Annotated in this window: 50 protein-coding genes and 1 tRNA gene (2 of these 51 running past the window's edge); 17 read left to right on the forward strand and 34 right to left on the reverse strand. The window is 57.9% G+C overall.

The window, feature by feature from the left end; genetic code table 11:
- Window positions 1–1,220, forward strand: the 3' portion of a protein-coding gene (locus tag P9L99_19300; protein ID MDP8225516.1) for a thiolase domain-containing protein. Its footprint begins 976 nt before the window's first position; only the last 1,220 of its 2,196 coding nucleotides appear in the window; the start codon falls outside the window, past its left edge; it ends in the stop codon at window positions 1,218–1,220.
- A gap of 57 nt (window positions 1,221–1,277) precedes the next feature.
- On the opposite strand, the gene P9L99_19305 is transcribed toward P9L99_19300, so the two are convergent.
- The 4 genes from P9L99_19305 to P9L99_19320 form a co-directional block, all read right to left on the reverse strand.
- Window positions 1,278–2,495: a PQQ-binding-like beta-propeller repeat protein gene (locus tag P9L99_19305; GenBank protein ID MDP8225517.1), complete on the reverse strand. Its 1,218-nt coding sequence runs from the start codon at window positions 2,493–2,495 to the stop codon at window positions 1,278–1,280.
- 294 nt (window positions 2,496–2,789) lie between these two features.
- The gene (locus P9L99_19310; protein MDP8225518.1) at window positions 2,790–3,197 is read right to left on the reverse strand and encodes a cobalamin B12-binding domain-containing protein; all 408 of its coding nucleotides are present in this window, start codon (window positions 3,195–3,197) and stop codon (window positions 2,790–2,792) included.
- A gap of 30 nt (window positions 3,198–3,227) precedes the next feature.
- Entirely contained in the window at window positions 3,228–4,859 is a 1,632-nt protein-coding gene (locus P9L99_19315) for a methylmalonyl-CoA mutase family protein (protein MDP8225519.1), read from the reverse strand.
- Window positions 4,856–6,169 carry an outer membrane protein transport protein gene (locus tag P9L99_19320; GenBank protein MDP8225520.1) on the reverse strand — a complete coding sequence of 438 codons (1,314 nt, stop codon included), beginning with the start codon at window positions 6,167–6,169 and terminating at the stop codon, window positions 4,856–4,858. The genes P9L99_19315 and P9L99_19320 overlap by 4 nt, the downstream gene beginning before the upstream one ends.
- 235 nt (window positions 6,170–6,404) lie before the next feature.
- Between P9L99_19320 and P9L99_19325 the strand changes: the two genes are divergently transcribed.
- Window positions 6,405–7,643: a hypothetical protein gene (locus P9L99_19325; GenBank protein ID MDP8225521.1), complete on the forward strand. Its 1,239-nt coding sequence runs from the start codon at window positions 6,405–6,407 to the stop codon at window positions 7,641–7,643.
- On the opposite strand, the gene P9L99_19330 is transcribed toward P9L99_19325, so the two are convergent.
- The 5 genes from P9L99_19330 to P9L99_19350 form a co-directional block, all read right to left on the reverse strand.
- Window positions 7,644–8,879: a mandelate racemase/muconate lactonizing enzyme family protein gene (locus P9L99_19330; GenBank protein ID MDP8225522.1), complete on the reverse strand. Its 1,236-nt coding sequence runs from the start codon at window positions 8,877–8,879 to the stop codon at window positions 7,644–7,646.
- Window positions 8,880–8,985: 106 nt separating this feature from the next.
- The gene (locus P9L99_19335; GenBank protein MDP8225523.1) at window positions 8,986–10,167 is read right to left on the reverse strand and encodes a thiolase family protein; all 1,182 of its coding nucleotides are present in this window, start codon (window positions 10,165–10,167) and stop codon (window positions 8,986–8,988) included.
- Between the two features lie 132 nt (window positions 10,168–10,299).
- Window positions 10,300–10,701 carry a methylmalonyl-CoA epimerase gene (gene mce, locus P9L99_19340; GenBank protein ID MDP8225524.1) on the reverse strand — a complete coding sequence of 134 codons (402 nt, stop codon included), beginning with the start codon at window positions 10,699–10,701 and terminating at the stop codon, window positions 10,300–10,302.
- 12 nt (window positions 10,702–10,713) lie between these two features.
- Complete coding sequence (locus P9L99_19345; GenBank protein MDP8225525.1) at window positions 10,714–11,364, reverse strand: MBL fold metallo-hydrolase; 651 nt, start codon at window positions 11,362–11,364, stop codon at window positions 10,714–10,716.
- A gap of 20 nt (window positions 11,365–11,384) precedes the next feature.
- Complete coding sequence (locus tag P9L99_19350; protein MDP8225526.1) at window positions 11,385–11,990, reverse strand: lactate utilization protein; 606 nt, start codon at window positions 11,988–11,990, stop codon at window positions 11,385–11,387.
- A gap of 101 nt (window positions 11,991–12,091) precedes the next feature.
- Between P9L99_19350 and P9L99_19355 the strand changes: the two genes are divergently transcribed.
- Window positions 12,092–12,634, forward strand: coding sequence for a hypothetical protein (locus tag P9L99_19355; GenBank protein ID MDP8225527.1), 543 nt, complete (start codon window positions 12,092–12,094; stop codon window positions 12,632–12,634).
- Here P9L99_19355 and P9L99_19360 read toward each other — a convergent pair.
- Window positions 12,601–13,947: a YihY family inner membrane protein gene (locus tag P9L99_19360; protein MDP8225528.1), complete on the reverse strand. Its 1,347-nt coding sequence runs from the start codon at window positions 13,945–13,947 to the stop codon at window positions 12,601–12,603. The two genes, P9L99_19355 and P9L99_19360, sit on opposite strands and share 34 nt — an antisense overlap.
- 126 nt (window positions 13,948–14,073) lie before the next feature.
- On the opposite strand from P9L99_19360, the gene P9L99_19365 reads away from it, so the two are divergent.
- A complete protein-coding gene (locus tag P9L99_19365) occupies window positions 14,074–15,006 on the forward strand; it encodes a hypothetical protein (protein ID MDP8225529.1) in 933 nt (310 codons plus the stop codon).
- Here P9L99_19365 and P9L99_19370 read toward each other — a convergent pair.
- The 7 genes from P9L99_19370 to P9L99_19400 form a co-directional block, all read right to left on the reverse strand.
- The gene (locus tag P9L99_19370; GenBank protein ID MDP8225530.1) at window positions 15,003–16,277 is read right to left on the reverse strand and encodes a hypothetical protein; all 1,275 of its coding nucleotides are present in this window, start codon (window positions 16,275–16,277) and stop codon (window positions 15,003–15,005) included. The genes P9L99_19365 and P9L99_19370 overlap by 4 nt on opposite strands.
- Window positions 16,274–17,056, reverse strand: a complete 783-nt coding sequence (locus P9L99_19375) for an inositol monophosphatase family protein (GenBank protein MDP8225531.1) — start codon at window positions 17,054–17,056, stop codon at window positions 16,274–16,276. Before P9L99_19375 ends, P9L99_19370 begins: the two co-directional genes overlap by 4 nt.
- Window positions 17,057–17,122: 66 nt before the next feature.
- Window positions 17,123–18,319, reverse strand: coding sequence for a 2-hydroxyacyl-CoA dehydratase family protein (locus P9L99_19380; GenBank protein MDP8225532.1), 1,197 nt, complete (start codon window positions 18,317–18,319; stop codon window positions 17,123–17,125).
- A 9-nt stretch (window positions 18,320–18,328) separates the two neighbouring features.
- Entirely contained in the window at window positions 18,329–19,420 is a 1,092-nt protein-coding gene (locus P9L99_19385) for a 2-hydroxyacyl-CoA dehydratase family protein (GenBank protein MDP8225533.1), read from the reverse strand.
- A gap of 80 nt (window positions 19,421–19,500) precedes the next feature.
- Complete coding sequence (locus tag P9L99_19390; GenBank protein ID MDP8225534.1) at window positions 19,501–20,325, reverse strand: metallophosphoesterase; 825 nt, start codon at window positions 20,323–20,325, stop codon at window positions 19,501–19,503.
- 2 nt (window positions 20,326–20,327) lie between these two features.
- Complete coding sequence (locus P9L99_19395; protein MDP8225535.1) at window positions 20,328–21,050, reverse strand: polyprenol monophosphomannose synthase; 723 nt, start codon at window positions 21,048–21,050, stop codon at window positions 20,328–20,330.
- Window positions 21,051–22,178, reverse strand: coding sequence for a glycosyltransferase family 9 protein (locus tag P9L99_19400; GenBank protein MDP8225536.1), 1,128 nt, complete (start codon window positions 22,176–22,178; stop codon window positions 21,051–21,053). It abuts the gene before it with no gap.
- A 138-nt stretch (window positions 22,179–22,316) separates the two neighbouring features.
- Here P9L99_19400 and P9L99_19405 point away from each other — a divergent pair, with 138 nt between their 5' ends.
- The 4 genes from P9L99_19405 to P9L99_19420 all read left to right on the forward strand — a co-directional run bounded on the left by P9L99_19405 (window position 22,317) and on the right by P9L99_19420 (window position 25,833).
- Window positions 22,317–22,595 (forward strand): hypothetical protein, encoded by a 279-nt coding sequence (locus P9L99_19405; protein ID MDP8225537.1) that lies wholly within the window; start codon window positions 22,317–22,319, stop codon window positions 22,593–22,595.
- Between the two features lie 155 nt (window positions 22,596–22,750).
- Window positions 22,751–23,173, forward strand: a complete 423-nt coding sequence (gene flgB, locus P9L99_19410) for a flagellar basal body rod protein FlgB (GenBank protein ID MDP8225538.1) — start codon at window positions 22,751–22,753, stop codon at window positions 23,171–23,173.
- A gap of 346 nt (window positions 23,174–23,519) precedes the next feature.
- Entirely contained in the window at window positions 23,520–24,236 is a 717-nt protein-coding gene (locus P9L99_19415; GenBank protein ID MDP8225539.1) for a hypothetical protein, read from the forward strand.
- A complete protein-coding gene (locus P9L99_19420) occupies window positions 24,229–25,833 on the forward strand; it encodes a hypothetical protein (protein ID MDP8225540.1) in 1,605 nt (534 codons plus the stop codon). Before P9L99_19415 ends, P9L99_19420 begins: the two co-directional genes overlap by 8 nt.
- 166 nt (window positions 25,834–25,999) lie before the next feature.
- Here the strand turns inward: P9L99_19420 and P9L99_19425 are convergent, their stop codons facing one another.
- From P9L99_19425 to rnc, 5 genes are all read right to left on the reverse strand, one after another.
- Window positions 26,000–27,133: a deoxyguanosinetriphosphate triphosphohydrolase gene (locus tag P9L99_19425; GenBank protein ID MDP8225541.1), complete on the reverse strand. Its 1,134-nt coding sequence runs from the start codon at window positions 27,131–27,133 to the stop codon at window positions 26,000–26,002.
- Between the two features lie 112 nt (window positions 27,134–27,245).
- Entirely contained in the window at window positions 27,246–27,734 is a 489-nt protein-coding gene (locus tag P9L99_19430; protein ID MDP8225542.1) for a Mut7-C RNAse domain-containing protein, read from the reverse strand.
- Between the two features lie 219 nt (window positions 27,735–27,953).
- Window positions 27,954–29,303 carry a ribosome biogenesis GTPase Der gene (der, locus tag P9L99_19435; protein MDP8225543.1) on the reverse strand — a complete coding sequence of 450 codons (1,350 nt, stop codon included), beginning with the start codon at window positions 29,301–29,303 and terminating at the stop codon, window positions 27,954–27,956.
- On the reverse strand, window positions 29,300–30,208 hold the full coding sequence (era, locus tag P9L99_19440) for a GTPase Era (protein ID MDP8225544.1): 909 nt from the start codon (window positions 30,206–30,208) through the stop codon (window positions 29,300–29,302). The genes der and era overlap by 4 nt, the downstream gene beginning before the upstream one ends.
- A gap of 27 nt (window positions 30,209–30,235) precedes the next feature.
- Window positions 30,236–30,940: a ribonuclease III gene (gene rnc, locus P9L99_19445; protein ID MDP8225545.1), complete on the reverse strand. Its 705-nt coding sequence runs from the start codon at window positions 30,938–30,940 to the stop codon at window positions 30,236–30,238.
- Window positions 30,941–31,072: 132 nt separating this feature from the next.
- Here rnc and P9L99_19450 point away from each other — a divergent pair, with 132 nt between their 5' ends.
- A complete protein-coding gene (locus P9L99_19450; GenBank protein ID MDP8225546.1) occupies window positions 31,073–31,513 on the forward strand; it encodes a hypothetical protein in 441 nt (146 codons plus the stop codon).
- On the opposite strand, the gene mtaB is transcribed toward P9L99_19450, so the two are convergent.
- The 6 genes from mtaB to P9L99_19480 form a co-directional block, all read right to left on the reverse strand.
- Window positions 31,514–32,806 (reverse strand): tRNA (N(6)-L-threonylcarbamoyladenosine(37)-C(2))-methylthiotransferase MtaB, encoded by a 1,293-nt coding sequence (gene mtaB, locus P9L99_19455; protein ID MDP8225547.1) that lies wholly within the window; start codon window positions 32,804–32,806, stop codon window positions 31,514–31,516.
- Window position 32,807: 1 nt separating this feature from the next.
- Window positions 32,808–33,743: a PfkB family carbohydrate kinase gene (locus P9L99_19460; GenBank protein MDP8225548.1), complete on the reverse strand. Its 936-nt coding sequence runs from the start codon at window positions 33,741–33,743 to the stop codon at window positions 32,808–32,810.
- On the reverse strand, window positions 33,740–34,567 hold the full coding sequence (locus tag P9L99_19465; GenBank protein MDP8225549.1) for a 4Fe-4S binding protein: 828 nt from the start codon (window positions 34,565–34,567) through the stop codon (window positions 33,740–33,742). Before P9L99_19465 ends, P9L99_19460 begins: the two co-directional genes overlap by 4 nt.
- A 9-nt stretch (window positions 34,568–34,576) precedes the next feature.
- Window positions 34,577–35,926: an outer membrane protein transport protein gene (locus P9L99_19470; GenBank protein ID MDP8225550.1), complete on the reverse strand. Its 1,350-nt coding sequence runs from the start codon at window positions 35,924–35,926 to the stop codon at window positions 34,577–34,579.
- A 120-nt stretch (window positions 35,927–36,046) separates the two neighbouring features.
- A complete protein-coding gene (locus tag P9L99_19475; protein ID MDP8225551.1) occupies window positions 36,047–38,188 on the reverse strand; it encodes a diguanylate cyclase in 2,142 nt (713 codons plus the stop codon).
- Window positions 38,189–38,479, reverse strand: a complete 291-nt coding sequence (locus P9L99_19480) for a septum formation initiator family protein (protein ID MDP8225552.1) — start codon at window positions 38,477–38,479, stop codon at window positions 38,189–38,191.
- Between the two features lie 102 nt (window positions 38,480–38,581).
- Here P9L99_19480 and P9L99_19485 point away from each other — a divergent pair, with 102 nt between their 5' ends.
- Genes P9L99_19485 through P9L99_19495 form a run of 3 tightly spaced genes read left to right on the forward strand, consistent with a single transcriptional unit; the run spans window position 38,582 to window position 42,581 of the window.
- Window positions 38,582–40,270 (forward strand): glycosyltransferase family 39 protein, encoded by a 1,689-nt coding sequence (locus P9L99_19485; protein ID MDP8225553.1) that lies wholly within the window; start codon window positions 38,582–38,584, stop codon window positions 40,268–40,270.
- A 2-nt stretch (window positions 40,271–40,272) separates the two neighbouring features.
- A complete protein-coding gene (gene ligA, locus P9L99_19490) occupies window positions 40,273–42,312 on the forward strand; it encodes an NAD-dependent DNA ligase LigA (protein ID MDP8225554.1) in 2,040 nt (679 codons plus the stop codon).
- Complete coding sequence (locus P9L99_19495) at window positions 42,309–42,581, forward strand: acylphosphatase (GenBank protein ID MDP8225555.1); 273 nt, start codon at window positions 42,309–42,311, stop codon at window positions 42,579–42,581. Before ligA ends, P9L99_19495 begins: the two co-directional genes overlap by 4 nt.
- Before the next feature lie 13 nt (window positions 42,582–42,594).
- On the opposite strand, the gene P9L99_19500 is transcribed toward P9L99_19495, so the two are convergent.
- From P9L99_19500 to P9L99_19515, 4 genes are all read right to left on the reverse strand, one after another.
- Window positions 42,595–43,830 carry a porin gene (locus P9L99_19500; protein MDP8225556.1) on the reverse strand — a complete coding sequence of 412 codons (1,236 nt, stop codon included), beginning with the start codon at window positions 43,828–43,830 and terminating at the stop codon, window positions 42,595–42,597.
- A gap of 239 nt (window positions 43,831–44,069) precedes the next feature.
- Window positions 44,070–45,173, reverse strand: coding sequence for an alanine dehydrogenase (gene ald, locus P9L99_19505; GenBank protein ID MDP8225557.1), 1,104 nt, complete (start codon window positions 45,171–45,173; stop codon window positions 44,070–44,072).
- A 130-nt stretch (window positions 45,174–45,303) separates the two neighbouring features.
- The gene (speA, locus tag P9L99_19510) at window positions 45,304–47,229 is read right to left on the reverse strand and encodes a biosynthetic arginine decarboxylase (protein ID MDP8225558.1); all 1,926 of its coding nucleotides are present in this window, start codon (window positions 47,227–47,229) and stop codon (window positions 45,304–45,306) included.
- 72 nt (window positions 47,230–47,301) lie between these two features.
- Entirely contained in the window at window positions 47,302–48,420 is a 1,119-nt protein-coding gene (locus P9L99_19515) for a PEGA domain-containing protein (GenBank protein MDP8225559.1), read from the reverse strand.
- A 140-nt stretch (window positions 48,421–48,560) separates the two neighbouring features.
- Between P9L99_19515 and P9L99_19520 the strand changes: the two genes are divergently transcribed.
- Window positions 48,561–48,633 (forward strand) — tRNA-Lys (locus tag P9L99_19520).
- Window positions 48,634–48,783: 150 nt separating this feature from the next.
- Complete coding sequence (locus tag P9L99_19525) at window positions 48,784–49,518, forward strand: hypothetical protein (GenBank protein ID MDP8225560.1); 735 nt, start codon at window positions 48,784–48,786, stop codon at window positions 49,516–49,518.
- Window positions 49,519–49,530: 12 nt separating this feature from the next.
- Here the strand turns inward: P9L99_19525 and P9L99_19530 are convergent, their stop codons facing one another.
- Window positions 49,531–50,511 carry a prolyl oligopeptidase family serine peptidase gene (locus tag P9L99_19530; GenBank protein MDP8225561.1) on the reverse strand — a complete coding sequence of 327 codons (981 nt, stop codon included), beginning with the start codon at window positions 50,509–50,511 and terminating at the stop codon, window positions 49,531–49,533.
- 161 nt (window positions 50,512–50,672) lie between these two features.
- Between P9L99_19530 and P9L99_19535 the strand changes: the two genes are divergently transcribed.
- The 3 genes from P9L99_19535 to P9L99_19545 all read left to right on the forward strand — a co-directional run bounded on the left by P9L99_19535 (window position 50,673) and on the right by P9L99_19545 (window position 56,666).
- Window positions 50,673–52,574 carry a mechanosensitive ion channel family protein gene (locus P9L99_19535; protein ID MDP8225562.1) on the forward strand — a complete coding sequence of 634 codons (1,902 nt, stop codon included), beginning with the start codon at window positions 50,673–50,675 and terminating at the stop codon, window positions 52,572–52,574.
- A gap of 433 nt (window positions 52,575–53,007) precedes the next feature.
- Window positions 53,008–55,128 carry a PKD domain-containing protein gene (locus P9L99_19540; GenBank protein MDP8225563.1) on the forward strand — a complete coding sequence of 707 codons (2,121 nt, stop codon included), beginning with the start codon at window positions 53,008–53,010 and terminating at the stop codon, window positions 55,126–55,128.
- A gap of 101 nt (window positions 55,129–55,229) precedes the next feature.
- Window positions 55,230–56,666: a trypsin-like peptidase domain-containing protein gene (locus tag P9L99_19545; protein MDP8225564.1), complete on the forward strand. Its 1,437-nt coding sequence runs from the start codon at window positions 55,230–55,232 to the stop codon at window positions 56,664–56,666.
- A gap of 83 nt (window positions 56,667–56,749) precedes the next feature.
- On the opposite strand, the gene P9L99_19550 is transcribed toward P9L99_19545, so the two are convergent.
- On the reverse strand, window positions 56,750–57,671 hold the end of the coding sequence (locus tag P9L99_19550) for a hypothetical protein (GenBank protein MDP8225565.1). The gene runs 1,277 nt beyond the window's last position; 922 of the gene's 2,199 nt are visible here — the last part of the coding sequence; its start codon lies off the right edge, out of view — the gene reads right to left on this strand; the stop codon is at window positions 56,750–56,752.

The raw sequence follows: 57,671 nt of genomic DNA on the forward strand, positions 1-57,671 counted from the left end.
CCTCCGGCGGCGCGCTGGGTGTCGGCAACCCGATTGCCGCCACAGGCTTGATGAAGATCGCCGAGCTTTACCTGCAGCTTTCCGGCCAAGCGGGCAAACGCCAAGTGCAGAATCGCTGCCGGCGCGGCGTCGCGCAGGCCTGGGGCGACCTCATGCAGGCCGGTACCGTCGTGGTCATGGGTTCGGAAGGTGCGTTGCCCAACGAGTCGTCCTTCTGGAGCGGAGCCAAGCGGGCCGACCTGCCCGGCACGCCGCTCAAGAACGTCAAGAAGGTACTCAACGTGGCCGACGCGCCCGACCTGCGCTACGCCTGGGACAACGGCTATGCGCTGACCACGTATCTCGACGGACTCGCCGCCGGGAAAATCCGCGGCAGCTACTGCACGGAAACCGGCCGCATGATGATTCCATGCCGCGCGTTCAGCGAATTGACCAATCTCAATCCGGTGCACGGCTATTACGATCTGCCTGACACCGGCACGATCGAAACCTTCACCATCTCGCACGTGGATTGGGATAGTTCACCGCTGCCCGAAGGCGAAGTGGCGCTCTACGCGGTCGTCGCGATCGATGGCGCGCCGGACCACATGGGTTTGGTGCACCGCCTCGGCGAAGTCGATCCCAAAGACATCAAGATCGGCATGCGGGTTAAGGCCGTGTGGAAGAAGAAAGAGGAACGCGAGGGCTCGATTCTCGACATCCTCTACTTCAAGCCGTACAAGGGCAAGAAAGTCTTGCCGCTCAAGCAGGTCAAACCGACGGAAATGGACGCCACGACCGCCAAGGCGTGGCCGGGCAAGATTCCGTTAACCTACTTGTACACCGCCGGCATGGCCGGAACGAAGTTCTACGAAGAACTGGCCAAAGGCAAGGTTTTGGGTACCTACTCCGAAGAAAGCGACGAGGTGCTCGTGCCGCCGGCGATCTTCGACGAGATGACGATGACGCCGCTCGATCCGGTCAAGGACGCGCGGAAAATCGACGGCAAGCTGGGCTTCATCGAGTCCTACACCATCGTGTACGAAGACCGCAGCGGTCATCTGCTCGACATGCCTGAGATCATCGTTCAGGTCGGCTTCCCCGGCGCGCGCGGTACGGTGTTCGGCAAGCTGGATGTGAAACCCGGTGACGAATTTTCCGAAGGTTCGAGTGTGTCGCTGGTGAAGGTGAAGAAAGGCGCCTGCGGGCCCGATCAGATCCTCTTCCGCGTCAACAACTAACCCTAATCAACCAACGAAAAGCCCGGGGCCTCGCGCTCCGGGCTTTTTCTGCCCCGCTCAACACCCGCAGCCTTCGTCGTCCTCGTCTGACTTTTCTTTTCGGAACTCTCCGGCCACATAAAGATTGTCTTCATCATCGAGCGCTGCTTGACCGAACTCCGTTTCTTCGGCGTGCGGTCGGCGGTATTCGGTCTCCCACCGGATCTCGCCGCTCCGTGAAAACTGTACCAAGAACAATCGGGCGCGGCACAACCCCTCCCCACAGATATCCATGCGTTGACCGACAATTGTAATATTGCCAGAATCTGAAATGCGCGCGAACATCGGGAAATTGGGTTTACGGCTTTGATAAGCCCTTACCCAATCCAGATTTCCGTCCTTGTCGAACTTGAAGACCTTTGTATGTTCCGATTCAGCGCCACAGACAACAAGTTCGCCAGCCGGTCTCCATACAACATCACCGGAGCGCCCCATTTCACCGAATCCTTCCACTTCTTCGCTCCACAAGATTTCTCCACTGGCGTCGAAACGTTCAACGGTCATCGTCATTTCGTCAACTTCTCGGGCCACGACGAAATCACCACTTGGCAAAAAAGCCGCCATGCCCCAGTGGGCAGAACCGACCAGGGTGTTATGAACCAAACCGCCATCGGGATCGAAAGCGATCGCGTATATATTCTCTTCATCCAAACCCGTTCCCGTTCCGGTTGAGATGACACCGCCTTGTGCAGTCAAAGCCATTTCAAGAACTCGGAAACCGTCTACGCGTCTGCTCCAAATTTCATCTCCCGTTTTCGTCAGTCTCACGAATTCCGCGCCTTCGTCGTACCAAGCGTTGAAATACAGGTCGCCACTCACTCCGACCGTAAGATCAGCGGCATAGGCTGTAAAAATTCCCAACCTATTCACATAGTGTCCGCTAAAATCCAGAACAGTTATTGTGGGCTCGTGGTACTCAGTGCAATACAGATATTGTTGATCGTCAGCAACGCACTCGGGAAGAGCAAAGTCGGCTGTTGTTTTCCACTGTCGTTCTCCGTCGACACCGTATTTCATCAAAAAATCCAAACCTTCGACATAGACGTTCCCAGCGCCATCAGTGAAAACACTTCCATAACCAGCGTAACCTTCCGTTGTCAAACTATCATCCCAACGAGGTTCGCCATCACTGCCGAAACTGACAAGATAGGTTCCGGAATAAAAGGTTGCGAAGATTGGTTTCGGAAAAAAAAGAAGAATAACTAACATTCCCCAAAACAAAGTCCCTTTCCGCATTATACGCTCCTCAAAAGTTGCGCGACGTTGTACTCCTAACGAATAGCCTATTTCGCGCTTCGCAATTATCGACGCACGCCGACCGGTTATTTGTTTGCGCCCCTGGGTTGGCCGAATCAAAGGTGGGAAATCGGTTGATGGATCTCCTCAAATCCACACTCAGTGTAGCTAATTTATTTCGATTCTATCAAGAGGGAATCGGTATCAATACGGTTTCGGCAGACATGGCGGGGGTGACGCAAAAACGGCGGGTTAAAACCCGCCGCGAGTTTGAGCAGGAAGACGGTTTTTTACTCAGGCCAGTTCACGCTCTGCGGCCAGGCCGTTGACGAAGCCGACGATCTGCTCGATGGGCGTGCCGGGAGTGAAGATTTCGCGCACGCCGCTGTCTTTGAGCGCGGAAATGTCGACGTCGGGGATGATGCCGCCGCCGAACACCACGATGTCTTCGGCGTTCTTTTCCTTAAGCAGGCGGATCACTTCGGGGAACAAGTGATTATGCGCGCCGGATAGAATCGACAGGCCGATGGCGTCCACGTCTTCTTGGATCGCCGTGTTGACGACCATCTCCGGCGTTTGATGCAAGCCGGTGTATATCACTTCGAAACCCGCATCGCGCAGCGCCCGCGCCACCACTTTTGCGCCGCGGTCGTGGCCGTCGAGGCCGGGTTTGCCGATCAGAACGCGAATTTTGCGTTTCATTGCCTGACTCCTTGCCGAAAGCCGGCACGTCTAAAGATAAGCCGGGTCCTCGTATTCGCCGAAAACGCCCCGCAGCTCGTTGACGATCTCGCCAACGCTACCGTACGCCCGCACGCAATCGAGCACCGCCGGCACCAAATTGCCGCCCGCCTGCGCGGTCTCCTTGAGCGCCGCGAGCCCCCGCTGCAAAGCGTCGTTATCGCGCTCGGCCCTCACCTGCTGCAGGCTGCGAATTTGCTCGCGCTCGACTTGTTCGTCAATGCGCAGTGTATCGATCGGCGGTTCGTCGCCGATGGCGAAGCGGTTGACGCCGACGATCGATTTCTCGCCCGCGTCGACTTGCTGCTGATAATGGTAGGCGGCCTGGCTGATTTCCCTTTGGGGATAGCCGCGCTCGATGGCCTTGATCATGCCGCCCATTTCCTCGATGCGCTGAATGTATTCCAGCGCTTCGCGTTCCATGCGCGTGGTCAGCGCTTCGACGAAATACGAACCGCCCAGCGGGTCGATAGCGTTGGTCGCGCCGGACTCCTCGGCGATGATTTGCTGAGTGCGCAACGCGACCATCGCAGAGTTTTCCGTCGGCAGCGCGAGCGTTTCATCCATGCTGTTGGTGTGCAGGCTCTGAGTGCCGCCCATGACCGCCGCAAGGGCTTGAATCGTCGTGCGTACGACGTTGTTGGTCGGTTGCTGCGCCGTGAGGCTGCAGCCGGCGGTTTGCGTGTGGAAACGCAGCATCCACGAACGCGGATCCTTCGCGCCGATTTCCTCTTTCATGAAGCGCGACCAAATGCGGCGCGCGGCGCGGAACTTCGCCACTTCTTCGAAAAAATCGTTGTGCGAGTTGAAGAAGAACGACAACCGCGGCGCGAACCTGTCCGGGTCCAGCCCGGCTTTCACCGCTTCTTTGACGTAGGTCATGCCGTCGCCCAGCGTGAACGCCAACTCCTGCACGGCGGTGCTGCCCGCCTCACGAATGTGGTAGCCGCTGATGCTGATCGTATTCCAGCGCGGCACGTTCTCGGAGGCGAAGGCCAGGATGTCGACGATGATCTTGAGGCTTGGCTCAGGCGGAAAAATCCACGTTTTCTGAGCGATGAACTCTTTGAGCATGTCGTTTTGGATCGTGCCGCCGACCTTCTCCCACGGCACGCCCTGCTTTTCCGCCACGACCAGATACATCGCCCAAAGGATGACCGCCGGGGGATTGATCGTCATGCTCGTGGTGATTTGGTCCATCGGGATGCGGTCGAAGAGAATCTCCATGTCCCGCAGCGTATCGATCGCCACGCCGCACTTGCCCACTTCGCCGCGACAGCGCGGGTCGTCCGAATCGCGGCCGTACAGGGTCGGAAAATCAAAGGCGACCGAAAGCCCCGTCTGGCCGTTATTCAGCAGGAAGTGAAAGCGCCCGTTGGTATCCTTCGGCGAGCCGAAACCCGCGAACTGCCGCATCGTCCAGTTGCGCCCGCGATACATTGAGGGGTGTACGCCCCGCGTAAAGGGGAATTCGCCTGGGTATCCCAGGTCGCGATCGTAATCGATGTCCGCAACGTCTTCAGGGGTGTATAGCGGTTCGATGGGGGCGTCGGATACGGTCGTAAACCGAAAGGAGAGCTGCTTGGTCTGGTCAAATTTTTCTTGCCACGTTTCCTTGCTCACCACGGCCTCCGTCCATGATAAGCATAGTACATTCTTTCGATGTTGAAGTTAATCGCGCCGAGGAAGACATCGTAGCTCGACTTGTACCGACCGCGCCCATCGTCCAGTTCACTTTCGAAGGTCGGCGGCGGTGGCGGCGTGTCAACGTCGTCCTGGAATACGTGTCCGTAACCGAAGTCGATATCCATGCCGAAATAGCGGACCGTTAATCCCGTGCTGACAATATGCCTATCGGTTTCCAGGCCGCTGATCCACTCAGGGTTCGCCGTTTGTTCGAACTGGTAACCACCGTGAATCCACCAGTGATCGTTGAATTTATAGGTTCCACCGGCGCGATAATTCCACGTGTCTTTCCAGTTGAGCGGGAACTTGAAATCCTGCATCACTTCCTCCCCCTCGAGGTCGATATCGTAGTACTGCAAATACGACCAGGGGATGTACATCAGGGCCAGTTCGAAATCGCCCTTGTCCTTGTAAATGAACCGCGTGCCGACACGGTAAATGGGCGGATAGTGGATTGGCAGCGTTAAGTCGTCGGAGAAAATCCGCCCGCCAAGAAGGACGCCGTACAATTGCGGCATTTCGCCGACCACTTCGCCGAGCACCGTGACGTTGAATTCCGGCAGATAGGAGAATCCCACTTCAACCCAGTTGGGGATTGGCGCAAGCACAATACCAGCGCCCCAACTCGGCACGAATTCGGTATAGGCCAAGAATTTCGCCGTGACGTCAAACGATTGATTGCGGTCGCCCAGGACCGTAAAACCGTAGAAGTTGAGCAGCTTGAAATTCACAACGCTGCCCTTTACGCCAACGCGAATCCAATCCTTCGGGTTCCACGCCACGCCGAGCGAATAGTAAATCTGCAAGACGTTGGCTTCGATGATGTTGTAGCGCTGCGGCCCTTTTTCCGGCCAGCGGTTGGTCACGCCGTAGGGCCCGTAGACGGCGAAGCCGAAGGTCCACGAATCCAACCCGAAGTCGCTGGATATGCCCATGAACTGAATCGGGTCGAAGGGGTTGGAGTTGCGAACCGCCGGCAAGTAGGGCTCACGGCGGTAATACGTGTGAAAAACATCGAACGCGGCGTTGCCGTATATATTCGTGCCGTCCAGTTGCGCCAAGTTGGCCATGTTCACGTAAAAACAGGCCAGATCAGTGCCGCCCGCAATGGCCGCACCGCCGCGGGCGAAGTTACGGGCGCCCACTTCCGGGTGGAAAAATCCACTGGCGGAAGCGCCGCTCGGTAACAGAACAACACATGAGAGAAGTAGAACACCGGCAGCATGTAGGAAGGCTCGCCGTCGCATCAAATCCCCTGTATGACATGCACCAACAGCATCGAAATCAAAGCCGACACGTACCGCTTATCTGTCATTCGCTGTGTAAAGTGAGAACCAGCCCTCGTCGCCAAGCGAAAGGTCCTTTTGTGTAGCACCGCCGTTCAATATTGTCAAATGTGTATCCTCCCTCCCGGAGCCGATTCATATACCGGGGCCGCGAAAAACTAGACACTGCACCGGCTATCTCCTATAGTGACCAACCATGAGCTTTTTGGACGAAGAAAAACGCGCCGCGCAAGCCGCACCAATCTTGTTGGATCTGCTGGAATCACCCGGCCGATTCAACGAGTTGTTCGCCGCTTTCCACGAAGCCGACGGCCTGATCGACGGCGACTTCCTCGACCAAGTGCCCCAGGCTCGCTCCGTGTGGGAAAAGGCCGGCGAGATCGAAGCGATCGACGAAATCCTCGCGCTGCCCCTCGCCTTTCGCGAGGCTGTATTCTTCGGTTTGCAGCGTGACGGTCATACGGAGATATTGTCTGAATGCCTACACCGCAGCGGTGAGAAATTAATCAAGAAGCGCCTCAAACGCATTCTCTTCGAGATGAAACAAGCCGGACACGCGGTCCCCGTCAAGCGAAAAGCCAAGCCGCTGTTCCAAAAAGGCGTTACGGAAACAGAACCCGGCGCTCCCTGCTTCATCTCGAACGTCGACGGCCGCAACGAGCGGATTCTCATCATCAACGAAGCCACACGTCGCGGCGTGCGCACTTTGCAGGTGTATGAACGCGACGGCAACACGGTCGTGCATCATTATTACGACGAGACCAGCCGCAAGAAGATGCGGTCGTTCATCAACGAGATGCGCGACGTGCGCGAAGTACCGCTGGTCGAACTCGACCTCGTATTGGCCCACTTCTTCCTCGGCAAACTTCGCCGGCGCATGGATGGCGTCGACAGCCCCGTGCCCTCCGGTTTCACGACCGCGGTCGCCCGACTGACGCCGCCGCCCGACGTGCCGACTGCGCATCCGTATCGTTCGTTGATTGACGCCGAACGGGTTCTGGCCCGTCTCGGCGAACTGCAGGCCAGCGAAGCCCTGCACGGCGAACCCGAATTCCGTTATTGGATGTGCGACCGCGACACGTTGCAGTCTTTTCAGTTGGCCTTGCAAGACATGGACACGACCGGCTTGGCGATCAGCGACCAGCAAAAGCGGGAACAAATTGAGACTCGCGTCGCGCGGGCCGTCGAGGGCTTTTTCACACAGGAACGACGCGACAGTTACGCCGACCGACTGCGGGACGAGGCGTTTTTCCTGGCCCGTCGCGAGGCTGTCGTGGAAGCCGAAACCGCCGCCGCCCTGGCCCTCTATCTGGATGACGAGAAGCGCCCGGTCGGCACCGTGCCCTTTTTCGCCGCCATGCTGAAAAAGGTGTTCGCGTCGCTGCTCGGAGGCCCGAAACCGGAGCCTGAATCACCTAGCGGTTTGATCCTCTAATCACTTTTTTTCTTTCTTCCGTTTCAACTCCAGAGCGGTGCGTAGCCCCTTCTCCCGAATCGTTTTGATCGCGAGACGAAACGGCGTCGCCAGGTAGAAACGCGTGGCGAACTTTCGCAGCTTCTTCTCGTCGAGATGAATACCGAGTCCCGGCTCCTGAGGTACATCGATGGTGCCGTCGCCATTGATCAGAATGGGGTCGATCACGCCTTCGCGCTGCTCGGGGATCCAGCCCGGCGGTTCGTACGGGTACTCCAAGCTGTCGCCCTTCTCCCAGGCGGCAAAGGCGTGCAGGTTAATCACCAGCCCAATGCCGGTTGTCCAGGTGTGCGGAGAAAAGCCAAGTCCGCGCTTTCGGCATTCGGTCATGATGCGTTTGGAGGTCGAAAGCCCGCCGCAAAACGTGGCGTCCGGCTGATACTTGTCGAGACATTCGTGTTCGAATAAAGGTTTGACCTCGTGCCAGTCTCCCTGTAACTCACCGCCCGAAATCGGCGTCTTGATTGCCTTTCGCAGCGCGGCCATGCCTTCCCAGTCGTGCATGTCTAATGGCTCTTCGATCCACGCGAGGCCCAGATCGTCGCACGCTTTGCAGAAATTCAGCGCGTAGTCGTAACTCCACTTCGGCGTCGGGTCGACGATCGATACCGGCCAACCCTGATTGCAATCAACTGCAATGGTGAAATGGTCGCCAAGTTCCCGGCGGCACTCTCTAAGGATCGTCACGTCGTCGCGCATTTCGGGATCCTTGACCCGTATCTTCACTGCCCGAATGCCCTTGGCGCGGATCTCGTCCAAATACGCCGCGCGATCGGCAAACGCGCGAACTTCGCCGCTGGAGGCGTACACCGGAGCGTTCGTTACCGTCCGCACGTCGTCTTGCAGCAACTTGTAAACCGGCAGACCCCGAATTTTGCCGATCAAATCGTAAAACGCGGGCTCCAGCCACCAATTGCGCCAACCAAGATATGACGCCTCCCGAATGCGCTGCCGAACCGTCGGCAAATCTTCCGCATCCAGACCAAGCAGAAATCCGCCGAGCAAATCGCCGAGTCCCTCCCGCTCGGCGCCGAAGGCCGCCCCGGCGCTGACGCCGACCAATCCGGTATCGGTCGTCAGACGCACCAAGGTGTAACGCGCATGGGTCTGCGGATAACCCGGAATCCACGATGGATAAAAAGGCGCGCGGAGCGGAACGTTCACATGAAAAAGCTCGATTCGCTCGATTTTGTGCATGGCTCAGCCTCGCTAGTCAGGAAGGAATTGGCTCTGTCTTAGCAAAATAAAACGGCCGGCGATAGGTCACTTCCACCGCCGGCCGTCATCTTGTCGAATCGTGCGCTTAGATGCGTTCCACGATAACCGTCTTGCCCATACCGCCGCCGACGCACAAGGAGGCCAAACCGGTGGTCAGGTCCCGCTTCTGCATTTCGTGCAGCAGGGAAATAATGATGCGAATGCCGGTCGCGCCAACCGGGTGCCCCAACGCGATACCGGAACCGTTCACATTCGTGATATCCCGGTCGACCCCGAGCAGCTTCTCGCAGGCCAGGTACTGGGCCGCGAAGGCTTCGTTGAGTTCGATCAGTTCGATGTCTTTGAGTTCCATGCCGGCTTTTTTGAGCGCTTTTTCCGTCGCCGGTACCGGACCGTAACCCATCAGTTCGGGTTCGACCGCTGCCACGGCATGGCTAATAAGTCGCGCAATCGGCTTGAGGCCCAACGCCTTGGCTTTCTCGGCGCTCATGATGACCATCGCCGCGCCACCGTCGTTGATGCCACTGGCGTTGCCGGCCGTCACGGTGCCGGTGCCGTCGGCTTTAAACACGGCTTTGAGCTTCGCGAGGGTCTCCGGGGTCGTACCGCGACGCGGGTGCTCGTCGGTATCGAACACAACCGTGCCTTTGCGGGTTTTGACTTCCACCGGTACGATCTCGTCCTTGAAACGACCGCTATCGATAGCGGCAAGGGCGCGAGTTTGGCTGATGGCCGCCAATTCATCTTGATCTTCACGGGTGATATCGTGTTTTTCGGCCAGGTTTTCGGCCGTCACACCCATCAAGAAATGGCCGACCGGGTCTTCGAGGCCTTGCATGAGCATGTCGACGCACTTTTTCGTCCACATGCGTGCACCCCAACGCATATCGTACAGCGCGAAGGGTACACGGCTCATGTTCTCGACGCCCACGATCAACACGGCGTCGTGCTCGTCCAACATGATTTGTTGCGCGCCGAACACCATCCCCTGCATGGAACTGGAGCACTGCCTTTGAATGGTGCAACCCGGGACATAAAACGGTACGCCGGCCTCTAAACCGATGCAGCGTCCGATGTTGATCTCGTCCGACCGCATCATGCACTGACCCGCGATGACGTCCTGCAGTTCGGCCGGATCGATACCGGCGCGTTTGATCGCCTCTTTGGCGGCAATCACACCCAACTGCAACGCCGACACGTCTTTGAGTCCTCCGCCGAAACTACCGATTGCGGTTCTTACTCCGCTGACAATCCATACCTCTTTCATCCTGCCTCCCGAATGTATTGGCTTTCGTGTTATTTACGGTTACTCCAAATCTCAATTTGTAAGGAATTTTGCGATGCGTAGTTTACGCGAACCGGCTAGCGGAATCAAGAAACAATAGTGTTCGCGGCGGTTTTACGCTTTTTGACTCAACTCCACCAATACGCCGCCGGTACTCTTTGGATGCACAAAGGCTACCAGCATTCCGTGTGCGCCGGGACGTGGTTGTTCATCGATCAGCCGCACGCCCTGCTCTTTCATGTGCGCCAGTGCGGCGTGGATATCCTCCACTTGAAAACAGATGTGGTGGATGCCCGGGCCCCGCTTTTCCAGCGCCTTGGCGATCGGGCTGTCCTCGCTGGTGGGCTCCAGGAGTTCGACGTTTGTCTCGCCCACCGGCAAAAACGCCGTCTTGACCTTCTGGGAGGGCACTTCCTCCGCGTGCGCCACCTCAATGCCCAGGCCTTTCGCCCAGAATTTCAGCGCTTCTTCGATATTCGGTACCGCGATTCCAATGTGGTCCACGATTTTCAGCATGACGACTCCCGTTTAGTAACGGTGACGCAAGACGATGATCTCCCGCGCCCCCGGTAGTCTATCGGCCGACACTTCGATCTCATCGGCGTCAATTTGCTTCACGTTTTCCTTGCCTATCAGAAATTCGGCGACTTCCGCGATCGGGAAACCGCATTTATCGGTTTTGAAGTGCATGGGCAGGACAATCTTCGGGTTGATGCGCTCGACGGCGTCGGTCGCCTGCAGGGGATCGACCGTGAAGTATCCCCCGACCGGCGTCATCAACGCGTCAACCTGGCCGATCGCTTCGATCTGATCGTCGGAGAGAATGTGGCCCAAATCGCCCAGGTGGCACAGGCGAACTCCGTCCACTACAAACACAAATATCGTGTTGGTGCCGCGCTCGGCCCCCTCGTTCTCGTCGTGAAAGGAGTTGACGGCCGTAAAGTGGATCCCCTTGGCCTCGCCGCCATCACGAATGACAACAAAGTCGTTCTGGAAACCATCGGTGAAATTGTGGTCCGCGTGATCGTGGCTGATCGTAACGATATCCGGCTGATCGGTAATTTGCTGGTACCCGATGCCCCCGCCGAACGCTCCCGGCTCGTAAGGATCGGTTACGATAACGGTGCCGTCATCGGCGGTTACCGTGAAACTTGAGTGCCCGTTCCAACGAATCTTCATTTCGTGTCCCCCTTATTTCTTTACAGTCCCAAATTGGCTCTCACCAACCAAACGTCGACCCGCATACCGAAACTCGGCCGTTCGATGATTAACGTGCTGCGGCAAATACGGCTCGGCGCGCGGCAATCGTGACAACGGCCGTCCGACGTGCACGGCGTGCTCGCATCAAGTTGCCTCGCGCGTTGCGGCGCTGCAACCCGCTTTACGCGCTGCAGAGCCGCGTCCAGGTTACGAACGATTTTGTTTTCGCCCAAGACAAAAATAACTTCGCGCGGACCGAATACCGCGGCCGCCAGGCGGTTTCCGACGCCATCGACTATGACCAGTTGGCCATCAATCGTCGCGGCATTGGCCGACGTGAGAAACAAATCCGCCCGCCCCTGCGCCAAACGCTCTTGCCATTCTTCTTCGCTGGAGAGCCCCGGTCGCCAATGGTTGTGAAAGTGTACGTCCGCGTCCTCGGCCACGACATCCAACTCCAACTCGCGCAACGTCGCACTGCCACCGAAGCCCACAGAATCGACTTTTGCCAAGCGCTCGGCAAATGCGGCGCGCACGTCGGCGGCCTTTTTAAAGATAAGGGTCTGGAAGCCGTTCTCCTTGAAAGACCGCGCCGCGACGTTCACGTTGGCCAAAGTCGCTCCTTGGATTGTTCGCCCTTTTTTAGCAGCGCAACGCCGCTTGAACAAGCTTGCCGTCGCCCAGAGCCTCCGCTATGCTTCGCCGCATGACACAACAAGAAATCGGTACAACGCGGAAGAAAGTAAGTCTCATTATCCTGGGCGCCTTGATCGTCGCGGCGGTTATCGTCTTCGTCGCCATGCCCAAAGGCGCCAAGAGTCTCGTCGACGACACCAACGGCGACGGCAAGGCTGATTTGTGGGCGTGGACAGACGAAGAAGGCCGCATGACCCGCCTGGAGAAAGACCGAAGCGGCGACGGGAACGTCGATTGGCGGGAGTTGTTTTCCTTGGACGAAGCAACCGGAGCCGAGCGACGAGAGAAGATCGAATCCGATACCAACAACGACGGCCGGTTTGACACCACGATGTTCTTCGTCGCGGGTAAAGTGTCCCGCATCGAGCACGACCGCAACGCCGACGGGAAAATCGACATGAATATGTATTACGACGATCCCAACCGGCCGCCCGCGCGAACCGAACGCGATGAGGATTTCGACGGCGAATTCGAATGGCAGACGACGCGACAGGAAAAGGGGCCTGAGACCAAGCCGGCTCAAGCGTCTCCGAAGTCAGGCGGTAAATCCTGATCGCTGCGCGCGATTAACTCCAGGATCGTCGTTTTCTCGTATTCTTCGGTCGCGGCCCTTTCACCGTTTTCTAAAATATCGACCGCCAATTTGTCCAACCTATCCAAGCCGCGTTCCGGCTCGGCGCCCGCCCCATCTTGATACACCGCGACCACAACTTCACCAAGCCGCAAGACATCCAACGATTTGCCCGGCACGAAGCGCATATCATCTTCGACCTCGCATTCCACGGCCTGGATCAAACCGCCGCGCATGAGTTGATCGATCAACTGCTCGGCAAGTTCGTTGGGAATCCGAAAACGATCTTCCAATTCCGTCAACGTAGCCGGTCCCTGCCCGGCATGAAATCGGCGGGCCACAAACACCAGCACCCGCACCGCCAAGTGAACCTTCTCTCGAGCTGAGGGCCGTACGAAAGCGCGATTGAGCACCAAAGTGTAGTAGTTGTGGTGTACGTACGATATCTCCACGGCCAACAGCACGATTACCCACGTGATGTACAGCCAAACTAAGAAAATCGGCACCAACGCCAACGAGCCGTACACCGCGTTATAGGTGATCGACTTCGCTGTCGTGTGTGTAAAGACGATTTTACCGATCTCCCACAGAGCGCCGCCGACGACGCCGCCCACCATTGCACTGCGGATTTTCACTTTTGTGGCGGGGATCACTTTCAACATCAGCATGAACGCGAAGACCGTGAACAGATACGGCAGAATGCCGAACATAAAGCGGGTAAGGAATCCGACTTCAATCAGGGGATTGTCGTTCAGGATCGCGCGAAGCTTGCCCGAAACCAGGAAGCTCATGGCAAACAGGATCGGCCCCCACAACAGCACGTTCGTGAAGGTCATGAAGCGAGACATCATGCCGCGCTGCTTGGTGACGTTCCATAACGCGTTGAAGTTTTTCTCGATGTTGTCGAACAGCATGATCGACGTGATCAGCAAAAACAGAGCCGAAAACGCTCCGAGCGTTTTCGTGTTGGCCGTGAATTGGTTGATGTACGCCAGAATCTCGCCCGATTTCGCCGGCACGATCTGGCTGAATAACCAGGCCTGAACCTGGTCTTTGAACGCGGCGAACTGACTAAACGCGCTCATCACCGAAAACAGCACAGCCATCAGCGGCACAATCGCCAGCAACGTCGTGTACGCCATCCCGGAGGCACGCACGACCACCGTGTCTTTCGCAAACTGAATGCGCAGTTCGTTCAAGAAGCGCAACACGTTGACCAGCATGCGCCTCCAGCGATTTTTCTCGGAGGAGCTCATATCGTACAAATTGGCGAAAAAGTTACGAATACCGCTCATGTGCGCCGACTCTCTTTTTGGTTTGGAACATCGATACCGTTCACCGGCCCCCCGGTCAAGTGCGTTTGCCTTGACACATCGGCGATGAGGCCGATACGGTGAGCCCCCATCACGCTGGAGGAAGCGGTGAAGCGTTATCATTGGCTGATTTGCTTGAGCTTGATCTTCTTGGCGTTCGGGTGTGCGTCCGTGCCGGAACCGCCGGCTAAACAGCACCTGACGATCCTTTATTTCGGAGACTTGGAAGGACACCTAGCCGCGCATCCGACCGCCGACGGTCGTACACTAGGCGGAGTGGCGCGTTTGGCCTCCTTGATTGAACAGGTGCGTTCGCAAAACGATCGGCGCAACGTTCCGACGCTGCTTTTCTACACCGGCGGTTGCTTGTCCGGCTCCCCCATCAACGAGAAATTCCGCGGCAAGGCTACGGTCCGCATCCTCAATCAACTGGAGATCGCGGGCACGGTCGTGGCGCCGGCCGACTTACGGTATGGCCGGAAATATTTCGACGAATTGGTCAAAGAAGCGAAGTTCCCCTGGATCGTGAGCAACCTACGCGGCAAGCGAAACGCCAATCCCTGGTTGCCGCTGGGCTTCGCCCGCATCCTGCCCAATGGACTGATCTTCGGCGTGGTGGGCGTTACCTCACCGGCCGTCCTGACCCACTGTTCCGAAAGTGAAGCCTATAACCTGGCTGTAGATACCGAGACGCTGCCCACCAAAGTCGCCGCGGCGCGCACCGGTTCGCGTGACGGCGTCAACGTCATTCTCAGTCAATGCGGTCCGGAATGTGACGAGCAGTTAGCCGTGGACATCCCCGGAACCGACGTCATCATCGCGCCCGGCGAGTCCATGACGAAAACCGAACTCACCGGCGGTATAACGCGCGTGACATCGGGAGTGCGCGGCGAGCACTTGGGTCGGCTGGATATCGAAGGCTTCGGCCGCACGATTTTAATCCTGCGGCACAAGATTTACGATATCACTCCCGACCTGCCGGAAGATCGCATCACCAAATCTCTGGAAAACGGGTATTTGAATCGCCTGAAAAACAATTAGTCGCAGAGTATCTCGCGGATCGCCCGCTTCACCACCGGGCCGGTGAGTTTCGTAAAGGCTTCGTGCGCCGGTTCGGTGACCAGCCGCGCAATTTCCTTGCGCTGCGCCTCGGGCATCGTGGCGGTCTGCTCCAACGCCTGTTCGCGGATCGGTCCGACAAGTTGCCCTTCCATGCTTCGCATCATGTCAATCAACAATTCCTGCGACAGTTCATCGATCACCTGCTTTTTCCACGCGTCGTCGAGCGCCTCCCCTGTCAACTCCGGATGGTCGCCCGCGAAGCGAGTTTTCGCTACTTGGCTGCCGGCGGCCGCGCGGATTTTTCCCGGTAGCTCGCCGGTCATCATTGCCGCGTGGACGTTTTCTCGCATCGTATCGCCGGCGAGTTCGAAAATCTGTTTGAAGCTCGCCAGACAGGTTTCTCGCAGCTCAGCTTTTTGCACATCGCTCAGCGTCGCCCACTTCTCGCGGCTTGTTCCGAGCAACACGCCCAGTGTATTGCGAAAACTGGTGATCAGCAGTTGTTGCATCAACGAAGGATCGCTCGCGTGGTCCCGAATGTTGGCGCTCGAGGGCACGGCCGTGTCAAAGAGCGTCGCGTCGGGAACGGTCCGCTCGAATTTTACCAGCTTGATCGTCCCCACGACATCTTCGGGCTCGCCCGCTTCGATGCCGATGAGCATGCCCGACTCCGTACCCACGCGCACGCGAATCGGCCCTTCGGACCCGGCTTTCTCGAATTCCACCGCGTTGCCGCGCCGCCGCATCTTGCGACCGTCGGCAAGATCCTGCACCCAGCTATGGCGATACGGATGTGTAGACATCTCCAGCGCCACGTCCAAGTGGGTTTCATCGAGCCGCAAAATGACGTTCGGATAGATAACCGTCGCGCCGCCCGTTTTCTCGCCGACCGGCGAAAACCACGAGACGCCCTCGAAGAACGCGTGCTGCTTGGCTAATTCGCCCTGGACCGCCGTCGCCTGCATGATGATTGCCCGCTGCTGTTTGCGGTCGAAATACACGTACGTGTGGCCGTCGAAGGTCGTGGTTGCGTTCAGCGGTTCGATATCCACCCGCATCAGGTTGGGGCTGCGAAAACGCACGCGAATGTCGAAACTCGTTCCGCCGGCCGACTCCGCCTTGTAAGAAGCCGTGAAGCCGTCCAGAGCCGCCAGCGCGGTTTTAACTTGGTCCACGGGGTTGGTCTCCGCCGCCCACGCGACACTCGTCACGAGCAGCGTCGCGAGTAGCAGAACAAACGAACGTTTCATCCCAACCATTCGATTTTTCCTATCAAGCCGCCGACAATTTCTTCATTGCCCGCCAACAGCGGCGGCGTTATCACTTTTCCATCGAAGTGATCCGCGGCGCAGAAGTTCCGCCCGTCGAAATGTCGAACCACCCCTCCGGCTTCGCGGACCACAATCACCGCGGCGGCAACGTCCCATACATGCCCGCGGCAAAACGTGAAACACGCGCGACCGTCGGCTACCAACACCATGTGCTCGGCCGTACTGCCCAGCGACCGCAACTTCACAGGCATATCCAGGCGGTATCGAAGGTGCGTGTTGCTGGGCCCGTACACGAAACAGTCGCGTTGCCACTGCTTGTCCGTGCCCACCGAAATCCGCCGGCCGTTCAAATAGGCTCCACCGCCCTGCCACGCAACGTAGGTTTCATCAAGAAAGGGATTGTGAAAAACGCCCAACACTACTTCGCAACCGATCGCCAATCCGACACAAACACCGAAGTAAGCCAGCCCTTGCCGATAGGCGTCCGTGCCGTCGATGGGGTCCACGACCCACACCGGAAGATTGCTGCGCGTTTCGGGAACCGGTCGCTCTTCGCCCAAGAAAACCGCGTCGGGTACGAGGGGCGACAAGTTTTCGAACAGAAAGTCCTCAACGGCCACGTCAGCCTGGGTGACTGCCGAGCCGTCGTCCTTCCGTTCAGTCTTCAAATGATCGCGCAGGTCCATGGCGATCCGCCCCGCCTGCCTGGCAATCCGTTCAACCGCCGCCGCGAGCTCGGAAAGTTCTAACGTTTTCATGCTTACACCATAAACCAAAAAGGACTCGCCGCAACGGCGAGCCTCGATAACATACGGAGTGACTCGCTACGAATCGAGCTTTTCGAGGAACGCTTCCAGGCGCGTGTCCACTTGGCCTTGCGACCACTGGCGCTCGTCGGCGATGTCGCCCTCGATCACGACGCCCGGCGCGCCGGTACGCTTGGTCAGCGCTTCTTGCAGATCGTACTGCCCGAGCGAATAGGCCTTGCACGACCGTGCCGAGTGCATCACGAAACCGTCGCACTGAAATTTCTTCATCAGATGCTCGAGTGTGTCCAGACGCGTCTCAAAGCCGCGGTTGATGTACGGCGCCAGATAGTTATAGGCCATAGCCTCCCACGGATCGCCCTCGGTCATGTCCTTTTCCATACCCCAACTCGCCGTGTACGTGGCGGTAACCAGCGCCGCGCCGCGTTCGGCAAGCTTTTCGGAAAGATGCTTGACCGCGTACCACATCGGGATGTTGTCAAACAGCAACCGATGCCGTTCGCCTTCCACCGCCGCCACACCTGCCGCCTGCATTTCCTGCAATTCGGCCAGCAGCGTGCGGTAGTAATCGACGGTGCGTTGGTCGCCCCGCAAGGTGACGATTGGAGCCATTTGGAAAAAGGCGTCGAAGCTGCTCATCGGCGCGGGTTTCGAGGCGCAGAGATCCAGGCATTGCATCCACAGATCGATGGCGTCGCGGGAGAGCTCGAGGACGTGCGTAAACTTTTCTTCGTCGAAGGTCTTGCCCGACACTTCTTCGAGGACCGGCACCGCTTCCTTGAGTTGCTCGGCCACGTATTGTATCTCGGCGTCGGTGATATCCCCCTCGATGAAGGGCATATCGACCATAATCAACGGCACGCCGAATTTCTCCGCTTGAATTTCGTACCACTTCGTGACCGTCTTGCAAATGTTGTTCGCGCACACTAGCAAGTCCGGCTCAGGCAAACCCGCAATAGGGCCGCCGTGCGTTTCGGCCGCACCCACGTCGATGCGAAAGTAGGAACACAGGTCCGGGCTGTACCCCATTCCTTCGGCCACTGCGGCCAAACCGCCGCCCATTCGCGTGGCGCCGGCCATCGCGGCGTGGTTTTCCGGATAGATGGGGATGATGTCGAAGGCCTGCAGCAATTCGACCGGACCGCCGGAGGTAATCCACGCAACTTTCTGGTCGTTGTGCTTGGCGTTCTTGGCGGTCATATAGTACATCATCATCATGGTTTTCATCTTCTTGGTCGCTTGGATCTTCGCCATGATCGTCTCCTAGCTGATTTGCTCGAGGAAAGCTTCCACCCGCGTAGCGACGGCGCCGTCGGCGTTGGTCGTCACTTCGCGTTCAAGAAGCAGATTCGGAATGCCGGCTTCATCCAGCGCTTTTTTCACGTTCGGATAGTCGAAAGCCTCGGGGTCGCAGAACTTGATGCGCGTGAACACCACAGCATCCGCCGCCAAGTCATGCACCCGCTCGACCACCGCATCCGCGCGCCGCTGGCTGGCGAAGTGCAAACTGCTGCACGGCGGTGAATCCAACAGCCGCTGCGCTAAGGCGTCGATCGGATCGCCCGCCTCGGAGGCGTCGACGGCAAATGTCCGCCACCCGAGACCGAGATCGTCGCCCACGATGTGCGCGCCGGCATTTTCCATCATGTCGAGTACGTCAACCGGATCAGGCACCATGCCCACCAACATCAAACACGGCCCGTCCGGCTCGGTCACTTCGATTTCCTCGGCATACTGCTCGAGTAACGCGGCGCTCTCGTCGCCGATGTCCGCCGCCGCGCCTTTGATCGCGGTGTAAATCCGCGAGACGGGCACCGAGACTTTCCCCTCGGCCAGCTTGTCTAGAATGTTGCGCACAGCCGCGCGGAAGCGATTCACAGATTGGATCGCGCTGCGCAGATCATCTTCGGTGATTTCCCGCCCGATCCAGGCTTCCAGATCCGTTTTGACGCGCCCGATTTCGTGCCGCAGAAAAGTTGCCGCGGCTTTGCTCTCCGGGTTTTGCGTCATGCGGAAATATGCTGAGAACTTGTCCGGAAAATGCCGCCGGAAAAGCCCAGCGCTGTTTTGGATCGAATCACACGTCGCACTCGGAAACACCATGCCGTCGATGTCCGCGCCGTCCGCCAGCACGGTCTCGAAATTGGCCTTCACGACGGTGCAGACAAAAGCCGGATAGTGCGCATCGGCGCGACTCGTTTCGGTTTCGAATCCCCACCACTCGCTGGCCCGCAGACCCGCCGCCACCAGCAGTTCGTAAGGAAACCACATCGGGAATACGGCGACCAACGGCCGGTCGTCGGTTTTCTTATGCGGATTTTTCGCCATTTCGTTTAGTTTCTCGAAGGCGCTCATAAAGTACCTCGCAGGTTGTGGTCGCCGGGCGCCGCATTGTAGGCGTCCGGCAGGCGTCGTTCAAGTTCTCTCGAGAAAGCTTAGTCGGCGTCGACTTTGACGACTTTTTCGCTCCAGCGGTGCTTGTTGGGGCTGATCGTCACCAGCATGAAATGGTGGTAGCCGTACACGGGAATCAACTTGCCGCCCCCGCCGCCGGTGATGAAATAGGTCGCGTTGTCCTTATCGATGCGCTCATACAAATGCTCGTGGCCGCCAAGCACAACGTCCGCGCCCAGGCGTTCCAGTAGGCTCGCGATTTCCGGCTTGTCGCGCCCGTATTTGTGCGTGACGTCCCGTTCCATCGGCTTAGACCGCCACACCGGGCGATGCACGACGAAAAACAATAACGGGTCGGGCCCGGCTGCGAGTTCCGCGCGCCAGGGTTTTCCGTTCAACCAGGCGGTTTGTTCCTCGCCAAGTTTGTAATCCGCGTATCCGTCGGCGAACTGTTCGCTGTCGAGTAACACCAGCCACAAGCCCGGTTTGGCGACCACCTGCCGCCGCGTCGTGAATCGCGTGTCGAAGCCTTCGCCCATTGTCTTGCTGTGTAAGTCGTTATTGCCGATCACGGCGTGGATCGGCGTCCCGGCCTCGGTTATCGGCTTGACCAGCTCATCGAACTCCTGCCAGCGCTCCTGGCCGCGACCGGCAATCAAGTCACCGACAATCACCACGAATTCCGGCTTCGCGGCGGCGATCTCCCGCACGATCTTGTGGCTTACCGGCTTGTACCCCTTGCCCCCGTCCGGTTGCTGAAAATCGCCCACGACGGCGAAGGTGTAGGCGTCCGGGTCGGTGCATGAGGCGCAAAAAAACACGCATACCAACACGCAGCCAAGAAACATCGCGCGGTGCAACTTCATGCTTAGTCTTCCTTTCTTTCCGGCAGTTCGCGCATCATCGCCCGCACGCGCCAAACCTTGAAAAAACCATCCAACAATCGGCCCAGCGTCAACTCGCTTTCCCCGCGCTCGCGGTCGACGAACACGATCGGAACCTCCACCACGCGCAGCCCGGCCCGCTTGGCCCGGCCGAACACTTCATGCACGATGCTCGGGCCCGCCGAGACCAACGTTGCCGGCGCGATGGCCTCCAACGCGCGACGCGTGTAAGCGCGATAACCGCTGTTGCAGTCACGTATCGGCAGCCCCAAAATCGTGCGGGCGTACCAAGCCGAAAACTTCGTGAGTCCCTCACGCAAGCGCCCGCGGCCCACATCCTGACCGCCCGGAACGAGCCGGCTACCCACCACGATATCCGCGCCCTTTTCCAGCGCGGCAAGCAGGTCGGGAATAAATTTAGGATGATGTGAAAAATCGGCGTCCATCTCGATAACGCGGTCGGCGCCCCACTCCAGTGCCGCCGTGAAAGCTTCCGCCCCGGCGTATCCGCGCCCCTTTTTCTCCATGCGCCTAAGCAGCCGCACGCCCTCATCAGTCGCCGCCAGGGCTTCGACCAACTTCCACGTGCCGTCCGGGCTGTTGTCGTCAGCCACGAGCACTTCGGCGTCCAGCGCCCGCAGTTCCCGAATTAGATCCTCGATATTCTCCGCTTCGTTGTAAGTCGGCAGCGTAACGATGGTTCGCATCTATTTTCCCAGTTGACGGAGGCACGCGGCCTCCACTTCGTCCACGGTGATGTCCTGAATGACGCTCGACTCTTCGTCGGCCTGTCCCATGATCCCCGGCCCGAAAGGCTCGCGCCACAGCTTTTCGCCCCACGTGCCCATATCGACTTCCTGCGGCGGCGTCGGCCCGAATAGCGCCACCGTTTTCACTTTCGAGGCGAGGCCGACGTGCAGGGCCATCGTATCGCCGGTTACCAGCAGGTCGAGCCGCCCGACCATCGCCGCGAAATGCCGCAGCGGATTATCAGTTCCCAATTCGACGACGCTTCCGCTCAGTTGATCGGCGATCCACTGATTACGCTCGACTTCTTCCGGGCCGCCAAGCAGCACAACGGTCCCGCCGGTTGCCGCGTGTAGTCGCTTGCCCAATTCCGCGAAGTTCGCCGCGCGCCAACGCTTGCCGGGAAACACCTTGCCCGCGCCGGTGTTCAACCCGATCAGCGGCCGCTTCGTCGCACCCAGTTCGGCAAGCTGTCGATCCGCCGCCGTCCACTCATCATCCGTGAACCGCAGCACGTAGAGTTCACTCGCGCTGGGTAGCTTCACCATCTCGTGCACGATTTGCTGGTAGCTTTTTTCGTTGCGGCGAAACTTGTACATGTCGCTGATGCCCATCAGCACCGCATCGTCCGAAGCGTCGTCGATCGGGTGCAAGCTGCCTTCTTCGCCCATCGTGAAACCGCGCTTTTTCGCGGCCTGACATTGCGCCATCAGGCCGATCGCCCGTGGCTCCTTGTCGAGGCACAGCGCCAAGTCAAAACGCTCCACACCCACGCGGATGAGCGTCTCGATGTCCACCGTCCAGATGCGGTGGATGTACGGATTGCTTTCCAGCAGCGGCGCGCTGGGCGCGTCGACAATCCACGTCACGTGTGTCGTGTTGTGTTTCTTGCCCAGTTCCTGCGCGAGACTCGGCAGCAGGCTGGTCGTGCGCAGTACGTCGCCCATCGCTCCGAGTTTGATGATCAGCACGCGAAAGCCCATCGGGTGGTAGTGCAGGCAGTACGGGCAATTCAGTCGGAACTTGCAGGGCTTGTCGCCCCGGAAGTGAATGCAGTCGTAATGGATTTCGTCGCCGATCCAACCCATGTGCGCCCCCGGGTGTTTGCTCGGCTCGTTGTAGCAAAAAGCGGCTGTGGCGTCTACGTTGCGACCGGCCGGAAGCTGAACGGGTTGTTTTACCTTTAGTCAGGAAGTATTTTGTCTCGGCCCGAAAGGAGAACGAAGTTGGCCCGTGTCTGTCCCCAGTGTCGTCGCATGGTCGGCGACGACGAAGACAACTGCCGTCAATGCGGTGCCCCCACCGTAACGCCCGACCAGTGGCGCGCCATGCGGTATGCCGCTCCCAGCCGCCCGCCGGGTCCCCCTGCGCCCCAACCGAAAAAACCGCCCGAACAGACTCCGGAACAAGTCGAGCAATGGGCGAAAATCGGCATGGGGGGCATCTTCGCGTTCTTCCTGTTTTTTGTCGTCTTTCTAGTCGCCTACGCCATCAAAGCCTTTTAGATCGGCAAAAAGGTTCGTCAAGCGCTTGACACGGGCGGTCAAATCTTCCGCTTCCGAATTTTTCCAATGCAGATAATCATCTAAAATCAGAGGGATTTCCGGCTCCGTGCCGGTTGGCACTCCGCTTGCTAAGAAAGAGTGCGGAGGAATGTACGATGGGTATCGAGAGTTTCTTGTTCAGCGATCCGACTTCCGCGCTGCTTAAACGCAGCTTGGACATCCATTCGCATCGCGTCGACTTGATCGCCGGCAACCTGGCCAACGCCGACACGCCCGGCTACAAAGCGCGCGACCTGGATTTTCGCGCCGCCCTGCAAGACGCAGCCGAGCAGACCACGATGAACCCGGGGCATCTTGCCCGCACGCATCCGCAACACCTCGACCGCGGCGACCTCGCGATGGAAATCGAAGAGCAGGATCAAGCCGAAGACGGCAGCATCCGGGTCGACGGCAACACCGTCAATACCGACAAAGAACTGCAAAAAATGGCGGAATCCCAACTCATGTACAACGCCACCATCACCGCCCTCGCCCGCAAAATGAAGATGATCAACCAAGCCCTCGCCGGGAAGATTTAAGCGCTCACGATCGTGTTAGAAGCTTGAAATCGCGCTCCGAAATGCGACGCGTAGCGACGACGAACCAACCCCAAGACGTGCTTGGTGCTCGGGTCTTGAACGCATCCAAACGGCTTCGACATATTGTATTAAAGATAACCATGAAGCCCAAGTCACGATAAGGAAATAAACCTTTTCAAAAGAGCTATTATCTGCTAATTAATCTATATAATTGATGATCTTATTTAGGCGTGCAAGCAACGCGAACATTTTCAACAGTCAATTGTCAATTTGAATCGAAAAAACCACAAGTGAGTAGAATGGCCCTTTGCCGAATCAGAAGCAAAAAGGAAAAAACGACACAATAATGAAAAAATATCTGCTGTTGCACAAAAAGTGCGGTGAAATCGTAGCGGAATCTGTATCAAAAGACTATTCTCAGCTTCATGGTCAAACCAACCTTTTCTTATGTGAACTGGAATCTTGGATTGAAATCATAAAACCAAGTCGAGAGCACCATTTGCTTTTCTTGGCTGCGCAAGAATACCAATATGCGGCACTCGCTCTCACTCAGGGTTTATATCGCCAAGCCTTCAAAGGGTTAAGGCTTGTTTTAGAATTGTGTCTTCAAGCTTTGTTTCTTTCAACGAATCAGTTAATGTTGCGGGAGTGGTTTGAAAATCGGAAGGACACTATATGGAGCGAGATTACCGATGATACAAACGGTGTCTTATCTGTGCGTTTTGCCAAAGCTTTTTTCCCCACACTGGAACAGCACGTATGCCAATTTAGAAAAAATGCGCGGAAAAACTATCGCAAGTGCTCCGAATATGTTCACGGGAACATAAAAACGCTTCAGGATCTTCCTGACACCTTAGCTTTTAACGCACAATTATTCAAATCCTGGCATGAAACGGCAAACGAGGTCGCTTTGGTTGTTTCCTTCTCACTTGCACTCCGATATCTAAAGGAGTTTGACTCTAAGGAACTCAATATAATCGAAAGCAAGCTTCTTGACCGGTTAGGGCATATTGAAGCAATACGTTTAGTTTTCGACGAACCGCAGGGTGGTTTAAATGACTGATTTTCGCATTAGAACGGAAGATATACGAACGGAAGATATTCTGGGACTGTATGTCGAAACCGAGCGCGATAGAGAAATTGTAGAATCTCTAAAAGGGTTGACTCCCATAATTATTGAAGGCAGTCGCGGTACCGGAAAATCTTTCCTTCTGCGAGTTGCCGAAGCGCAAATGCTTCGAGATCTTGAAACAGAAAGAGCCCTCCCTGTCTATGTTTCGTTTGTGAAAAGCTCGCTTATACACACAAGTGATGTCCGGCAATTTCAACATTGGATGCTTGCCCGAATTTGCGACCGAGTGGGTCGTGTACTGAACAAAAATGGCTTGCAGACAGATGCCATTAGGTCGAGTATATCGATTCTTACAGGCGGCGAAGGTGAACAATCTCGAATGCAGAAAATAGTTGCCCAATATGAAGAATCTTATAAAAACCCCGGAACCGATGTAGATACTTCCTCGATACCGGATGTTCAGGACTTCAAAGACGCAATTCAGGACATATGCGATGAAATCGGCATAAAACGCATCGTTCTCATGTTTGATGAGGCTGCACATATTCTAAGTCCGGAACAACAAAGACAGTTTTTCACTCTCTTCAGGGATCTTCGATCCCCTTATTTGAACTGTAATGCCGCCGTTTATCCCGGTGTCACAATGTATGGGCAGTCTTTTCAAAGCGCTCACGATGCGAGAATTGTAGTGCTAAATCGGGACATACTCGACGATGAATATATCGTAAGTATGAGGGAAATTGTGTCTAAACAGGCCGATGAGTCTTTGATGAGGCGTATTGAGAAACATTCGGAAAATTTTTGCGCACTTGCGTACGCGGTAACAGGAAACCCGCGACTTTTGCTGAAGACCGTCGGATTAGCTAGTCAACTCAGTACTTCGAAAGTAACCAACGTAATAAAAAATTTCTACCGAACGAAAGTGTGGGCTGAGCATTCAGAGTTGGCGGAAAGATACGCTGGCCATCGTGATCTTGTTGATTGGGGCCGTACTTTCATCGAGCAAATAGTAATACCTGACACTCGAGCGAGAAATACTCAATGGCTTGAGGAACAAAGACAAGAAAGTACCTGCTTTTTCTGGATACATCGTGATGCACCGGAGGCCGTAAAAGAAGCCTTGAGGCTTTTAGCTTATACAGGGATTGTGATGAAAGGCGATTCTGGTATAGTTGCGACGAGAGCGGCAGTGGGCACGAGATACACTATTAATCTAGGATGTTTGGCGGCGCCAGATCCACATCCTATCAAAACGCTTACCGCTATCAGAAGCCATCTCGCAATCAAGAGGTTTACGGAATACGGCTTCAACTATTCGCGTTTCAGAGAACTTGCGGATTCTATCGGTTCTTTTCAAGAGCCAGATATGTTAAGAATAATAACAACTCAACTCGAAAAGCCTATTGATGTTCTTGAAATAACTGGCTTCCAGAAAAGCGCATTGTCCAAGCTAAAAATCGACACCATTAGAAAAGCTCTCACAGCGAGCGAGGCGGAATTTCGACAAGCACATTATATTGGAGGAATTCGATCGCGGCGCATAAAGAATGCGGTTTTTGCTTCCGTTTTTGAATATTTATCCGGCTAGTTCTCAGTCGCGCTCGTTACGGGGCGAAATCTGAAGCGCGCAAACCTTCCGACGGGACGGACTGGCGCGCCCGCGCAATAAGGCGGTCGCCAAATGGAGTATTTTTCGTTTTTTCCTAATAACCGGTGGTGGTTGAAATGTTCAACACCTTGGTTTGAGGCCCGCCCTAATCCCGGAAGGGGCCGTAGAGTTGTTCGTACTCGCGGATGACGTAGCGGTCGGTCATGCCCGCGATGTAGTCGCAGATGGAGCGGTGGAGGCCGTATGTCTCGACTCGCGAGGCATAGTCGGGGGGCAAGAGTCGGGGTTTCTCCAGGTAGGCTTCGAACAGACGGGGGAGAATGCGCCCGACTTTGAAGAACATGCGCTCGATTTGGTTGTGCCGGTACAAGCTGTGATAGAGGTAATCGTTTAGTTCCAGGCGCATGCGTTCGATTTCCGGCGACCAGTTCACAAGAATCTTGTTGGCCTCCCGCACGTCTTCCAAGCTTCCGATTTCATACTCCTTGAGATGCTTGTCGGTGTTGGTAACGAGGTCTTCCACCAACAGCCCGATCATCTGGCTGATCGACATCAAACGGAGCTGTTTTTGCGTCATACTGTCGTATCTTTGCTGCACTTTTTCTTCCGATAAGCGCCAAAGCGCCACATTTTTATGCATGTCACGCCAATCCAGCAGCCCCGATTCGATGCCGTCGTCCGTGTCGTGGTTGTGGTAGGCGATGCTGTCGGCACAGTTAATCAACTGCGCCTCGAGCGTCGGAACGACCTCCGGCTCGTACTCGGCCAGCGCCTCGTCGTCGGGGTGGTCGTAGAAGGTTGCGTGTTTGACGATGCCCTCGCGAGTTTCCCAAGTCAGGTTCAGACCGGGGAAATTCGGGTACCGCTCTTCCAGCAGGGTCACCACGCGCAAACTCTGGACGTTGTGTTCAAAACCGCCGTGGTCGGCCATGAGATCGGCGAGAATCGCTTCCCCCGCGTGACCGAAGGGCGTATGCCCTAAATCGTGCGCCAAAGCGAGGGTTTCGGTAAGTTCCATATTGAGGCCGAGCCGTTTTGCCACGCCGCGGGCGATCTGTGCGACTTCAATGGAGTGCGTCAGCCGCGTGCGGTAGTAGTCGCCGACGTGGTACACGAACACTTGCGTTTTGTATTCGAGGCGTCGAAAGGCGGCGCAGTGGATCACGCGGTCGCGATCGCGTTCGAAATTCGGCCGTTGATCTTTGAAGGTCTCAGGATATACGCGGCCGCGGCTGGCGCCGCTGTGCGCGGCATAGGGTGCAGATTGGTAGCAGTCCACAGATTCGTCCTTCGGTTGGTGAAAACGGAAGAATAACCGCCGCGTCAACCAAATCATCGACGCGGCGGCGTCGGAAGGACCGTGGTCCTTCCCCCCACAATTTTACCCGTGATTAATTTGAATGATTTACCTTGGGGGTGTCAAGTGTTTGTTTCAATTTGTCAATCATCTTGATTTTGTGGGTGCCGGCCCAATATATCCGCCCGCATCCGGGGCAGCGGCGGAAGGTAGTCCGCGTCGCGTAGACGAAGGGGGGCACGAGTCCGCGCACGTCACGTTTATCAATGTCATCGAGCGCTTCATTGCATATCGAACAAATAGATAAAAACGCTTCACATTGTATAGTTAGATCACATTCCGTGAGAACTTGCTTTAGTTGTTCTTTCGTGATTTCTGATTTTAAAAACAGGAAGGAAATCTGATCCGCTTGCGGCACGAGGCGTGAATTCTTCGTTAAAAGGATGCGGTTTTCCCGCTTGGCTCGCTGCACGAGGGCCGGTATTTCGGCGGTCGAAGCGAACTCGCAATCGAAACCGAGAAGCCGCAGCCACTTCGCGAGTCGGCCACACGTTCGATCTGCCAGGAAAATCGGCGGTTTCATGGGAAAAAGGTATCACGCCCGGGCGGCGAATGCATCGTGTTTTTCATTTTTAAACAACGGGTTAGCTTGGAAGAGCTAGAAAGGAAACGCGTTTTGAATCGTGGCGACAAAACAGCTTATTTTTTTGAATGCGAGGCATCGCTTTCGCGGCGACACTTACGCGCCATAGTTCAATGATTTTCGAAGTAAATCCCACAAAGGTTTGAATGCAAAGGCTTTCTAGGTTTTGTCCGGGTCGGATCTTTGCCGGCCCTTGAATATCAACCGAATCGGCGTGCCATCGAACGACGCGACGTCCCGCAATCGATTGATTAGGTAGCGTCGATACGCGAAATGGATCGCTGCCGGACGATTGGTGAACACGACAAAGATCGGCGGACGCACTTTGATTTGCGACATATAGTAGAACTTGACCGGCTTGCTGCCGGCCGATGGGTGGCCATGATGAGCGACGGCGCCTTCCAAATATCGATTCAGGGGCCCGGTTTGCAGCCTTCGCAACTGGTTCTCGCGTACCTCTGAGAGCGCCGAGAACAGGTCCTGAATCCCCTCCCCGGTGCGCGCCGACATCGTGATCACCGGAATCCACTCCAAGCCGCTAAGGCGTCGATGGAGATCATCTTCGATCCGCCGGCGCCACTTCTTGTCCGTTTTCGCCAAATCCACCTTGTTAAGCGCCAGGATGACGCCCCGGCCCCGCTCCTCGGCATAGGAGATAATCCGCATCGTCTGGTCGGTGATGGGCTGCCCGGCTTCGTGGAGCACGACGGCGATATCCGTGCGATCCAGGGCCTGCAACGCTTTGATCGCGGTTAGTTTCTCCAGGTATTTTCCCGCCTTGCCTTTGCGGCGCAGGCCCGCGGTGTCGATCAACACATACGGCTTGCCGTCCAGATCGAAGGGCACATCGATGGCGTCGCGGGTGGTGCCGGGCAAGTCGCTGACGATCAGACGCTTTTCGCCGAGGATGCGGTTGATGGAGGATGATTTGCCCACATTAGGCACGCCCACAAAGGCCACACGCACCGGGCGCTCCGCGCTTTCGTGCTCTTCATCGCTCTCGGACTCCGGCTCCGGAAACTCGCGAACGACGTCCTCCATGAGCGCCTTGATGCCGATCTTTTCCCGGGCGCTGATGCTGTAAAGCTTTTCGACTCCGAGGCGGAAAAATTCGAACGTGAGACTCTCCAGCGATGCGGCGTCGATCTTGTTGACGGCCCAAAACACGTTTTTTTTCGTCCTGCGGAGCTTGTCGACTACGTCCTCGTCTTCGGGGTTAAGCCCACCCCGCCCGTCCATCAAGCAGATAATCGCCGCGGCCTCCTCGATGGCGAATTCGACTTGCAGGTTGACCTCGTGGGTCAGCGCATCGGTATGCTCGGTGGAAAGACCGCCCGTGTCGACCAACATGAAGCGCTTGCCGGCGAATTCCACCGGGGCGTAATGGAGATCCCGCGTCACGCCGGGCGTGGCTTGGACCAGAGCGCGGTTTTTGCCCGCCAAGCGGTTGAACAACGTGGACTTGCCGACGTTCGGGCGACCGACGATGGCGATCAGCGGGAGAGTCACGAGGTGTACCCCATTTCGCGGAGCATGCTTTCCGAACGCGTCCAATCTTTTTTAACCACGACGCGTAAATCGAGGAAAACCCGCTTACTCGCGAAGGCTTCGATTTTACGCCGGGCGGCGCTGCCGATGCTTTTCATCTTTTCGCCGCCGTGGCCGATGAGAATTCCTTTTTGCCCCTCGCGTTCGATAAATATTTTGGCGTGAATACGCAGCAAATCGACCTGCTGTTCGTACGCTTCCACCAGCACGGCCGAGCTGTAGGGTATCTCTTGTTTCGTTTGCAGAAAGACTTGCTCGCGAATCATTTCCGCCACCAGAAAGCGCTCCGTGGCGCTGGTCAACTGGTCCGGGGGATAGTACATCGGCCCCTCGGGCAGCGCCTTGACGACTTCCTCAACCAGCCGACCGATGCCGTCGGCGCGCGTTGCGCAAATGGGAACGATGGCGGCGAAGTCGTGTATTTGCATGTATTGCTCGATAAGCGGCAGCAAGTCCTCTCTTTTTGCGCGGTCGATTTTGTTGATCGCCAGCACAACCGGTCTCGCCATGGTCCGTAGGCGTTCGATCAACGTTTTTTCGGTCAGCTTGGGCGGCCCCGTCGCTTCCACGACAAGTAGGATGACGTCGGCGTCGCTCATCGCCCGTTGGATCTCGCGCTTGAGAAAAAGGTTCAGGCCGCGATCGTCTTCGATCACGCCGGGCGTATCGAGAAAGATGATTTGGTATTCGTCGGCCGTGCTGATGCCTAGAATGCGGTTGCGCGTGGTCTGCGGCTTAGGCGTAACAATCGCCAACTCTTCGCCCATGACGGCGTTGAGAATCGTCGATTTGCCGACGTTGGGCCTTCCAAGCAGCATGGCGTAGCCGGATTTGAATCCGGCGGGAGGTTGTGAAGCGGTTTTCACCGTCGTTCCTTTCTGTGATGACGTAATCTAGTTTTCTTCGCCGGCAAGGTGTCCGAAGGCGGCTTGCGCCGCGGCTTGCTCGGCATCCTTTTTACTGCGTCCCTCGCCTTCGCCGAAAAGTTGGTCGGCAATGATCACGTGTACGACGAATCGTTTGTTGTGGTCCGGGCCGCTGGCGCCCACCACCCGATAATAAGGTGCCGAACCATACTTGGCTTGGGAAATCTCTTGCAAGCGCGTTTTATAATCCTTGAACAATAATTTTTCGTCGAAACCTTCGAAAAGCAAGTCGAAGTATCGCTCGATGAAAGCGGCGGCGGCGCCGAGGCCCGCATCGAGGTAAATCGAGCCGACGACTGCCTCGAAGACATCGGCGAGAATCGTGTCTTTTTCGCGCCCACCGGTTTTTTCCTCGCCGTGGCTCATGCGGACATGTTCGCCCAGTCCGAGGCGGCGGGCGATGGCCGCTAACGTGCGGCGATTCACAGCGCTGGCGCGCCGGCGCGAAAGTTCCCCTTCTTTATGGTCGGGGAAGCGTTCGACGAGCATATCCGAGACCACAAGTTCCAATACCGCATCGCCGAGAAACTCTAAACGTTCGTAGTCTTCGGACTCTTCAGACTCGTTGGCGAAGCTGGAATGGGTCAGCGCGCGTTCCAGCAGGGATCGGTCGTTGAAGTCGTGCCCGAGGGCGATCAACAACTCTTCCAATGTTGGACGTTCTTCAGCCACCACGACCTCCCTCCGGCTCCGGTTTGCCAACTCGGTAACAAGACGGCGGGTTGATGTCAATCAAGTTGTGCAGACCGTCTTGCCATTGTTTCGTAATCGGGTAGATTAGGCCGGTCGAAATGGGAGGCGGAAATGGCTCGAATTTGTCCCTTTGTTTTGTTCGCAATCGTTACGGCCTTTTTGGCGTTGGGCGCCTGCGCGGGCGACGGCATTCGTCCGGACGGAGACCTAACCCCCGAATTACTCGACATGGTGGCGATCCCTAATCCCGCCGATGTGGGCAGCGAGACGACGTTCATCGCCAGCTTTGTTGATCACGACGGCGACATCGAAGACTTCTCCATCGAATTGATCGTCGAAACCGAAGACGACGAGGAAAAGTTCGAAGTGCCCGCCATCGACTTACGCGTCGAGGGCCTCACCGAGGGCTCAATATCCTTTCGCGTCAACGTGCTCGACTACTATCAGGGAACGTTCAAGCTGCGACTGATCGATGCCGCCGGTAACGTCAGTGACGAAATCGAGGAATTCTTGTTCGTCAACATACTCCCGGAACCGCAAACCGGCGAGTGATCACTCCCGCCCTCGCCCTGTGAGACGCAGGCGCTCCACATCAACGGCCGTGATTTCCACCGGCACTTCGCCGTGCGCCACCTCTTGAACGGCAACCGGTAGGTAGTTGCGGCTTAAGCCCTCGGAAAACCCCGTCTCGCTTCTCTCGATCAACACCGGGAGCACGCGCCCGACCTGCAATTCCATAAATTCGTGCCGATATCCCCGGGCCGCGTCCCGCAGACGTTTCGCGCGATCGCGAGCCTCGCGGCGGTTGACTCTGTCGGGCATCGTCGAGGCGGGCGTGCCGGGGCGATCGGAGTAAGGAAACACATGCAAATGGGGCAAGCGTAGACGATCGAGGAACGCAAAGGTCTCCCCGAAATCTTCCTCGCTTTCGCCGGGAAATCCGGTCAGCACGTCAGCGCCGATCGTGATGTTGTCCACCTCTTGGCGGCATCGCGCAACGGCATCGGCAAACAAGGCTGTGTCGTACGGGCGGTTCATGGCGCGAAGAATTCGGTCGCAACCGCTTTGCAGCGGGATATGTAGGTGAGGACACAAACGCGGCTCACCGGCCATGAGGTGCAGCAAGTCCGCCGTCACTTCGCGCGGCTCGATCGACGAGAGACGCAAACGTAAAAGATCGGTTTCCCGGAGGATTCGTTCGCAGAGCGCGGTCAATCGGCTCGCCGGTTGCAGATCGTGCCCATACAGGCCCAAGTGAATGCCGGTGAGCACGACCTCGTTGCGACCCGCGGCGACCAACTCGCGCACGGCGCCAATCACCACATCCGGCGCCACGCTGCGGCTCGGCCCGCGCACCACCGGAACGATGCAGTACGTGCAGGCGGCGGGACAACCGTCTTGCACTTTCAGAAAAGCCCGCGTCCGCCCCGGCAGATCGTACGCCCCGCCCGCTTGCACTGTCTCGACGGAGGCGACATCCGCCACGCATCGCAGCGGCCCCGCGCCACGCGCCTCGTCGACCAGACGTATCAGATCCTGCTTTTCCACATTGCCCGTCACCAAGTCCGCGTCGTCAAACGCGTTGGGCGTGCCGCCTCCGCTGATCGGCCCGCAGCCGGTCACGACGACAATAGAGTCGGGGTTGAAGCGGCGCGCCCGGTGCACCATCTGCCGACTTTGGCGGTCCGCCGTCGCCGTCACGGTGCAGGTGTTGATCACACATACATCGGCCGGACCGGGCCACGGAACAACGCGATAACCCCGCGTCGTGAACGATTGGTTGAGATAAGCCGTATCGACCTGATTGACCTTGCATCCCAGCGTAGCGAAACAAACCGTCAGCACGTTACGCCCCCTGTTTCAATAAGCGATCCACGGCGGCGCGATCGGGAATGCCCGCCCGTCCACCCGGCTGGGTGCATTTCAACGCAGCCGTTGCCGAGGCGAAACGCAGGATATCCGGCAGAGAAAAGCCCAAGGCGAGCCCGGCGGCAAAGGCGCCGTGCCAGACGTCGCCCGCGCCGGTTGTGTCTACAACATCGACCGTGAAGGCCGGAATTTCCAGCCATTGCTCGCCCATCAACACGAGTGCTCCGTGTTCACCCCGGGTGGCCGCGACGACGGGGCTGCCGGTTTGCGCGGCGATCTCCTGCAGGGCAAACCGCAAATCTCCACGGCCGGTATACGCCGAGGCGAAACTCGCATCGCAGAGAACGTAATCTGTCAACGCGAGCAAGGCATTGACGCCTCGTTGGAGTTTACCCGCATCCAGCACGACCGGTATTCCAGCCGCACGCGCCCACGAAGCCATCTGCACCGAGGCTTCCATGTGGTGGCAGTCCAACAGGAGCACGGACCCGGCGCACACCGTCTGCTCGTCGAATTCGTCGCGGTGAATTTCGAGACCCGGTTGACGTAAATACGTGATCGTCCGCGTGCCCGACGTAAGGTCCACCCAAATCACAGCGAGTTGGTTTTGCGTGTCCGGTACGATGGGGCAAGCGGCGACGTCCACGTCTTCACATTGCAGCGATTGCCGGGCGAAATCTCCTTCCGGCGTATCACCGAATTTGCCCAAGTATCGCGCGCGCAGGCCGAGACGCGCTACAGCGACCGCGGCCGTGGCGGCTTGTCCCCCGCCCTGCCGGATGAATTCCTGCATGGGCAGCTTCGTGTCGGCAGACGGATAATCGTCCAGGAGGCAAAGGAAGTCGCAAGAATTGTAGCCGAAGCAAACCACGTCGACGGGCTGGTTTGGCTTCGCCGGTACCGGGGCTCTCATTGGTAGGTTCGCAGCGGCGGGCGCGGTCGCTCACGTCGCAGTTCGATGGCGTCGTTGGGGCAGGCGCGGGCGCACAGGCCGCAGCCGTAACAGAGCGATTCCTCGATGCACACCAGCCCCTTCATGAGGTAACGCGCCTCCCACGGGCAGGCGTCGAGACATTCACCGCATCCCTGGCAGGCGTTCGCGTCAACATGCGCCACATGCTCGCCATAGAGAAGAGGGAATCCCTTTTGGCCGAGGTGCTTGTTCAACAAGAACGGTACACAGCCGTCGCGGCAACAATTGCAGATGGCGTATTCGTTGACGCCGTCGCCTGTGTAGCAATGCACGAAGACCATGTGCCAGAAACCTTCGTCGGCAAAGGATTGAATAAGCCGCTTAGCTTCATCACGGTCGATCACGCGGTAGTCGTCGGGAAAGGCGCGTTGAAAAGCGTCCGTGCCGGTGCGAATCACCATGTCCGTTTCAAGCATATGCTGAAAGCGCCCGTGCGCCACCCGGCAGCGACACGGTCCGATCGCGATGGCGAGGTCCCTTTGAGCGTCGAGTAGGTCCAGCACGTCCGTGGTGATCATCGGGTGGCCGGTGTCGCCGTAGCGTCCGACGGGATAGGCGAATATCCAGCGAAACAGGAACCGGGTGACCGGATGCTCGGTCCATTTGCGGTGTCTACCTTCGAGAGCCTCGTAACAAAACCGCAGCCACGGTACTTCGAGATGCTTGGCTAGGACGTGCAGGAGTTTGCGACGTAGGCGGCTTTGTTCGTCATGCACCAAGTGCCCGGCAAGCAAAAGTAACGCCGGGTCGAAATGAGGGTCCACGGGGTTCCTTTAGAAGTGAATCGTCGCCGTCATGCCCGAGTAAATATAGTGGGCACGGGCTTCGGCGCTCGGCCAGGCCGGGTTGCTTTCCGGGTCGTTCTCGTCCATGTCATCGGCGTCTTTATCATACTCGACAGTCGTCATGATGTGATCCATCACGCTGAAATCGATCTGGACCAGTTCGCCAAATTTACCGCCGAAATTGCCGCCGGCGCCAAACGCGAGCACGTGGGTCGCCGAGTCGATGATCGTGGTCGTCCCGTCCTGGTCGGGCACGGGACTGGGTTCAAACGCGTAACCAAGGCGAAAAGCCAAGTGCTTGTTGACGCGGGCTTCGACTCCGAAGCGAGTCACGAACACGTCGTCGAAGTCGGCGCTCGGGCGCTCGAGGACGTTGGGACGCGCGTAGTCGATGTCGTTCTCGGACATCGCTTTGAAGTCGAGGCGGACTTTCGGGAACGGCGATTTGTAGGTCGACCACCCTTGCCAGCTCATCTCGCCGGTAATCAACACGTGCTCGTCAGGTTCACCGGCGATGGACACGGTCACCGAACGCGGGATGTAGTTGTACCAAGCTTCGTATTCGATCTCGACGAAGCCGTTCGGGTCTCCCGGGATAAGCTGCTGGCGGTCGGTCTTGTGGAAGTAGCTTTGGCTCTGCCCTTTGTAGGTCAGGCCGAAACGCAGAAACTCGTGGCTGCGGGCGTAGAAGCCGACGATGGGGGAGACCTGGGCCGACAGTTCGCTTTCGGCCAGCGTGTTGGTCTCGTACGCACCTTCCGCCGTCGGAACGTCGGTCCACCGTTGCCCCCAGGGGTCGATCGTCACGCGGGCACCGGCGCCGAGGCCGAAATTGGGGGCGAGCTGCACGGCCATCGCGGGCATCAGCGACATCCCGAAGATGCCGGTATCGTAGTCGAGAAAGTAGGGGCGGTCGGGGCTCAGGATCTTGCGGCGGGACGCGCCATCGACCGGCAGTTGCATCGCCAGGCCGAAATAGACGCGGTCCTTGATGCCGCCGGAAACACCGAGGTTCAGCCACTGGCCGGCTTCGGCGCCGCGAGCGTCTCTAACTTCGTCTGGGTCGCTTTTATCACCGCCGTTACGTTCGGTCACGTCCAAGGTGAGCGACGGGACGCTGAAGGAATACCCGGCCAGTACGCGGACGTTGCGCGATTCGATCAATGCGCCGGGGTTATAAAACGCCGCTTCCGGCCCGTCGGCCAGCGAAGCGTAGGCATTGGCCAGCGAGGTCGCTCGGGAATTAAACCCGAAAAGGTCGAGCTGGTTGGCCGAGGCCGCCACAGGTATTCCCAAAAACAGAATCAACGCCAAAATATAGAATACCGCTTTGGGCATCTCAAACTCCCTAATGAAGAATGGGTTCAAGCCGGTGGATAGTATCACCTGCGATAAAGCGTGTAAAGAAAGCGTCTGGAATCCGCGCTATTTTTTCCATGGCATTCGACCTTGAGGTTTTTATTGGGTTTCGGCCGCAAATTTCAGATCGGCCGCGTGCATGACGCGGTCGCGCCCACCCTGCTTGGCGGCGTAGAGCGCCTTGTCGGCCAAATCTATCAACGTGCTTTTCTCCGTGCTCTGGTCGGGGTACGTCGCCACGCCCATGCTGATTGTTACGCGTAGCCTCTCGCCGGCGAAACGAACCTCGGTAGCCGCGACGGCTTTGCGAATGCGCTCGGCCAGTTTCACTGCGTCCGCGGCTTTGGAATTAAGCAGTACCAGCGCGAACTCTTCTCCGCCGTAGCGAGCCGCGAGGTCGTTTTTCCGGACACTGGTGCGCAGTACCGAGGCGACGGCCCTTAGCACCTGGTCGCCGATGGGATGGCCGTAGGTGTCGTTAAATTTCTTAAAATGGTCGATGTCGCAGATGATCAGGCTGATGGGAATCGGCATACGCGTGGCGCGATGCAGCTCGTGGTCCAGCCATTCTTGGAAGTACCGGTGGTTGAAACAGCCCGTCAGTCCGTCACGCGTGGCCATCTGTTCCATTTCGGCGTGGACGCGCGCGTTCTCGAGGCTGACGGCCGCCTGCACAGCAAGTACTTCCAGGATCTTAATTTCGTAGGGCGAATACGCATTTGGCTTCTTCGTGCCGAACGCCAACAGCCCCGTCACAAAATTTTGTTGCACGAGCGGTACGCACAGAAGGCTCCCGACATCTTTGAGGGGAAGATCCTTGCTGAACACCGGCCGGCGGCGCTCGGTACCGCGGCCGCGGTCGCGCAGGTTCGGGTAATGCAGGTAGGTTTTCGAGCCGATGACCCAGCCCACGAGGCTGTCGTGCAGCGGAAAACGGGTGTCGAGCCATTTGTCGGCCGGCAGCCCGGCCACGGCCTCGATAAGTCCGGACTGCTTTTCGTGATCGACCATAACCAGCAACGCAAAATCGAAGGTCAGAATATCCTGTACGGATTCCAAGATGACGCGGCTTACCGTGTCCAAATCAATCGACGAGCCGAGTTTCTTGATGAGTCCATAAAACGCGGCAAACTCGGTTCGCTCCGCGGTGACGTCGCGATAGAGGCGCTCTCGCCCGATCGCGGCCATCACTTGCCGCGCCATGACGTCTAAAAAGCGTTCGTCTTCGCGATCGAAGTGCGCTTCGTATTGGCTGTCAATGGCAATGACGCCCGCCACGTGCCCGTTTTCCACCAGAGGGGCCATGAGCAGCGACAACGGCTTGATGCCCCAATTCCGGTGCCGAGCGGTTTGCCGCGGCAGTTCTCGAAGGTGCTCAAAGCGCAACCGTCCGCCGCTGAGTCCTTCCTGTAGCACTGTGTCATTGAGGTTTTCGGAAAAATACTCCTCGGGGTAGTGCTCGTTGGAACTGACCGCGCGGGCGTACGCCGAGTCGGGTTTGTTGCCGATTAACACGATCACGCACGTGTGACCGGAAAGTGCGCGTTTCGTGATGTCCGCGAGTTCGGTCAACACGGCGTCCAATTGCAGAAGCGCGCTCAAATCGGCGCGGGCCACCTGATTGCGACTCAACGCCCGCAACCCCGAGTGGCGCTCTGTGGTTAAGTGGTTCGCTTCCTCGGTGAGACGGGACAGGGTCTCCTGAGCGCGACGCGCTCGTTCGTGGGCGATGCGCACCAGAACGCCGACGATCAGCGCAAAGAGAAGCGCGTAGACGTAGGCCGCAGTGAAATCGGACCATTGGTCGACGAGTGTTTCGGCGATCCAAGCCCGCATCGTAAGCGTCGCCAGGGCGATGATCGTCAGAACCAGCGTGGGCAAGATGCCGAGGAAATACGCCGCCAACGCGGTGAAAAGGAAGAACGCAGGAAACAACACGCTCTGTGCGCCGCCGCTTACTTGCAGGGCGATCACGGCGATGACCATCAGCAGATAGCCAAGTTCGATCTTGTTGGCGTGGGTGTCGGCATCCGGTGCGGTCAGTGCCAACACGGCGATGCGCCACGTCAGCAGAAACATGAGGATACCCAGTAAGGCGATCGGCCCCGGCTGGGGTCCTCCGGCGACAACCCGGTCGTACGTGAAAATGCCGAAAACAACGAGCGCCAAATAAGCGCTGCCTATGACAACAGCGTAGTAGCGCGTGATTTGGTTGAGGATGCCGACGAAAAATCGGCCCACTCAGGGCCCTCCCGCCTTGGTTGGCTTGATGACGAAAACTTTCTCGTCTGCGCGCACGAATTTCAATTCCTGGCGTATCTCCCGCTCGATAACCGCGGGATCGGATTGAAGGCGTTCGATGCGTTCCTGGTATTCGACCTCTTGGTGTTGCAGTTCCACCTTCCGCGCTTCAAGCTCTTCCTTTTCTTTCTTCAATCGATAAACATGGAGCAAACCGTTGTCACCCAGCACGAGGTAGACGCCAGCCACAAAAAAAGCGATAACGAGGCAAATGGATGTCCATTTAATCATCGGGTGGTTGCTCCGGTTCCAGTGTTCGTAGAATCGTAACATAAGGAAACGGCGGGACTCAATAGCTTTTTTCGAAAAATGTTTTTAAATTGGGCGTTTGTATTGCAAGACTTCGACAAGAACCTTAACCAGCCGGCCCTGGATCAGGGCAGCGAACCGTCCACAGCCGCCCGACCGGCGCTTTGGGCATGGTTGACGCTGGCTGCGCTCTGGCTCGGATGGTTCCTGGCGCAAATCCTGTGGTGGATGCGGTTCCGTTTTCCCTACGGCGCACAAATCGGTTATGAAGCGGCCGTTTTCGGCCGACAGTTGGCGGCAGGTGAATACGCCGAGGTCCTTAGTCACCTAAAAATCTCCAATTACTATCCGCCGTTGTACGAGTTCACGCTCGGTCTTTTCGACGCGTTTTTCGGATTCCACTTGAGCAACGGTTTGCTGCTCAATTCCGTGTTCGTCGCCTTGACTTGCGTGGCGGTTTTCTTGCTTGTCCGGCGATGGGCCGACGATACTTCGGCGCTGCTGGCGGCGGTGTTGATTCTCGGCCACGACATGGCTTTTTCCTCGGCCCGTATTCCCATGCGCGAAGTGGCCGTTATGGCGGTTGTGGCCTGGACGCTGCTCTTCCTGCAAAACCGCAAGCTGTTATGGCACCCGGCGTTGTCGTTATCGATCGCGGTATTGCTGGCCGCCGGGCTCATGTACAAGTGGACGTTCGCGATTTACGCCGCGTTACCGGTGGGCGCGACGTTTCTCTGGTTGATTTGGCGGGAAGAGCGGCGGCGCTGGCGCCCCGTCGTGTTGGCCGCGTTCGCCACGTTGGTCATCCTCGCGCTATGTATCCCCTGGTACGTATTCGTGCTCGATTTGAAGTATCTGGCCGTCAGCAGTGCTAACGATCCGCATCCCGATCCCCTGCTCTGGCAAATCCCGTTTTATCCCCACGCGCTGGGCATTCGCTATCTGGGCGACACGGCGGCGGGTTGGGCACTGTTGGCCTTGGCAGCACTCGGAGCGCTCATTAATCTGCGGCAACGATTCATCCCGGCGCTTTCGCTGTTCGGCGGTTGGTTGATTCTGTTTCTCATACCGCACAACGAGGAACGATACGTGTTAGGCCTTTTGCCGGCTTTGGCCGTGTTGGTCGCCCTGGCCTTCCATGCGTTGCCGCGGCGATTATGGATGCGGCTGTCCATTCTGGTCGCGCTGGTTTTGGTTATGGCCGGCAGCTTTCACCAGAGCAGCTTTGCGCGTCCTCGTTTCTCTTACGACTCAGGGGCGATTCGCACGCTGGCGGCCACTAACTGCCAACGCGACGGCTACCGCCTGGCCGCGAAAATCATTAGACAAGCCGCCGAGCTGGGCGAAAAGGACGCGCCCGCCCAACTGGCGACGCATCCGCTCAACCGCCATTTCATCACGTTCAACCAAGACATCCTTCCCCTGATGATCTGGCAATTTGGCCTCGGGGACAAAGTGGCATACGTGGGATACGATTTGACCGGCTACACCGCGTTCGACAGCCGTCTGGACGAAATCGACGTGTTGGTGGTCGGCGATATCGTGTGGAAGGCATCAACCGAATTTCTTAATCAGCAAATGGCGGCGTGGAAGGATTTTCGTAAACCGGACTGGGAAGTCAAAAACCGGACCCCTGGGGATCCGCAACGGCGTGGAATAATTGAACGCGATTTCGAAAAAGCGTATACCCATAACGATCCGTGCATCGGTAGTATTCATGTGTACGTACGGCGCACGGCCCAGACCGATGTGCCGGTCTTGCCCACGGAGTGAGAATGGAGCAACGGGAAGCCATCGTTCGCATCGATGAGTTGCGGCGGCTGATTCGGCGGCACAATCAGCTCTACTATGAACTCGACCGGCCGGAAATCGCCGACGAAGCCTACGACCGACTCATGCGCGAACTGCAGGAGTTGGAAGACCGCTTCCCCGACCTGGCCACGCCCGACAGCCCGACCCGTACGGTGGGCGAGAAACCTGCGGCGAAATTCGCCAAGGTCGAGCACCTCGCGCCCATGCTCAGCCTCAACAACGCGATGGACGAAGCTGAACTGCGCGACTGGGACGCTCGCGTGCGGCGGCAAGCGGGCCTCGACGCCGAGACGCCCATCACTTACTTGTGCGAACTCAAACTTGACGGCCTCAGCGTTGAAATTATCTACCGAGACGGCGAATTGACCACCGCGGCCACGCGCGGCGACGGCTACGTGGGCGAAGATGTTACGGCTAACGTGCGAACGATCGCCGGTATCCCCCGCCGGTTGCGGGGAGACGGCCCCTTCCCGTCCGAATTCAGCGTGCGCGGCGAAGTCTTTATGACCAAGCAAGACTTCGCGCGACTCAACGATCAACAACAGGAAGACGGCCAAAAGACCTTCGCCAACCCGCGCAACGCCGCCGCCGGCAGCCTGCGCCAGATCGATCCGGCCGTTACCGCAACCCGGCCCTTGTCGGTGTTTTTCTATGCCGTCGACGACGAACGATCATTTGCGGCCGGCGATCACGAAGGCATTCTCGAAGAGTTGGCCAAGCTCGGATTCCCGGTCAACTCCGACCGCCGCCGGTGCGAGGGCATCGCGGAAGCCGTCGCGTTGTACCACGAGATGATCGATCGGCGGCACGAGTTGCCCTACGATATCGACGGCCTGGTCGTAAAGGTTAACGACCACGATCTGCAGCGACGGCTCGGCGCGGTCAGCCGCAGCCCGCGGTGGGCGATCGCGGCGAAATTTCCGGCCGAGCAAGCCGAAACCGTCGTCGTGGACATCGACGTGCAGGTCGGCCGCACGGGCGTGTTGACGCCGGTTGCCAAACTGCAGCCGGTACCGGTCGGCGGCGTGACCGTCAGCAATGCGAGTCTGCACAATCAAGACGAGATCGACCGCTTGGACGTACGGATCGGTGACGAAGTCGTCATACAACGCGCCGGGGATGTGATCCCCGAAGTCGTGCGCGTGATCGCCGAACGACGGCGTGAAGATGGCCCCGAACCTTTCTGCATTCGCGAGAAAGTCGACGGTCAATGCCCGGAGTGCGGTGGCACCATCGACCGCCGCGAGGGCGAAGTGGCGCTGCGTTGTTTCAATCCGGCCTGCCCGGCGCAACTCGTCGCGGGTATCAAATACTTCGTTTCCAAAGCCGGGGTCAACGTCGAAGGCTTAGGCGACAAGCTCGTTCGGCAGGTCATCGCCAAGGGCTTGGTAGGCGAGCCGGCGGACCTTTACGCACTCAGCCTTTCGCAATGGGCCGGGCTCGAACGCATGGCCGAGAAAAGCGCGCAGAACATCATGGACGCACTTGAGGCGAGCAAGGGCGCTCGGCTGGACCGTTTTCTGACGGCGCTGGGTATCCGCCACGTTGGCGAAGTCACCGCGCGAGCGCTGGCCGATGCGTTCGGCGACCTGAACACGATTCGATCCGCGTCGCTGGAAACCCTGGCCGACGTCGAGGATGTCGGGCCGATCGTCGCGCAATCCATCCGCGATTTCTTTGACGACGAACTCCATGCGGCTCGTGTCGACCGCCTGTTGGCGGTGGGTTTCGCGCCCGCCTGGGAACGGATCGAGGTGCCGGCGGATTCGCCCTTCGCCGGCAAGACGGTAGTGTTGACCGGCACGTTACACGCGATGTCACGCAGCGAAGCCAAAGCCCGTGTCACGGCGCTGGGCGCGAAGGTCAGCGGATCGATCAGCCGGAAGACCGATCTGGTTGTGGCCGGTCCGGGGGCTGGAAGCAAGTTGACCAAGGCGCAACAATTGGGCATACGGGTCATCGATGAAGACGAGTTTCTGACGATGTTGGAGGCGGCGGAATGATTGCCAAGCGAATCGTCGTGTTTGGTCGCGTGCAGGGTGTGTGGTACCGCGCCAAAACGAAAGAGCGGGCCGACAAACTGAGCGTCACCGGTTGGGTGCGCAACAACGCCGACGGGTCCGTCGAGGCGGTGCTGGAGGGAGAAGAGGACGCGCTATTCGAGTTGGTCAATTGGATGGGCGTCGGACCACGGCTGGCTCGCGTCGATCGCCTGCGCGAGGATGACATCGAGCCAGCCGGTTACGACACCTTCGAAATCGTGCGCTTCTAAAAGCGAAGCTTCCTTAGAAAGCAACCTGCATCATCGACCGGAACCGGAAGTCCTGAAGCGACTCGTCGTCCTTGTCCACGTGCGTCAGCCAAGCGGCTTCATTCGCCAGCTTGATGGCGTGTCCACGCAAGTAGAAGTTGAGGCCGACAGCGGCTTCGGACTCGCTACCCATCGATCCCGCTTTGCCGTATTGCAAACCGGCCGCGTCCGGGTCGTCCGCCGCCGCGATTTGTGCGGCCGCGTATTCGGCGGCATCGTCTTGCAGCGTATCGGTCACGTCGACCCGCGCGTAGCGCCCGGCCACTTCCAACCACGGCAAGGCGAGATAGCCGCCTTCGACGTGCATGCCCGTCATGCCTAATTCGCGCTTGTCCGCTTCGCCGTTCTGCTCATAAAAGCCCGCGAAATAGGCGCCGTAGACAGAGGCCCCATACGCCTTGAAAAACAACTCAGCCGCGGGACGAAACGAGAAATCCCGCATGACAACGGGGTTGGCGTCATAGATCGAACCGGCGCCGACGGCCAGCCGCGGACCCTTTTTCGCAAAATCCGTCACGGTGGACGTGTCAATCTCGAAGATCTTGCCCAATACGCGGGCGGCCACGGCCGGATGGAATTCATTCACCGCCTGCGATTCCACCATATTCCACGTGTTCAACACCGCTTCTCCCGTGACCTTCGACAAGCCGGTACCGTTTTTGTCGCCGTACATCCCGGTCAGCAAGGCCGCTTGGTATTCGAAGAAGCGATGGTTGCTGTTATGGAACTGCAGGCCCATCTGCCGCTCGCCGCCGAAGTATTTCGCCGTAAGCGGCCAATCGACCAGTTGCAGGTTCTTGTAAGAATTGAGGCGATAACGGGTGAACGGGATCTTGTACTGCCCCGCCTGCACCGCGAACCACTCGTGCGCCTTGAAATTGACGTAGTAATCGAGCAGATCCAGTTTTCCGGGGGCAACGTCGGCTTGAAACTTAAATGAAAGCCGAGGATCGACCAATGTTCCCGCCAACGACGGCCGAATTCTTTTGAAAAACAGAGTCGAGGTGTAGACCGAATGAGCGTCGTCGCCCATGTCCTTCTGGTAATATTCGTAAAGCATCTGGGCGGACAGCCCTATTTTCAGGCTGCTGACGCCGTCATTGCCGACTACGTTGAATTTTGGGGGACGCGGGGAATCGGCCGCTGTGGCCGGAATCGCAGCCGCTCCTAAGAACACCACTGCCGCTAGAATTAGAGTGAACCACCGCATGCAACTAACTCCTGAAAAAAGTTTGAGAAAACCGCAGTCCGTCACAGACCTGCTACGCTCTTATACGAGTGCTGGGCTCCGTTAACACTCCACACTCTGATCAGAGTGTACAACTGCCGCAACCCTACGTCAATTATTTTTCACCTTTCATGATCAGATCTACTTGGAATGACGTCGCTTAACCAATAAGAAAGGCCGCCCGAACAGACGGCCCTTCCTCGAATTATCGGTTGTTGAGACTATGCGGTGTACGGTTCGTACTTCATTTTGAAGGCGTCAGCGACCGGTTTGCAGGTGACTTTGCCTTGGTGGATGTTGATGCCCTTGCGCAGCGAGTCGTTCTCGGCGACGGCGCGTTCGAACCCTTTGTCGGCCAGTTCGAGAGCGTAATTGAGCGTCGCATTGGTCAACGCGTATGTACTTGTGCGCGGTACGATGCCCGGCATATTCGCCACGCAATAATGCACGACGCCGTGCTTCATGAACGTTGGCTTGTCATGGGTGGTCGCCTTGGTCGTGGCCACGCAACCGCCCTGATCGACGCTGATATCGACGATGACGCTGCCCGGCTTCATTCCGCGAATCATTTCGGACGTCACCAACTTCGGGGCTTTCGCGCCGGTCACCAGTACCGCGCCGATGACCAAATCGGCTTGTCTCACGGCATCTTCGATGTTGCCGCGGTTACTCATCAGCGTAACCAGGTTGCCGTGGAAAACGTCATGCACGTAGCGCAAACGATCGGAATTGATGTCCAGGATCGTCACCTGCGCCCCCATACCTAACGCGATTTCACAGGCGGCCATGCCGGAGGTGCCGGCGCCGATGATTGCCACCTTGGCCGGGGCGACGCCCGACACGCCGGCGAGCAAGACGCCGCTGCCACCGTTGTTGGTTTCCAGACACCACGCTCCAACCTGCGGGGCAAGCTTCCCGGCCACCTCGCTCATGGGGTTGAGCAGGGGCAGTGAACCGTCATCCATTTCGATGGTTTCGTAGGCGATCCCGGTGCAGTTGGACTTGAGCATCGCCAGGGTCAGTTCTTTCACCGCAGCCAGATGCAGGTACGTGAAGATGAGTTTGCCCTTCATATATTTGTATTCAGGCGAAAGGGGTTCCTTGACCTTCATGATCATGTCGGACTTTTTCCATACATCGGCCGCTTTCGGCAGGATCATCGCACCAGCGGTCTTGTACTCTGCGTCGGTAATTTGGCTGCCCAAACCGGCGCCCTTTTCGACGATAATTTTGTGACCGTGGGCAACCAACGCGGTGACGCCCGCCGGCGTGATGGCTACTCGTTTCTCAGCTGTTTTGATTTCCTTGGGTACACCGATAATCATTTGGCAAACTCCGCTCGGTTAGAGATGACAGCTTGACGATCAGGCACGGGCTAAAGCCCCTTCACATTAATTCCAAGGATTGGACCTTATCGGCAACCAGCACCGTCGTCAACGGGCTGTTGCGCCGCATTTAACGTTTTTTCGTTCGCGCATTTTCGTTGGGCAGGACATATGTCGTGCCCTCTAAACCGCTTTTGAAATCGTCCAATATGCGTTTGGCTTCGCGTTGCGTGAGCAGTTCGTCACCGGTGCGCTTAGCCAACGTGCGCTCCAAGGACCGGGTCAATTCATCGGGATCGTACCGAACGAAGCGCAGCGATTCTCGAATCGAGTCACCGGGCAGGATTTTTTGGAAATGGGCGCGTCCGCCCTCGCCGACCAGTACGTGGGCCTCGTTGATCTTACCGAACAGGTTATGGAAGTCGCCGATGATGTCTTGGTAAGCACCGACGAGAAAAATGCCGATCCAATACAATTCCTTCGAGGTTGTACGGTGCAGTTCAAGAAAGCGCCGTTCGTCGTGAATGTCGATGAAGTTTTCGATCACCCCGTCCGAATCGCAGGTGATGTCGCAGAGAATCGCGGCCTGGTCGGGTGTTTCGTTGAGGCGGTGAATCGGCATGATGGGAAAGAGTTGTCCCACGGCCCAGGAATCCGGCAGGGATTGAAACACCGAGAAGTTGCAGATGTAACGATATGCCAGGTCGCGTTGCAGATCGTCGAATTCCTCGCGCATCGGCCCTCGTTCGCGCTTGGCGAATTTCACCGATCGGTGACAGATGTCGAAGAACAGCGCTTCGCCGCGGGCGCGATCTTCCAATTCAAGGAAACCGAGATTGAACAAACTGTGGAGTTCGTCGCGGTATTCCAGCGCGTCGTGATAGAACTCGCGGTAGTTTTTACGCGACAAGTTTTCGCAGATGTAATGCAGTTCATGAACGACTTGGGGGTCGTCGTCGTTGAGCGTGATTCCCTCCACGGCGAGCACGTTTTCCGGCGCGCGGTGCACGTTGACCACCAGCATCGCGTGATACGCAGTGATCGCCCGCCCGGACTCCGAGACCAGCATGGGCGGATCAATGTTCTCGTTGTCGCAAACGTCCATCACCATGTACACGACGTCGTTAGCGTATTCCTGCACCGTGTAGTTGGTGGAAGCGTCGCTACTGGTTTTGGAGCCGTCGTAATCGACGCCCAAACCACCGCCGACATTCAGATATTTAAGCGAGTTCACGGTTTTTTTCAGCTTGGAGTAAACGCGCGCCGCTTCTTTGATAGCATTTTTGATTCGCTTGATTTCCGTGATTTGGCTGCCGACGTGAAAATGCAGTAAAACTAAATCATCCAAACGGTCCGCTTTTTCCAGCACGCGCAACACTTCCAGCACTTCACCGGTCGACAGGCCGAATTTCGAGTATTCGCCGCCTGACTCTTCCCACCGCCCACTGCCACGGGCATGCAGGCGGACTCGAATTCCGAAAGGCACGCGGATTTTCATTTTATCGGCTAGACGAATGGCACGCTGAACGTCGGCCAAACTTTCCAGGATGATCACGACGTTGCGTCCCAAACGCTGGGCGTGCATGGCCATACGCATGTAGTTGTCGTCTTTGAAGCCGTTGCAGAGTAATAGGGATCCTTCAACCAGAGGCAACGCCAGAGCCAGGTACATTTCCGGTTTCGAGCCGACTTCGACGCCGTATTGGAAGCGCCGTCCGGCCTTGATAATGGCTTCCATAACTTCTCGGCGGTGATTGACCTTCACGGGGAACACGCCGCGGTATTCGTTACCGTAGCCGAACTCTTCAATTGCCTTGGCGAAAGCGTTATGGAGGTGCTCGATCCGATGTTCAAGGATTTGCGGAAAACGGAATAAGTAAGGCGGCGTCAAACCTTTCTCGCGCACTTGTTCGACCAATTCATACAAGTCGACTTTGTGGTGGCCGTCGGCGTTTACATCCACCTGAACGCGGCCTTTGCCGTTGATCGAAAAATAGCCAGCGCCCCAGGCTTCCGGAAAATACAACTTGTCAGCCGCGTTCACTTGTTCAGCCATCCACGCGCCCTCCTGCGGAACCGGCCCGGTGCGCCTTCGTCCCGCGACGGTTGGTGAGTGTTTGCGATCTTATTAATTCGGGCGCGGTAATGAGTCAAACGGTTTTTCAATAAGCGTTGTCTTTTTCCAAAACACCTGCACGACGAGGAGGCGTTGGTCGCCCTTTGCATCTTCCAATATCAAGACATGGCGGCCGATGGGCACCTGCCCGTCAAAAGGTATGGAACCGGCTTTTTTGTCTCGTCGAATCAGTTGCCCGGCGCGCCCGACATCTATGACCAGTCGACCGGTAAACTCGTAACGCTTTTCCAGAAAGCGCCCCTTTTCCAGAACGATTGTCTCGCGATGGTGCAATCCGAGGGAATCGTTATACAGCTCGATTTCATGCTTTCCGGCGGGCAGATCGCTGCGCTGAATCGGCAAATAGCCGGCGCTGCCGAGAAAAACTCCGTCGAGTTTCACTTTAACCGCCGGCGAACTCGTAATCGTCAGCCCGGCCTCGCCCTTGGTCAGCTTGAACAGAAGTCGGCTCGTCTCATCGCGCGCGAGCGTTACACTCTGCTCTTGCGGATGGAAATCGCTTTTCACCACTTTGACCTGCAAAGGCCTTTCGGCAAGCGGATGCCGGATGGTCATCGGCGTTACGCCCTCGACACGCACGCCGTCGATATACACTGCCGCCCCAGGCGGTTCGGATTCCACAAACAGTTCTTTCGCGACGATTGGTTGGTTGTGCTTAATCACGAAAAAGGGTTCGTCCGGCGCGTGCCGCAAAAACGAACGCTCGAATAGTAAAAAGCTCGCACCGTGTCCGCCCACCACGCGCAGGTCGGATACGGTCGATTGATCGCCCTCACCTTCCCGCAGCCATACGGCAACCGTTCCATCGGCCATGCGCCCGATGCCGTATTCACCCTTGCGAACCTGGTGTTCGTCGGTGACACGATCGCGATCGCGATCCAAGTGCGTCACGAAGGACCAGCTATGATCGAGCTTGAATTCGATGAACCCGTTTTCATAACCGTCTTCGGTTTGCCGCCAGAACACGTACGATCCGGCGATTTTGTCGAGCGTCAGCGTCATATCCGGCCCTTGGAAAGCCGGTGTCTCGGGCGTGGCGTCCCCGTCCCGGGCCGCAACGCTAAACGCCAGCAAGCCGACAAGCAGGATGGTCAACAGAGCTTTACGCATCGCGGTGCTTCTCCTTTCCGCCGGTTTAGTAAACGGCGCGTCGCCCCGGTTGTAAAGGGCGCGATCCCAGCCGCATACGCGAAAGGACTGGGGACTTGACACCGGGTGTTTGCTTCGTATTATCGTCCGGCGACGAATGAAGACCTGTAGCTCAATTGGTAGAGCAGCGGACTCTTAATCCGTTTGTTGGGGGTTCAAGTCCCCCCAGGTCTAAGCCTGATACCCCGGTGATTCCGGGGTTTTTTTATGGCCGGACGGCGCGGTGTTCCCGCCACGCGGGACGTTGCCGCAGCCCGGTTCTATGTGCTACGTTCGCGGCTGGCGGGACCGATTATGCGTCCCGCATTTCCGAAAGATTCCGAGATGCGAAGCTTTTTCACGTTTTCCTTAGGGATCATTTTATTAATTTGGCTGCCGGGATACGCGCTGTCGTTCTGGGCCGAGGGAGCGTATTTAGTCGCCAACTTCGGCGCCTACACCTGGGCGATCATCGGCTTCGCCGCCTACTTACCGATTCACTTCGTGTTCGTGCGGCGTTGGTACGGCCTGCAAACGTTGGAACATGAACTGACCCATGCCATCTTCGCGATTCTCTTCCTGCGGCGCGTGACACGCTTCGTGGCCACCGCGCGCGACGGCGGCGTCGTGTACCATCAAGGTAGCTTTGGCGGGGAGTTCGGCGACTTGGCCATCGGCCTGGGGCCCTACGTATTTCCGACTTTCACGGTGTTGGTTGCGCTTTTGCGGCCGGTTTTCAGTGTGGACTATTTGCCGATCGTGGACGGCCTGATCGGCTTCACGCTCGGCTTTCACACGCTGACGACGATTTCTGAAACGATCCAGGGTTTCGCCACGCGACAGTTCATCGACGTGGACGGCCAACCCACCGAGTCGGATATCGGCCGTGTGGGCGTCGTCTTTGCGGCGATCTACATCCCTTTTTTCACCCTCTTCTATCACGGCATTGTGCTGGCGCAGATGCGTAGTGGCTTCGCGGCAACATGGCAGTTCATTCGTACCGGAGCGCTCTTGGGCTGGGGGCACGCGACGGCACTGGCCGCCCTCGTGCACGGTCTCGTGATGCAATTGCTTAACTAAGGCGCGCGTTTCCTATTCTCGGTAACCGAAGACCCGACGGAAGTGCTCCACACAGCGGTCTTGGATATAGAAAAGGAAATACACCGACGAGAAGTGGCCTGTCGGCAGCGTAATGCGATGCGGTTTGCCGGCCGCCTCCCACCACCGTGTGGCCAGGTAATACGGAACGACTTGGTCGAATTTCGGCGACACAAACAGCACCTTTTGCGGCTTGATGCGCGGCGCCAGGACGATGGGGTCGATCTCGGCGTACATCGCAGCGGCGTTGCGGTACAGCGTTTGTTCGTCCCAGCCCTTGAGTTTCATAAATCCCTCGCGGGCCTCGATCACTTCCTCTTCCTGACTGGTCACAACCAATGTTGCGAAGTCGCCGCCGTTCAGCATCAACGTGGCGGCCGCCGGACGATCATCCACCGCCATCATGATACTCGCCATAAAGCCGCCGAAGGAGATACCCGATAAGCCGATGCGGTGTGCGTCCACTTCCGGTTGCTCGCTCCACCAATCCAGGCCGCGGCGCAGGTCGATCACCGTGCTGATGATGACCCGCCGCGTGTGCGCCAGGCCGTTGGCAGGAACGAATATCTCGCTCTTACGCTCGAAACGTAAGACGTGGAATCCTTCGCGGGCGTAGCGCGTGGCGAACATTTTCGAGGGCCCGTAATCGCCGCCGAGAATGGGGATCTGCACGATGCCGGCGCGCCGTTGCTTCGTCTTTTGCCGATAGTACCAGGCGATGACCTGCGTGTTATCGGGGTCGTCCTGGAAGTACGCCGGGAAGGTAACACGCAGCACATCGTAGGTCGGATACTGCTCCACCACTTCGGCATCGACGGTGAAGGGATTGGGCTCGTACGCGAACTGAGCCAGCGCTTTTTCCAGGCTGGGTGCGGGCATCGGCGCTTGGAGATCCGGTCGCGGCTGGGCGGTGCATGCGGACAATCCCACGCCTACGGCCAGCAACAAGGCCAGCATCGCGGTCCATCGATTCATCGTACGTCCTTTCGAGATTAAAAATCACCGTTCCTTTTTGCCCTACGGATTCGGCGCTGGCAACCCGTCGTGGTTGATGTTTTTTGCCTTGCAGCTTAAGTTGGTTCAATCCTGAAGCTTTCACTTGTTGGTCGCGGCCCGACCGCCGCGGGGGATTTTTGATGCGCACTAAAAACGCAATACTTGTCGTGATTCTCGCGATGCTGCTGGCAACGGGCGCCGCAGCGCAAACCGATACCAATGCCAAAGTGACGGCCTTGCCCGACGATTTGCTCGCGCTGGTCAACCAAGCTGAGAACACTTGGCTGGAACACTTGCAGGCCTCTCCCGTGATCTTCGTGATGGAGATGCCCAAAGACAGCGAGGCCATGACCCAGGCCGACCGGTGGCGTTTTCACGTCGTCGAATTGCGGGACAAAGCCAAATCGAATCGCGCGTGGCACGAATACTGGAGCCAACAGACCGATCACGCGGGCAAGCTGATCCCGCTTTACGAAAACGCCGGCGCCTTTGCCGCAAAGAACGACTTGGCCAAAGACGCACAACGTTACCAACACCGTTTGCAGACGATCAAGGACTGGCAAAATCTCTGCAAAGATAAAATGGCGAATCAGGATTCGTACCTGAAGGCCATCGACCAGGAAAAAGACGCGTACGAAAAGCGCCTTGACGCCGCCTCCCAAGCACAAGCGGAAGCCAAAGCCGGCGCCGCGCAGGCCGGCCCTAAAACCGGAGCCGAGGAAGACGACGGGTCGTGGTTCGCCGAAGCCACCGGCGGCACGCCCTACGCGCAGCACGAGGCGGTTAAAGAGCAACTGGAACGTCAACTTTTTCTACAAGAACAAAAAAGAGATGCTGCGCGATTCGACGGCGAACTCGCCGAGAGTCTCATGGGAGCCAGCGAGGTCGTGCTTCAGGCCAAACAGGCCGACCTGAAACTCGCACAACGCGAAAACGCGCTGGTTGATCGACAGATCAACGCGTCCAACGGCGACAAGGCGTGGCGCAAGACATGGCAGGCGATCGCCGAAAAGACCCGCGCCAAGCTGCCGGTGCTGGAAACGGTCATTCGGAATCAAAAAATCCGCGTGAGCCAACTGAAAAACGAAAAAGCTTATTTCGAGGCAATGGTCGACATTAAAAACGGCCGGGTCAAAGGCATCGGCGTGCAGATCAAGCAGCACGAAAAGAAAATCTACCGCGCGCTCCTGCTGACCGCGGGCGACATCGTCCTCCGCAAGGGAATACTGGTTCTCGCCTTTCTGTTCGGTGCGTGGCTGGCGATCCGCTTCGTGCGCCTTGTCGGCCGGTGGGTGCTCAAACGCGCGTCGGACGATGACGATGCGACCCACAGCGAGCGCGAAAAAACCGCCGACACCCTCGTCAACGTGTTCGCCGGCGTGGCGCGGCTGGCGATTTGGCTCGTCGTCGGGCTCCTTATTCTCGACGCGCTGGGCGTGAATATCAGCCCGCTGTTGGGCGCTTTCGCCATCTTCGGTTTGGCGATTTCTTTCGGCTCGCAAAACCTCGTGCGCGATGTCGTCACCGGTCTGTTCATTTTGCTGGAGAACCAGGTGTCGGTGGGCGATGTGATCGAAGCCGGCGGCAAGTCTGGAACGGTGGAAAAGATCTCGCTGCGGCGAGTCGTGTTGCGCGATATCTACGGCACGATGCACAACATCCCGCACGGCCAGATCGCGACCCTATCGAACATGACGCAGTTGTGGGCGCGGGCCGTGGTGCATATCGGCGTGGCCTACGATACCGACCTTCGAAAGGTTTACGAGTTGTTCAACGATGTCGGACAGGCGATGTTCGCCGAGCCGACATGGCAGGGCAAAATGCTTGAGCCGCCGGTTGCTGTCGGTGTGACCGCCATGGGCGACAGTGCCATCAGCATACGTTTGTGGGCTAAGGTTCAGCCGGGTTCGCAATGGGAAGTGGAACGCGAACTCTATGTGCGGCTGCACGAGGCCTGCCGGAAGCACAGCATCGAAATTCCCTTCCCGCAACGAGTGATCGAAATCAAGAATACGACGGTTGAGCAGGCTACCGAGACCTAACGAACGCCGTTCCAAAAGGAACGGAAAAAGGCAGCAGGCGCGACCAGCGAGACTGTAGCTTTCGTAGAGACGCGGTGGAACCTTTTCGGGCCGCGACCGGGCGGCCGCTGCGCACCTAAAAGGTTTGAGACCGTTGCGGAACCGCGTCACGTACGCTGATGGCGGTAGTTTGGCGAAATGTCGGCGATACGCCTTGTATTGGCGATTTTTCGCCAGCCGCGCTGCTGCGTTTCGTGAATATAAAATTACCCTTGGAACTTTGCTTCCGTTTCTCCTTCCCCTCAGTGTATATGGTTAATCGGTCGTCTTTCGATGCCGCTTGACCAAAAAGCGTTCGTTGTTGTGTTTCGTACTTCGTTTCGGTTATGCTTCTCTCCGTTATTTTCGACGCTTTTTACGCTGGCCCAGCCCCCATTTGTTCGCGGAGGAACTGATGAATCCCAAGCGCTTATCTCTATACCTTTTCCTACTGTGCGCCCTGATCGGCGGCTTGATGATGGCCTCGAATGCCTCGGCCGGTTGGGTCATCGAAGACGTAGCGGCCTCCGGCGATCAAGGGAATTACGCCAGCATCGCCGTAGACAGCACGCGCACGATCCACACCGCCTGGTATGACGCCGGAGTCGGCCGCTTGTTGTATTCCGTGCGGCAGCACAACGGCTGGCAGACCGTGCAGGTCGATGCGGGAAACCGCGGCATGTATGCCAGCATCGACATCAATCCGCTCAACGATCTACCGGCCATCGCGTACTACGCGCAGGAAGACAATCGACCGAAATACGCTTGGTTCGACGGCGAGGCGTGGCACACCGAGTTCATCGGGGGCGCAACCGGCGACATCGAAGGCGACTTCATCGATCTCGCCTTCAAGGCCACCGGCCTACCCTATGTCTCCTATCATTTCGACGACGGCGCTTTCAACGACATGGGCTTGAAAGTCGGCTACCGCGACAGTGCCGGCTCGTGGCACGTCTCGGGCGTGGACACCGCGACTTCGTCGGCCGGAATGTCGCAATTCGGTGAACACACGGCGATCGCCTTTTCCAGCGGTGATAACCCTCACGTGGCCTATCAAGGCGACAACGTGTTCTCGCCGCAACAGAAGTACGCGTGGTATGCGGCGGGGAGTTGGGACTTCACGGTGACCTTCGATTTCGATTTCGCCGGCATATGGTCCGACATCGCGCTGGACTCCGGCGACAATCCCTACATCAGTACGTGGAATACCGAGACCCTCGGCCAGGAGTGCGCCGCGGTCATCTTTGAAGTGGCCGACGAATGGACGCTCGACAATATCGAATGCGGGGACGGTGATTTCGGCGCGTGGACCAGTATCGCCATCGACGGCAACGACAACCTGCATGTGGCGTACTACGGCGCCGGCGAATTGCGATACGCGCTGGGAACGGCAAGCGGTTGGACGATCGTGACCCTCGACGACAACGGCGGCGACGGCAACACCGGTGCTTACACGACCATCGCCTTGGACGACCGCGGCTCGCCCTATATCGGGTATTACAACCAGTTGCAGAAGGACATGATGATCACCTATCTGCTCGACCCGCCCGACGTCTTTTCCATCACGCCCGCGGAAGGCAACAACAACGCCGTGTTGGAAGATGTGGCGATTGTCGGCGACCTTTTCGAAACCACCAGCACGGTGCGTTTGGTAACGCCCGACAGCAAGGTGCAAGTGCCGGGAACATCGGTTGTCGTCACGTCGCGAACGAATTTGGTCTGCGATTTTGATCTGAGCGACGTACCGGTCGGCGTCTACAACCTCGAAGTCACCAACATCGCAGGAGCCGGTGTGCTGCCGGACGCGTTTACCGTGATCACCGATCCGCCGGACTTGGATTCGATTTCGCCGGAAGTCGGGGCCAACGACGACGACGACTTCACGATTCAACTTACCGGCACGCATTTCACACCGGATATGACCGTCACACTGACGCGATCCAACGAAGACGACATGACCCCGACTGATTTCGTTGTTTACAACGCCACCAGCGCGGCGGCTGTCTTCGACCTGACGAACGCCCTGACCGGAGAGTGGAACGTGGTTGTCGAGACGACGTTCGGAGGCGACACCCTTAACAACGCTTTCACCGTCATTTGCGGCTTGCCCGCCGCCAACTTCGACGCCCTGCCCAAACAAGGCCAAGTGCCGCTGGAAGTGCAATTCGCCGACCGTTCCGAGGCCACGACGTACTGCGATCTTACGACTTGGGCGTGGGTTTTCGGCGACGGCGAAACCTCCGCCGCGCAGCGACCGAAACACACCTACCAAGAACCGGGAAGCTATGACGTTTCCCTTACCGTGACCAACGACGGCGGCAGCGACTACGTCGTGAAATCCGCCTTCATCACCGTCAACGCCCCGGGCGATGACGACACGACCGACGACGATACGGCAGATGACGACGACGCGACGGACGATGACGACGACGATGCTTCGGACGATGACGATCTAAGCCCGCCGCCGGACGACGAAGGGCCCGCGCGCGCCGATGAGGAAGACGACAGCAAGAGCGAAGGGAGCTGCGGCTGCTAAGTAGCCGACAATTTCAGAAATCAAGGCGTGTCTTGACGCGCCTTTTTTTACGCTCTTTTTCGTCCCGGACGTTATACTTTCGAGTAAGGAGGCGCAGTGGAATGATGCGTACGCAGCTTTTTCGTGCAGGGACGTTTGGATTGGTCGTCGTTTTGCTCGGCCTGCTCGCCGTGTTCGCCCACGCGGGCCTTCAGGAAACGAATACTCAGCGCCGGCCCGCCACGGCGATCGGTGAGGACGCACGATCCGCCCCGCCCCCCGGCTACTTGCTGGGTAGCAGCGCCGCCGGCGAAGCGCGCGTTCGTTTATCCGAGGCAACCATCGCACGCCTGACCCGGAACCTGGCGGCGCAAGGTCAGGAAAAACGCGCCTGGGTCGGTGTTGAAGCCGAATTGCCGAACGTTTCGGCTCCCTGGGAACACCTCGTCGATTCGACCGGCCGAGCCTCGTGGCGCACCGCCGTTTCATCCCCCGGCGCCACATTTTTGCGCGCGCGGCTGAGCCGCCTCAGCTTACCTGCGGACGCCACGATCGCCGTGTACGGAGCTTCCGGCGCCGGCCCGATTAAGGAGCTCAAGGCGTCCTTGGACGGCCGTCCTTTCTGGACGCCCCTAATTCGCGGCGACTTGCTGCACATTGAAGTTGTCACCGCGTCGCCAACGACGCCGGATATTCGCATCGACCGCGTTAGCCACGGTCTAAAAACGCTCGAGCGGCCAAGCAAGGAATCGTGGTGTTACCTCGATCCGACCTGCTACCCGGAATGGGACGATGTGCGCGACGCCTTGGTGCACCTGACCTTCAGCAGCGGTGGAGGCACGTACGTGTGCTCGGGCGCGCTGCTGACCGACGCGGTGGATTCTTTTCGGCCGTGGGTGACAACCGCCAATCACTGTGTCGGATACCAGTCCGAGGCCGACAGCGTCGAGGTCACGTTCTTCTTTCACACCGCGATCTGCGACGGCGGCCGCCCGGATTTCTTCTCGTTGCCCAGCCGCCGCGGCGCCGATTTGAAGGTGACGGATATTTCGGTTGACGTCTCACTGCTGCTGTTGGATGAAGACGCCCCGAACAACGCCTCCTATCTCGGGTGGTCGCTGCGGGACAATTCCCCGGGCACGACGGCGACGGCCCTGCATCATCCGGATGGAGAATACGCGCGTATTTCCTTCGGGTCGCTGCTCTCCACGAGCAACGCCTTTTTAACCGTGCGTTACACCGAAAGCTCCACCGAAGGCGGGTCTTCGGGCTGTCCCCTGCTCAACCAAAGCGGTCAACTTATCGGCACGCTTTCCGGCGGCGACGCCGCCTGCAGTTTTATGGCCGGTACCGACGAATACGCGAGGTTCACCGCCGCGTGGGCGCAGGGTTTCGAGTACTACCTCAACGGCGATAATCCAATCGATGACGACGATGACGGCGATGACGACGACGATGATGACGAACCACCCGCCCCATCCGACGACGATGACAATGACGATAGCGGAGGCTCTGAAGCGCGCAGTCGCGAAGATGATGGCGGTGGCTGCGGCTGCTGAAGGCGACCGGATATCCGAGCGGCCGGTGAGTTTACGATGTCAGACGAACGACCTCGTCAAGCGAGGTGACGCCCGCCGCGTGGTCAGCGCGAATCATCCCACCCGTCATAGCCTACCGGAAAACGCAGCGCGTAAAGCGCGCCTTCGGCCCAATAGGCAATGTAGACCTGGTTGTTATCGTCGGTGTAGCCGATCGACGCGAAGTCACCGGCGTCGCCGCCGGTGTCGATGGCCCGCACTTCCCAATCGCCTGAAGTGTTGGTCGCGTAGCCCAGGTCGCCGGTCGATAGACGATAGAAGGCGATGTGGACGTCGTCGAAATCGTCCATCACCAGCGCCGTCCATAACCCGGCGTCGTCATCTAAATCTTCCAGCGTCCATTCGCCGTTGAGAGCGCGGCTCGCATGTTTCAGCGTACCCTCGGAAAAATCATTACCCAGGGCGTAGGCGAGATGAGCGCGACCGATGGAATCCACGTCCAACGACAGCCGTGAGCCGAAATCATTGATGTTGTCGACAACCTCGAAAAGGAACGTGCCGGTCGCGTTGTTCCCGTACTTCACGTCGAACGTGATTTCGCCGAAGTAAAACGCCACGTGCAACGTGCCGTCTTGGTCGACCGCCAGCGCCGTATCGCCGCCGAATGTGCTGCCCTCGGCGATCGATGTGGTCAGCCAGCCCTCCTCGCCGAGCGTGGACAAATTAATATCGGTCTCGTCCTCGTGGAATGAGGTGATATAGACCGTACCGTCCGGACCCACGGCAATCGAACAATCCCGTCCCACATCCAGAACGGTTTCACTCTGCAGGCCGCCCGCATTCGTGGCGTAGACCAACGCACCGCCCGGTTCGCGATGGTAGCAAACGTGATAGTCGCCCGACTCGTCCACGGCGACGCTGGTGCGGTGGCCGCCGTCCAACGTGTCGTCAATGACCGTGGTGGCCCATTCGCCTTCAAAGGGCAACGCCAACTTCGCCGTGCCGTTTCGAGGATCGCGACAGGCG

Origin of the sequence: Candidatus Lernaella stagnicola (genome assembly GCA_030765525.1) — a bacterium.
Taxonomy (GTDB): Bacteria; Lernaellota; Lernaellaia; order Lernaellales; family Lernaellaceae; genus Lernaella; species Lernaella stagnicola.

Bases quoted from the DNA above. Each gene is read 5' to 3' on its own strand.
- P9L99_19355 (MDP8225527.1), top strand. From the start codon at position 12,092: ATGACACAACAAGAAATCGGTACAACGCGGAAGAAAGTAAGTCTCATT.
- P9L99_19395 (MDP8225535.1), bottom strand. From the start codon at position 21,050: ATGCGAACCATCGTTACGCTGCCGACTTACAACGAAGCGGAGAATATC.
- P9L99_19450 (MDP8225546.1), top strand. From the start codon at position 31,073: ATGGCTCGAATTTGTCCCTTTGTTTTGTTCGCAATCGTTACGGCCTTT.
- P9L99_19515 (MDP8225559.1), bottom strand. From the start codon at position 48,420: ATGCGTAAAGCTCTGTTGACCATCCTGCTTGTCGGCTTGCTGGCGTTT.
- ligA (MDP8225554.1), top strand. From the start codon at position 40,273: ATGGAGCAACGGGAAGCCATCGTTCGCATCGATGAGTTGCGGCGGCTG.
- P9L99_19330 (MDP8225522.1), bottom strand. From the start codon at position 8,879: ATGCACAAAATCGAGCGAATCGAGCTTTTTCATGTGAACGTTCCGCTC.
- P9L99_19430 (MDP8225542.1), bottom strand. From the start codon at position 27,734: ATGAAACCGCCGATTTTCCTGGCAGATCGAACGTGTGGCCGACTCGCG.
- P9L99_19360 (MDP8225528.1), bottom strand. From the start codon at position 13,947: ATGAGCGGTATTCGTAACTTTTTCGCCAATTTGTACGATATGAGCTCC.
- P9L99_19545 (MDP8225564.1), top strand. From the start codon at position 55,230: ATGATGCGTACGCAGCTTTTTCGTGCAGGGACGTTTGGATTGGTCGTC.
- ald (MDP8225557.1), bottom strand. From the start codon at position 45,173: ATGATTATCGGTGTACCCAAGGAAATCAAAACAGCTGAGAAACGAGTA.
- P9L99_19470 (MDP8225550.1), bottom strand. From the start codon at position 35,926: ATGCCCAAAGCGGTATTCTATATTTTGGCGTTGATTCTGTTTTTGGGA.
- P9L99_19375 (MDP8225531.1), bottom strand. From the start codon at position 17,056: ATGAAAACGTTAGAACTTTCCGAGCTCGCGGCGGCGGTTGAACGGATT.
- P9L99_19370 (MDP8225530.1), bottom strand. From the start codon at position 16,277: ATGAAACGTTCGTTTGTTCTGCTACTCGCGACGCTGCTCGTGACGAGT.
- P9L99_19420 (MDP8225540.1), top strand. From the start codon at position 24,229: ATGACTGATTTTCGCATTAGAACGGAAGATATACGAACGGAAGATATT.
- P9L99_19345 (MDP8225525.1), bottom strand. From the start codon at position 11,364: ATGAAGATTCGTTGGAACGGGCACTCAAGTTTCACGGTAACCGCCGAT.
- P9L99_19525 (MDP8225560.1), top strand. From the start codon at position 48,784: ATGCGAAGCTTTTTCACGTTTTCCTTAGGGATCATTTTATTAATTTGG.
- P9L99_19320 (MDP8225520.1), bottom strand. From the start codon at position 6,169: ATGCGACGGCGAGCCTTCCTACATGCTGCCGGTGTTCTACTTCTCTCA.
- P9L99_19390 (MDP8225534.1), bottom strand. From the start codon at position 20,325: ATGAAGTTGCACCGCGCGATGTTTCTTGGCTGCGTGTTGGTATGCGTG.
- P9L99_19305 (MDP8225517.1), bottom strand. From the start codon at position 2,495: ATGCGGAAAGGGACTTTGTTTTGGGGAATGTTAGTTATTCTTCTTTTT.
- P9L99_19500 (MDP8225556.1), bottom strand. From the start codon at position 43,830: ATGCGGTGGTTCACTCTAATTCTAGCGGCAGTGGTGTTCTTAGGAGCG.
- P9L99_19540 (MDP8225563.1), top strand. From the start codon at position 53,008: ATGAATCCCAAGCGCTTATCTCTATACCTTTTCCTACTGTGCGCCCTG.
- P9L99_19480 (MDP8225552.1), bottom strand. From the start codon at position 38,479: ATGATTAAATGGACATCCATTTGCCTCGTTATCGCTTTTTTTGTGGCT.
- flgB (MDP8225538.1), top strand. From the start codon at position 22,751: ATGGGTATCGAGAGTTTCTTGTTCAGCGATCCGACTTCCGCGCTGCTT.
- P9L99_19460 (MDP8225548.1), bottom strand. From the start codon at position 33,743: ATGAGAGCCCCGGTACCGGCGAAGCCAAACCAGCCCGTCGACGTGGTT.
- P9L99_19415 (MDP8225539.1), top strand. From the start codon at position 23,520: ATGAAAAAATATCTGCTGTTGCACAAAAAGTGCGGTGAAATCGTAGCG.
- P9L99_19310 (MDP8225518.1), bottom strand. From the start codon at position 3,197: ATGAAACGCAAAATTCGCGTTCTGATCGGCAAACCCGGCCTCGACGGC.
- speA (MDP8225558.1), bottom strand. From the start codon at position 47,229: ATGGCTGAACAAGTGAACGCGGCTGACAAGTTGTATTTTCCGGAAGCC.
- mce (MDP8225524.1), bottom strand. From the start codon at position 10,701: ATGCTGAAAATCGTGGACCACATTGGAATCGCGGTACCGAATATCGAA.
- P9L99_19385 (MDP8225533.1), bottom strand. From the start codon at position 19,420: ATGAGCGCCTTCGAGAAACTAAACGAAATGGCGAAAAATCCGCATAAG.
- P9L99_19380 (MDP8225532.1), bottom strand. From the start codon at position 18,319: ATGGCGAAGATCCAAGCGACCAAGAAGATGAAAACCATGATGATGATG.
- P9L99_19495 (MDP8225555.1), top strand. From the start codon at position 42,309: ATGATTGCCAAGCGAATCGTCGTGTTTGGTCGCGTGCAGGGTGTGTGG.
- P9L99_19325 (MDP8225521.1), top strand. From the start codon at position 6,405: ATGAGCTTTTTGGACGAAGAAAAACGCGCCGCGCAAGCCGCACCAATC.
- P9L99_19335 (MDP8225523.1), bottom strand. From the start codon at position 10,167: ATGAAAGAGGTATGGATTGTCAGCGGAGTAAGAACCGCAATCGGTAGT.
- P9L99_19530 (MDP8225561.1), bottom strand. From the start codon at position 50,511: ATGAATCGATGGACCGCGATGCTGGCCTTGTTGCTGGCCGTAGGCGTG.
- P9L99_19535 (MDP8225562.1), top strand. From the start codon at position 50,673: ATGCGCACTAAAAACGCAATACTTGTCGTGATTCTCGCGATGCTGCTG.
- P9L99_19400 (MDP8225536.1), bottom strand. From the start codon at position 22,178: ATGGGTTGGATCGGCGACGAAATCCATTACGACTGCATTCACTTCCGG.